At 67.1% G+C, this 56,707-nt stretch carries 53 protein-coding genes and 1 riboswitch (2 of these 54 running past the window's edge); of the genes, 19 read left to right on the top strand and 34 right to left on the bottom strand.

Annotated elements, in window-relative coordinates; genetic code table 11:
• Nucleotides 1-445: the 5' portion of a peptidylprolyl isomerase gene (locus KUH32_RS12165; protein ID WP_217778747.1), read on the bottom strand. Its footprint begins 65 nt before the window's first position; 445 of the gene's 510 nt are visible here — the first part of the coding sequence; it begins with the start codon at nt 443-445; its stop codon lies off the left edge, out of view.
• Nucleotides 446-565: 120 nt separating this feature from the next.
• On the opposite strand from KUH32_RS12165, the gene KUH32_RS12160 reads away from it, so the two are divergent.
• Nucleotides 566-1,753: a phosphoglycerate kinase gene (locus KUH32_RS12160; protein WP_217778745.1), complete on the top strand. Its 1,188-nt coding sequence runs from the start codon at nt 566-568 to the stop codon at nt 1,751-1,753.
• Nucleotides 1,754-1,839: 86 nt separating this feature from the next.
• Here KUH32_RS12160 and recN read toward each other — a convergent pair whose 3' ends face one another.
• The 13 genes from recN to ftsW form a co-directional block, all read right to left on the bottom strand.
• Nucleotides 1,840-3,492, bottom strand: coding sequence for a DNA repair protein RecN (gene recN / locus KUH32_RS12155; protein WP_217778743.1), 1,653 nt, complete (start codon nt 3,490-3,492; stop codon nt 1,840-1,842).
• A 33-nt stretch (nt 3,493-3,525) separates the two neighbouring features.
• A complete protein-coding gene (locus tag KUH32_RS12150; RefSeq protein WP_217778741.1) occupies nt 3,526-4,380 on the bottom strand; it encodes an outer membrane protein assembly factor BamD in 855 nt (284 codons plus the stop codon).
• A gap of 132 nt (nt 4,381-4,512) precedes the next feature.
• Complete coding sequence (gene lpxC / locus KUH32_RS12145) at nt 4,513-5,433, bottom strand: UDP-3-O-acyl-N-acetylglucosamine deacetylase (RefSeq protein WP_217778739.1); 921 nt, start codon at nt 5,431-5,433, stop codon at nt 4,513-4,515.
• Nucleotides 5,434-5,664: 231 nt separating this feature from the next.
• Nucleotides 5,665-7,287 (bottom strand): cell division protein FtsZ, encoded by a 1,623-nt coding sequence (gene ftsZ, locus KUH32_RS12140; RefSeq protein ID WP_217778738.1) that lies wholly within the window; start codon nt 7,285-7,287, stop codon nt 5,665-5,667.
• A 247-nt stretch (nt 7,288-7,534) separates the two neighbouring features.
• Entirely contained in the window at nt 7,535-8,866 is a 1,332-nt protein-coding gene (gene ftsA, locus KUH32_RS12135) for a cell division protein FtsA (protein ID WP_217778736.1), read from the bottom strand.
• Nucleotides 8,863-9,798: a cell division protein FtsQ/DivIB gene (locus KUH32_RS12130; protein WP_217778734.1), complete on the bottom strand. Its 936-nt coding sequence runs from the start codon at nt 9,796-9,798 to the stop codon at nt 8,863-8,865. The genes ftsA and KUH32_RS12130 overlap by 4 nt, the downstream gene beginning before the upstream one ends.
• A complete protein-coding gene (locus KUH32_RS12125; protein WP_217778732.1) occupies nt 9,786-10,724 on the bottom strand; it encodes a D-alanine--D-alanine ligase in 939 nt (312 codons plus the stop codon). The genes KUH32_RS12130 and KUH32_RS12125 overlap by 13 nt, the downstream gene beginning before the upstream one ends.
• 108 nt (nt 10,725-10,832) lie before the next feature.
• Nucleotides 10,833-11,768: a UDP-N-acetylmuramate dehydrogenase gene (murB, locus tag KUH32_RS12120; protein ID WP_217778730.1), complete on the bottom strand. Its 936-nt coding sequence runs from the start codon at nt 11,766-11,768 to the stop codon at nt 10,833-10,835.
• Nucleotides 11,769-11,828: 60 nt separating this feature from the next.
• A complete protein-coding gene (locus KUH32_RS12115) occupies nt 11,829-12,098 on the bottom strand; it encodes a DUF2484 family protein (protein ID WP_217778728.1) in 270 nt (89 codons plus the stop codon).
• A 105-nt stretch (nt 12,099-12,203) separates the two neighbouring features.
• Nucleotides 12,204-13,388 carry an APC family permease gene (locus KUH32_RS12110; RefSeq protein ID WP_217778726.1) on the bottom strand — a complete coding sequence of 395 codons (1,185 nt, stop codon included), beginning with the start codon at nt 13,386-13,388 and terminating at the stop codon, nt 12,204-12,206.
• Nucleotides 13,389-13,508: 120 nt separating this feature from the next.
• Nucleotides 13,509-14,906, bottom strand: a complete 1,398-nt coding sequence (gene murC, locus KUH32_RS12105; protein ID WP_217779806.1) for a UDP-N-acetylmuramate--L-alanine ligase — start codon at nt 14,904-14,906, stop codon at nt 13,509-13,511.
• A gap of 13 nt (nt 14,907-14,919) precedes the next feature.
• Complete coding sequence (locus tag KUH32_RS12100) at nt 14,920-16,038, bottom strand: UDP-N-acetylglucosamine--N-acetylmuramyl-(pentapeptide) pyrophosphoryl-undecaprenol N-acetylglucosamine transferase (RefSeq protein ID WP_217778724.1); 1,119 nt, start codon at nt 16,036-16,038, stop codon at nt 14,920-14,922.
• A gap of 81 nt (nt 16,039-16,119) precedes the next feature.
• Nucleotides 16,120-17,286: a putative lipid II flippase FtsW gene (gene ftsW, locus KUH32_RS12095; protein ID WP_217778722.1), complete on the bottom strand. Its 1,167-nt coding sequence runs from the start codon at nt 17,284-17,286 to the stop codon at nt 16,120-16,122.
• 157 nt (nt 17,287-17,443) lie between these two features.
• Here ftsW and KUH32_RS12090 point away from each other — a divergent pair, with 157 nt between their 5' ends.
• Entirely contained in the window at nt 17,444-18,622 is a 1,179-nt protein-coding gene (locus KUH32_RS12090) for a BaiN/RdsA family NAD(P)/FAD-dependent oxidoreductase (RefSeq protein ID WP_217778720.1), read from the top strand.
• 52 nt (nt 18,623-18,674) lie between these two features.
• The gene (locus tag KUH32_RS12085) at nt 18,675-19,607 is read left to right on the top strand and encodes an L-lactate dehydrogenase (RefSeq protein WP_217778718.1); all 933 of its coding nucleotides are present in this window, start codon (nt 18,675-18,677) and stop codon (nt 19,605-19,607) included.
• Nucleotides 19,608-19,609: 2 nt separating this feature from the next.
• Here the strand turns inward: KUH32_RS12085 and murD are convergent, their stop codons facing one another.
• The 9 genes from murD to mraZ form a co-directional block, all read right to left on the bottom strand.
• Nucleotides 19,610-21,007 carry a UDP-N-acetylmuramoyl-L-alanine--D-glutamate ligase gene (gene murD / locus KUH32_RS12080; RefSeq protein WP_217778716.1) on the bottom strand — a complete coding sequence of 466 codons (1,398 nt, stop codon included), beginning with the start codon at nt 21,005-21,007 and terminating at the stop codon, nt 19,610-19,612.
• Between the two features lie 67 nt (nt 21,008-21,074).
• Nucleotides 21,075-22,298 carry a Coenzyme F420 hydrogenase/dehydrogenase, beta subunit C-terminal domain gene (locus KUH32_RS12075; RefSeq protein WP_254899158.1) on the bottom strand — a complete coding sequence of 408 codons (1,224 nt, stop codon included), beginning with the start codon at nt 22,296-22,298 and terminating at the stop codon, nt 21,075-21,077.
• A 181-nt stretch (nt 22,299-22,479) separates the two neighbouring features.
• Complete coding sequence (gene mraY, locus KUH32_RS12070) at nt 22,480-23,562, bottom strand: phospho-N-acetylmuramoyl-pentapeptide-transferase (protein WP_217778714.1); 1,083 nt, start codon at nt 23,560-23,562, stop codon at nt 22,480-22,482.
• Nucleotides 23,563-23,574: 12 nt separating this feature from the next.
• Complete coding sequence (locus KUH32_RS12065; protein WP_217778712.1) at nt 23,575-25,011, bottom strand: UDP-N-acetylmuramoyl-tripeptide--D-alanyl-D-alanine ligase; 1,437 nt, start codon at nt 25,009-25,011, stop codon at nt 23,575-23,577.
• Complete coding sequence (locus KUH32_RS12060) at nt 25,008-26,489, bottom strand: UDP-N-acetylmuramoyl-L-alanyl-D-glutamate--2,6-diaminopimelate ligase (RefSeq protein WP_217778710.1); 1,482 nt, start codon at nt 26,487-26,489, stop codon at nt 25,008-25,010. The genes KUH32_RS12065 and KUH32_RS12060 overlap by 4 nt, the downstream gene beginning before the upstream one ends.
• Before the next feature lie 64 nt (nt 26,490-26,553).
• Nucleotides 26,554-28,341 (bottom strand): peptidoglycan D,D-transpeptidase FtsI family protein, encoded by a 1,788-nt coding sequence (locus tag KUH32_RS12055; RefSeq protein WP_217778708.1) that lies wholly within the window; start codon nt 28,339-28,341, stop codon nt 26,554-26,556.
• Complete coding sequence (ftsL, locus tag KUH32_RS12050; RefSeq protein WP_217778706.1) at nt 28,338-28,682, bottom strand: cell division protein FtsL; 345 nt, start codon at nt 28,680-28,682, stop codon at nt 28,338-28,340. Before ftsL ends, KUH32_RS12055 begins: the two co-directional genes overlap by 4 nt.
• Nucleotides 28,683-28,686: 4 nt before the next feature.
• Nucleotides 28,687-29,694 carry a 16S rRNA (cytosine(1402)-N(4))-methyltransferase RsmH gene (rsmH, locus tag KUH32_RS12045; protein ID WP_217778704.1) on the bottom strand — a complete coding sequence of 336 codons (1,008 nt, stop codon included), beginning with the start codon at nt 29,692-29,694 and terminating at the stop codon, nt 28,687-28,689.
• Between the two features lies 1 nt (nt 29,695).
• Nucleotides 29,696-30,220 carry a division/cell wall cluster transcriptional repressor MraZ gene (mraZ, locus tag KUH32_RS12040; protein ID WP_217778702.1) on the bottom strand — a complete coding sequence of 175 codons (525 nt, stop codon included), beginning with the start codon at nt 30,218-30,220 and terminating at the stop codon, nt 29,696-29,698.
• A gap of 664 nt (nt 30,221-30,884) precedes the next feature.
• A riboswitch (cobalamin riboswitch) is annotated at nt 30,885-31,078 on the top strand.
• Nucleotides 31,079-31,212: 134 nt separating this feature from the next.
• Here mraZ and KUH32_RS12035 point away from each other — a divergent pair.
• Genes KUH32_RS12035 through KUH32_RS11995 form a run of 9 tightly spaced genes read left to right on the top strand, consistent with a single transcriptional unit; the run spans nt 31,213 to nt 38,740 of the window.
• Entirely contained in the window at nt 31,213-33,030 is a 1,818-nt protein-coding gene (locus tag KUH32_RS12035; protein ID WP_217778699.1) for a TonB-dependent receptor plug domain-containing protein, read from the top strand.
• The gene (locus KUH32_RS12030) at nt 33,017-33,847 is read left to right on the top strand and encodes an ABC transporter substrate-binding protein (RefSeq protein ID WP_348541115.1); all 831 of its coding nucleotides are present in this window, start codon (nt 33,017-33,019) and stop codon (nt 33,845-33,847) included. Before KUH32_RS12035 ends, KUH32_RS12030 begins: the two co-directional genes overlap by 14 nt.
• Nucleotides 33,844-34,833, top strand: coding sequence for a FecCD family ABC transporter permease (locus KUH32_RS12025; protein ID WP_217778697.1), 990 nt, complete (start codon nt 33,844-33,846; stop codon nt 34,831-34,833). The genes KUH32_RS12030 and KUH32_RS12025 overlap by 4 nt, the downstream gene beginning before the upstream one ends.
• Nucleotides 34,830-35,579 (top strand): ABC transporter ATP-binding protein, encoded by a 750-nt coding sequence (locus tag KUH32_RS12020; RefSeq protein WP_217778695.1) that lies wholly within the window; start codon nt 34,830-34,832, stop codon nt 35,577-35,579. Before KUH32_RS12025 ends, KUH32_RS12020 begins: the two co-directional genes overlap by 4 nt.
• Nucleotides 35,576-36,364, top strand: coding sequence for a cobalamin-binding protein (locus KUH32_RS12015; protein WP_217778694.1), 789 nt, complete (start codon nt 35,576-35,578; stop codon nt 36,362-36,364). The genes KUH32_RS12020 and KUH32_RS12015 overlap by 4 nt, the downstream gene beginning before the upstream one ends.
• Nucleotides 36,358-36,978, top strand: a complete 621-nt coding sequence (locus KUH32_RS12010; RefSeq protein WP_217778692.1) for a MotA/TolQ/ExbB proton channel family protein — start codon at nt 36,358-36,360, stop codon at nt 36,976-36,978. The genes KUH32_RS12015 and KUH32_RS12010 overlap by 7 nt, the downstream gene beginning before the upstream one ends.
• The gene (locus KUH32_RS12005) at nt 36,978-37,349 is read left to right on the top strand and encodes an ExbD/TolR family protein (protein WP_217778690.1); all 372 of its coding nucleotides are present in this window, start codon (nt 36,978-36,980) and stop codon (nt 37,347-37,349) included. Before KUH32_RS12010 ends, KUH32_RS12005 begins: the two co-directional genes overlap by 1 nt.
• 3 nt (nt 37,350-37,352) lie before the next feature.
• The gene (locus tag KUH32_RS12000) at nt 37,353-37,739 is read left to right on the top strand and encodes an ExbD/TolR family protein (RefSeq protein WP_217778688.1); all 387 of its coding nucleotides are present in this window, start codon (nt 37,353-37,355) and stop codon (nt 37,737-37,739) included.
• A complete protein-coding gene (locus KUH32_RS11995) occupies nt 37,736-38,740 on the top strand; it encodes a TonB family protein (RefSeq protein WP_217778687.1) in 1,005 nt (334 codons plus the stop codon). The genes KUH32_RS12000 and KUH32_RS11995 overlap by 4 nt, the downstream gene beginning before the upstream one ends.
• On the opposite strand, the gene KUH32_RS11990 is transcribed toward KUH32_RS11995, so the two are convergent.
• Both KUH32_RS11990 and proS read right to left on the bottom strand, forming a co-directional pair.
• Nucleotides 38,727-39,239 (bottom strand): DUF2937 family protein, encoded by a 513-nt coding sequence (locus tag KUH32_RS11990; protein WP_217778685.1) that lies wholly within the window; start codon nt 39,237-39,239, stop codon nt 38,727-38,729. The two genes, KUH32_RS11995 and KUH32_RS11990, sit on opposite strands and share 14 nt — an antisense overlap.
• A 67-nt stretch (nt 39,240-39,306) precedes the next feature.
• On the bottom strand, nt 39,307-40,650 hold the full coding sequence (gene proS / locus KUH32_RS11985; protein ID WP_217778683.1) for a proline--tRNA ligase: 1,344 nt from the start codon (nt 40,648-40,650) through the stop codon (nt 39,307-39,309).
• Nucleotides 40,651-40,832: 182 nt separating this feature from the next.
• On the opposite strand from proS, the gene KUH32_RS11980 reads away from it, so the two are divergent.
• From KUH32_RS11980 to KUH32_RS11955, 6 genes are all read left to right on the top strand, one after another.
• Entirely contained in the window at nt 40,833-42,305 is a 1,473-nt protein-coding gene (locus tag KUH32_RS11980; protein ID WP_217778681.1) for a sensor histidine kinase, read from the top strand.
• Between the two features lie 75 nt (nt 42,306-42,380).
• Nucleotides 42,381-42,890 (top strand): fasciclin domain-containing protein, encoded by a 510-nt coding sequence (locus KUH32_RS11975; protein ID WP_217778680.1) that lies wholly within the window; start codon nt 42,381-42,383, stop codon nt 42,888-42,890.
• Nucleotides 42,891-42,976: 86 nt separating this feature from the next.
• Entirely contained in the window at nt 42,977-44,044 is a 1,068-nt protein-coding gene (locus tag KUH32_RS11970; RefSeq protein ID WP_217778678.1) for an AI-2E family transporter, read from the top strand.
• A gap of 65 nt (nt 44,045-44,109) precedes the next feature.
• Nucleotides 44,110-44,769 carry a P-loop NTPase family protein gene (locus tag KUH32_RS11965; protein WP_348541114.1) on the top strand — a complete coding sequence of 220 codons (660 nt, stop codon included), beginning with the start codon at nt 44,110-44,112 and terminating at the stop codon, nt 44,767-44,769.
• Between the two features lie 14 nt (nt 44,770-44,783).
• Complete coding sequence (locus tag KUH32_RS11960) at nt 44,784-46,961, top strand: RNA degradosome polyphosphate kinase (protein WP_217778675.1); 2,178 nt, start codon at nt 44,784-44,786, stop codon at nt 46,959-46,961.
• Nucleotides 46,962-47,038: 77 nt separating this feature from the next.
• A complete protein-coding gene (locus KUH32_RS11955; protein WP_217778673.1) occupies nt 47,039-48,595 on the top strand; it encodes a Ppx/GppA family phosphatase in 1,557 nt (518 codons plus the stop codon).
• Between the two features lie 9 nt (nt 48,596-48,604).
• On the opposite strand, the gene KUH32_RS11950 is transcribed toward KUH32_RS11955, so the two are convergent.
• From KUH32_RS11950 to KUH32_RS11910, 9 genes are all read right to left on the bottom strand, one after another.
• A complete protein-coding gene (locus KUH32_RS11950) occupies nt 48,605-48,973 on the bottom strand; it encodes a hypothetical protein (RefSeq protein WP_217778672.1) in 369 nt (122 codons plus the stop codon).
• Nucleotides 48,974-49,012: 39 nt separating this feature from the next.
• Complete coding sequence (locus tag KUH32_RS11945) at nt 49,013-50,014, bottom strand: endonuclease/exonuclease/phosphatase family protein (protein ID WP_217778670.1); 1,002 nt, start codon at nt 50,012-50,014, stop codon at nt 49,013-49,015.
• Nucleotides 50,014-50,697, bottom strand: coding sequence for a molecular chaperone DjiA (locus KUH32_RS11940; protein ID WP_217778668.1), 684 nt, complete (start codon nt 50,695-50,697; stop codon nt 50,014-50,016). Before KUH32_RS11940 ends, KUH32_RS11945 begins: the two co-directional genes overlap by 1 nt.
• A 42-nt stretch (nt 50,698-50,739) precedes the next feature.
• Complete coding sequence (locus KUH32_RS11935; RefSeq protein WP_217778666.1) at nt 50,740-51,219, bottom strand: GNAT family N-acetyltransferase; 480 nt, start codon at nt 51,217-51,219, stop codon at nt 50,740-50,742.
• Nucleotides 51,216-51,827, bottom strand: a complete 612-nt coding sequence (locus tag KUH32_RS11930) for a VOC family protein (protein WP_217778664.1) — start codon at nt 51,825-51,827, stop codon at nt 51,216-51,218. Before KUH32_RS11930 ends, KUH32_RS11935 begins: the two co-directional genes overlap by 4 nt.
• An 85-nt stretch (nt 51,828-51,912) precedes the next feature.
• Nucleotides 51,913-52,395 carry an MAPEG family protein gene (locus tag KUH32_RS11925; RefSeq protein ID WP_217778663.1) on the bottom strand — a complete coding sequence of 161 codons (483 nt, stop codon included), beginning with the start codon at nt 52,393-52,395 and terminating at the stop codon, nt 51,913-51,915.
• A 9-nt stretch (nt 52,396-52,404) separates the two neighbouring features.
• Nucleotides 52,405-53,349, bottom strand: coding sequence for an HlyD family secretion protein (locus tag KUH32_RS11920; RefSeq protein ID WP_217778661.1), 945 nt, complete (start codon nt 53,347-53,349; stop codon nt 52,405-52,407).
• A gap of 124 nt (nt 53,350-53,473) precedes the next feature.
• The gene (gene scpA / locus KUH32_RS11915) at nt 53,474-55,612 is read right to left on the bottom strand and encodes a methylmalonyl-CoA mutase (RefSeq protein WP_217778659.1); all 2,139 of its coding nucleotides are present in this window, start codon (nt 55,610-55,612) and stop codon (nt 53,474-53,476) included.
• The gene (locus KUH32_RS11910; RefSeq protein WP_217778657.1) at nt 55,575-56,507 is read right to left on the bottom strand and encodes a hypothetical protein; all 933 of its coding nucleotides are present in this window, start codon (nt 56,505-56,507) and stop codon (nt 55,575-55,577) included. The genes scpA and KUH32_RS11910 overlap by 38 nt, the downstream gene beginning before the upstream one ends.
• 139 nt (nt 56,508-56,646) lie before the next feature.
• Between KUH32_RS11910 and KUH32_RS11905 the strand changes: the two genes are divergently transcribed.
• Nucleotides 56,647-56,707: the beginning of a DUF4174 domain-containing protein gene (locus KUH32_RS11905; protein ID WP_217778655.1), read on the top strand. Its footprint extends 470 nt past the window's final position; the window shows 61 of its 531 coding nt (coding positions 1-61); it begins with the start codon at nt 56,647-56,649; its stop codon lies off the right edge, out of view.

Below are 56,707 nucleotides of genomic sequence, written 5' to 3'. Positions count from 1 at the left end.
TGATCGCGTCCACATGCTCCATCCCCGACACGACGCGGCCGTAAACCGTGTATTGCCCGTTGAGAAAGTGGTTGTCCTTGAAATTGATGAAGAATTGCGAATTGGCCGAATTCGGGTTCTGGCTGCGCGCCGCGCCCAGAGTGCCGCGGTCATGCGGCAGCTTGGAGAACTCCGCCGGCAGGTCCGGCAGGTCCGATCCGCCGGTGCCGGCCATGCGCAGGTTGAAGTTGTCGCCATCGGCATTGCCGTTGGCCACGTCGCCGGTCTGCGCCATGAAACCGTCGATCACGCGGTGGAACACCACCCCGTCATAGGCGCCGGAGCGGGCCAGTTCCTTCATCCGCTCGGCGTGCTTCGGGGCGATGTCGGGCAAAAGCTCGATCGCGACGGTGCCGCCCTTGAGTTCCATCAGGATGGTGTTTTCGGGGTCTTTGTACTCGGCCATGGGGTTCTCCCTAGAATTCGTCGGCCAAGACCTAGCCCGCCCCCGCCCCGTCTACAAGACGCGTTGACGCCCCGGCCCGGACGGGGCAGAGACTTGCACGGGATGATGAAGGAGAAGGCCATGGCCTGGAAAACGCTGGACGACATGGATCTGCAGGGCAAACGCGTGCTGACCCGTGTCGACATCAACGTGCCGGTGGAAAACGGCGTGGTGACCGATGCCACCCGGATCGAACGGATCTGCCCCACCGTGCAGGACATCCTGGATCGCGGCGGCAAGCCGGTGCTGCTGGCGCATTTCGGCCGGCCCAAGGGCGCGCGACGCGACGACATGAGCCTGCAGATGCTGTTGCCGACGATCGAGGACATCCTCGGCGTTCCGGTCGTCTTCGCCGCCGATTGCGTCGGCCCCGCCGCCGCCGCGGTGGTGGATACGCTGCAGGACGGCCAGGTCGCCCTGCTGGAAAACACCCGGTTCCACGCCGGTGAGGAAAAGAACGACCCGGCGCTGGCCGCGCAGATGGCAGAGCTGGGTGATGTCTATTGCAACGACGCGTTTTCCGCCGCGCATCGGGCACATGCCTCGACCGAGGGGATCGCGCGGCTGCTGCCGTCCTGTGCCGGCCGCCTGATGCAGGCCGAGTTGAGCGCACTGGAAAGCGCGCTCGGCACACCCGAGCGCCCGGTCGTCGCGGTGGTCGGTGGCGCCAAGGTGTCGACCAAGCTCGACCTGCTGGGCAACCTGGTCGCCAGGGTCGATACGCTGGTGATCGGTGGCGGCATGGCCAATACCTTCCTCGCCGCGCAGGGCATCGACGTGGGCAAGTCGCTGTGCGAACACGACATGGCCGAAACCGCCCGCACGATCCTGGAAAAGGCAAGAACCGCCGGTTGCGAAATCCTGTTGCCCGAAGACGTGGTCGTGGCGCGCGAATTCGCCGCCGGCGCAGCATCGGAAACCGTGCCGGCCGATGCCTGCCCGGCCGACGCGATGATCCTCGATGCGGGCCCGGCCAGCGTCGAACGGATCCGGGCCGCCATCCACGACGCCAAGACGCTGATCTGGAACGGCCCGCTGGGGGCATTCGAGATCGCACCATTCGATGCCGCGACCAACGCCGCCGCCGCCTATGCGGCCGAACGCAGCACGGCGGGCAAGCTGATCTCGGTCGCCGGCGGCGGCGACACGGTTGCGGCGCTGAACAAGGCCGGCGCGGCGAACGACTTTACCTACATCTCCACCGCCGGCGGCGCGTTCCTGGAATGGATGGAAGGCAAGGAACTGCCCGGCGTCGCCGCGCTTGGATAGGGCGGATCGGGGGCGCTGCCCCCGTCCCGGACCCTGTCCGGGACTCCCCCGGGATATTTTCGAACCAGAGAAGGGCCGGACCGCGCCTAGCCCGCCAGCAGGGCCCGGGCGGCGGCGCGGGCTTCGTCGGTGACCGTATCACCGGACAGCATGCGGGCGATTTCATCTTCGCGCGCCTCTGCCAGAAGCGGAATCACCGTGGACAGCGTCGTGTCCCCGCGCACCGATTTCTCGACTCGCCAGTGATGCCCGCCGCGGGCCGCGACCTGCGGCGAATGGGTGACGACCAGAACCTGCCCGCCCTCGGCCAGCGCGCGCAGGCGGCGGCCCACCGCATCGGCGGTCGCGCCGCCGACACCGCGGTCGATCTCGTCGAAGATCATCGTCACCCCGCCGCCCTGCGCCTGGTTCAGGCAAACCTTGAGCGCCAGCAGGAAGCGGCTGAGCTCGCCCCCCGAGGCGATCTTGTTCAGCGGACCGGACGGCGCGCCGGGATTGGTCGCCACGGCAAAGGTCACCGTATCGCGGCCATCGGGGCCGTCCGGAGCGGTCTCGAACTCGGTGGCGAAGACCGCCCTTTCCATCTTGAGCGGCGCGAGTTCCGCGGCCACCGCCGCATCAAGCCTTTTCGCGGCCGCACGGCGCGCGGCGGTCAAGGCGTCGGCCGCGGCGTCATAGGCCGCGGCGGCCTTGCGGCTTGCCTGTTCCAGCGCGCCGATTTCCACGGCGCCGTGATCCAGCGCATCCAGCCGGGCGCCCAGATCGGACGCGAATTGCGCCAGATCGTCCGGCGCCACCTGGTGTTTGCGCGCCAGCCCACGGATCGCGAACAACCGCTCCTCGGTGTTCTCCAATTCGTGCGGGTCGAAGTCCAGCGCATCGAGGCAATCGGCCACGCCGCGCGCGGCCTCGTCCAGTTCCGCCATCGCGCGGGTCAGCGCGGAAATGGCCGGGTCGAGCCGCCCACCCGCCTTGTCCGAAGCCCCTTCGAGCCAGCGCAGGGCATTGGCCATCGCACCCTCGGCCCCGTCATAGCCAAGCGCGGCCGAGGCCTGCGCGATATCCTCGCGGATGCGTTCGGCGCCCTGCATCATTCGGCGCCTGGCGTCCAGATCGGCCTCTTCCCCCGGTTCGGGTGCCAGCTTGCGCAGCTCGGCGACCGCATGGCGCAGGAACTCTTCCTCGGCCCGGGCGGCGTCGAGCGATAGGCGCGCGGCCTCCAGCGCCTTGTCGGCCGCAGCACGGGCGCGCCACGCGTCGCGCACCGCCTGACGTTCGGCTTCCAACCCGCCATAGGCATCCAGGATCGCCCGGTGACCGCGCGGATCCAGAAGTCCGCGATCATCGTGCTGGCCGTGCAGTTCGACCAGCGTGTCCGACAGCCGCCGCAGCACCTCGCCGCTGGCGCGGCGGTCGTTGACCCAGCCGGTCTTGCGGCCGTCGGCAGAGTTCATGCGGCGCAGGATCAATTCGCGCGAGGCAGGCAGCCCGGCCTCGTCCAGAACGGCCAGCGCGGGGTGGCCTTCGGGCAGGTCGAACACCGCGGTCACCTCGCCCTGTTCGGCACCCTGCCGCACCAGTTCGGCGCGGCCGCGCCAGCCCAGCACGAAGCCGAGCGCATCGAGCAGGATCGACTTGCCCGCCCCGGTTTCCCCCGTCAGCACATTCAGGCCCGGCCGAAAATCCAGCGCGAGCCGATCGATGATCAGGATGTCGTGGATTTCAAGCGCGCGCAGCATGACCTGTCGGACGGGCCCAAGGCCCCGCCCGCCCTACAACCACTCGCCCTTGACCATCTGGCGATAGACCGCGCCCAGCCAGTTGTTGTCGAACACCCGCGGCTCGAGCCCCTGCCCGGTCAACAGCTTGAAGCTGTCCTCGTACCAATCGGTGCTTTGATAGTTGAAGCCCAGCACTGCCCCGGCGGTCTGCGCCTCTTCCGTGAGACCCAGAGAAAGATACGCCTCGACCAGACGATGCAGCGCCTCGGCGGTGTGGGTGGTGGTCTGGAAATCCTCGACCACGACCCGGAAGCGGTTGATTGCGGCGGTGAAGTGATCGCGCTTGAGGTAATAGCGCCCGATCTCCATTTCCTTGCCGGCCAGGTGGTCGAAGGCGAGATCGAATTTCAGGATGGACGACCGAGCGTATTCGCTGTCGGGATAGCGTTCGATCACCGTGCGCAGGGATTGCAGCGCCTGGAAGGTCAGCCCCTGGTCGCGGCCCACAAGTTCGATCTGGTCGTAATAGCTGAGCGCCAGCAGGTATTGCGCATAGGCCGCATCGTCATCGGCCGGGTAGAAATCGATGAACCGCTGCGCGGATGAGCGTGCGTTCTCGTAATCCTTGTCCTGGTGGTAGGCATAGGCCTGCATGATCAGCGCCCGCTTGGCCCAGTCGGAATAGGGATACAACCGTTCGACTTCGCCGAAATAAAACGCTGCGCTTTCCGAGTCGTTGGTCGAAAGCTCGTATTCGCCGCGCTCGAAGATCTGCTCGGCGGTGAAGGATTCGATCGCCTGGCCGCCGGGGCCGACGCCCTGACGCTCGAACACATCGCAACCCGCCAGCAGCAACCCGGCGCAAACCGCCCCGATCCACATGCCGCGCGATCCGACCTTAGCCATGCCCGAATTTCCCTCTTTGCCCGGCGCGCGAAGACGCCGATCTTTGCCCGGTCCTAGCATAGAAAATCGCGGGGCAAAACGCCAAAGCAGATGGATTTCCCGACACCTGTGGCCTTGCGGAACACGTTGCCGTCAGGCGACTGCCGGGATTTCGTGCCGTTCCACGCCGGCACCGGGCAGCGACGCCGCCATCGCGGCATCACAAAGCACGACGCGATAGGCATCGGCGTTGACGAACAGTTCGCGCAGCAGGGCGTTGGTCAGGGCGTGGCCAGCCTTGTGACCGGTGTAGTGCCCCAGGATCGGCGCGCCGGCCAGGGCCAGGTCACCAAGCGCGTCCAGCATCTTGTGGCGCACCGCTTCATCCGCGTGGCGCAGGCCGCCGGGGCTGAGAACCCGATCGCCGTCAACCACCACGGCATTCTCATAGGTGCCGCCAAGCGCCTTGCCCGCGGCCCGCATCGCGTCGACATCGGCGGCACGGCAGAACGTGCGGCTGTCGCACAGTTCGCGCACGAAAGTTCCGTTGGCCAGGCTCAGCGTCTTGTCCTGTACGCCGATCGCGCTGTCGGAAAAATCGATATGAAAGTCCATCGACAAGCCGCGGCCCGGAGCCAGTTGCGCCCAGCCCTTGGCGGTATGCACGGAAACCGGGTTCAGCACTTCTATGGCGCGCACCGGCGCCGCCAATACACGGACGCCACGGGACAGGATACCGCGCACGAACGGTGCGCTGGAACCGTCCAGGATCGGACATTCCGGACCGTCGATCTCGATCATCGCGTTGTGGATGCCGCACCCCGCCAACGCCGCCATCACGTGTTCGATGGTCGACACCGACACGCCTGCCCGGTTGACGATGCGCGTGCAAAGCGGACTGGCCTCGACGGCGTCCCAGAGGGCCGGAACCAGGGTGTCGCCCAGGGCGATATCGGTGCGCTTGAACCAGATGCCGTGTTCTGCCGACGCCGGGCGAATCGTCAGCCGCGCGGGTCGGCCGGAATGCAGGCCGACGCCTTGAAAGCTGATTGCGGAACGGATCGTCGTCTGCACAAAGGACCTCTGGGTTTGCCGACACCTGTTTCGTCAGGCACAGCTTTGAGGGTGAGATAACCGAGCGCCCCAGTCGCCTCAAATCAAGTATTGCAACCATGTGAAACATGGCCTCGGCACGATAGGCGGGGATTTGCCGTCCATCCCAAGAAAGGCGCAGAACACGTTGTTTCAAATAGAAAAACGCCCCCTCTGGAAAAGGGGGCGTTTGTGGCGGATATGCGCGTATTGTCAGTTCGCCTGGCGGCGAAGGAAGGCCGGGATCTCGATCTTTTCGTCTTCGGGATCCGCCTCGACACGCGGCATCGGGGCCGGTTTCTGCGCCTGGACAGGCGGCTGCTGGCGGCGCGGGGTGGCGCCTTCATGGGCATGACCGGTCATCCGTCCGATCAGCGAGTTGATCCCGAAACGCGGCTTGTCGCCTTCGGCGGTGGGCTGCGCCGCGGCCGGTTTGGCTGCCTGTTGCGGCTGTTGCGGACGCGACCGCGCGGCGGCGGCCTGCAGCCGCGCCAGCGTTTCCGGCGACGGCGTGCCCGGAGCGGGCGCGCGGGGCGCGACGAAGGTATCGGGCTCTGCCTCGATCGAGTCGTGACGCGGCTGGAACTCGGCAACCTTCGGCTTGTAGGCCGGGGGCGGCAGACCGTCGTCATCGGCCATGTCCGGCTCGGCCTCGTCCTCGAAGATCGTTTCCATCTGCTCTTCGGCCGCGACGCGTTCGGCGTTCAGGCCCTCGAACAGCGACGGTTCTTCGTCTTCGACCTCGCTGCGGGCTGCGACCGCAGCCGCGGCAGCCGGTTTGGACGCCGGTCTCGCGACATCATCCACGACCTGTTGGGCCAGCGGCTGTGCCAGGCTGCGGCGCGGCAGCGGGGTTTCCAGCGGCACCTCGGTTGCGTCGATGCCCGTGGCGACGACGGAAACGCGCATCGTGCCCGCCATGCCGTCGTCCAGCGTCGACCCGACGATGATATTGGCGTCCGGGTCCACCTCTTCGCGGATGCGGTTCGCGGCTTCGTCCAATTCGAACAGGGTCAGGTCGTGCCCGCCGGTGATGTTGATCAGCACGCCCTTGGCGCCCTTGAGGCTGATTTCGTCCAGCAGCGGGTTGGCGATCGCCTTTTCGGCGGCCTGGATCGCGCGATCCTCGCCCTCTGCCTCGCCGGTGCCCATCATCGCCTTGCCCATCTCGTCCATCACGGCGCGGACATCGGCGAAGTCGAGGTTGATGAGGCCCGGCCGCACCATCAGATCGGTGACACCCTTGACGCCCTGGTACAGCACGTCGTCGGCCATGCTGAACGCCTCGGTGAAGGTCGTCTTTTCATTGGCCAGGCGGAACAGGTTCTGGTTCGGGATGATGATCAGCGTGTCGACGACCTTCTGCAGCGCGTCGACGCCGTCTTCGGCCTGCTTCATCCGCTTGCCGCCCTCGAACTGGAACGGCTTGGTCACAACGCCGACGGTCAGCACACCCAGTTCCCGTGCGGCCTGCGCGATGATCGGCGCCGCCCCGGTGCCGGTTCCGCCGCCCATGCCGGCCGTGATGAAGCACATATGCGCACCGGCCAGGTGATCGACGATCTGCTCGATGCTTTCCTCGGCCGCCGCGGCACCGACACTGGCGCGGGCGCCCGCACCCAGCCCTTCGGTCACCTTGACACCCAGCTGCACGCGGTTCTGCGCGCGGCTTTGCTGCAACGCCTGGGCGTCCGTGTTGGCGACCACGAAGTCGACGCCATCGAGCTGCTTTTCGATCATGTTGTTGACAGCGTTTCCGCCGGCGCCGCCCACGCCGAAGACCGTGATCCGCGGCTTCAGCTCTTCCTGCCCGGGCATCGAAAGGTTCAGTGTCATTGATCTGTCCGCCTGTCCTTTTTTGGGCCGCGTGCACGGCCTTTTCCTGCAAGTAATCCCGGAAATCTTACCGCTTGCGATGCCTTGCGTCACGCGAAAAACACGAAAATGACGCAAAATATGGGCCGGTTTGCGCCGACATACCGGTTATTTCGGGTGATGCGCAAGATATTGCCGATGTCAGGACGAACAGACCTAGAAAGCGGCCCGCGCGGGGCCGCTTTCCAGAGAATCGCCTAGGCCCGCGTCACCAGTTGTCGCGGAACCACTTCACCGCCCGGCGCAGGCTGCGCGCGGGCAACCGATCGACCGGGATCTCGAAATCCCACCACTCGTCCTGCGGGTGCGCCGCGAACAGGCACAGCCCCACCGCGCCGGCGAATCCCGGGCCCGTTGCCGCCTGCGGCAACCCGTGCACCCGCAGCGGGCGGCCCAGGCGCACCTGCTGGCCGAGGATCTTGCTGGCCAAACCGTCCAGCCCGGGGATCTGGCTTGCGCCACCGGTCAGCACGATCTGCTGGCTCGGCAGATGATCGAAGCCGGCCGCGTCCAGCCGCTCGCGCACTTCTTCGAGGATTTCCTCGACGCGCGGACGCATGATGCCGATCAGTTCGGCGCGGCTGACGGTGCGCCGGTCATGTTCCCAATCGCCGGTCTCGCCGCCGATCTCGATCATTTCGCGGTCGTCCATGCCGGTGGCGACGACGCCGCCGTAAAACGTCTTGATCCGTTCCGCCGTTGCGGCGGGCACCTGCAGGCCCATCGAGATGTCCGAGGTGACGTGATCACCACCCATCCGCACCGCATCGGCGTAAATCATGTGTTTCTTGATGAAGATCGACACGCCGGTCGACCCGCCGCCCATGTCGATGCAGGCCGCGCCCAGTTCCTGTTCGTCCTCGACCAGGGCCGAGATGCCGCTGACATAGGCCGACGACGCCAACCCCGCGAGTTCTAGGTCGCAGCGCTTGACGCAATGCACGAGGTTCTGGATCACCTGTGCGTCGACCGTCAGCATGTGCATGTCGCAGGCCAGGTCCTGGCCGATCTGTCCACGCGGATCGGACAGACCCGACCGGTGATCCAAGGCGAAATTCACCGGCTGCGCATGCAGAACCTCGCGGCCGTGACCGAAATCCGGCACGTCGCAGGCCGACAACACGCGCGCGACGTCCTGTTCGTCGACCGTCATGCCGGCCACCTCGACCTTGCCCGCCAACCCGTAGGACCGCGGCCCGGCGCCCGAGAAGCAGGCGATCACGTGATCGACCCGGATACCGGCCATCTTCTGCGCCGCCTGCACCGCGGTGCGGATCGCGCGCTCGGTCTCGCCCATCGCGGTGATCTCGCCGAAGCGCACGCCGCGCGACCGCGTCGTCGCGGCGCCGATCACCCGAAAGCCCGACTGCCCGGCCAGCGATCCGATGCCGTCCTCGAGCGCCCCGTCGGTGCCGTCGAACCGCAGCACCAGGCAGGCGATCTTGGAACTGCCGACGTCCAGGATCGCCACGACGCCCCGCTGCATGGCCGCCCGCCGCATGTTGCGCATCGCGCGTTGGGTCTCATAGAGCTCGATCATTCTTGTTCTTCTCCACCCGCCTCAATCGACTTGATCCGCCAATATTCCTGTACCGCCTGCCCGGTCATGCGCACCGTCGGGCGCTGCGGCAGCCGCAGATCGACCGCCACCACGTCGCGCGCCAGCATGTCCACCGCCTGATCCATCGCGATCGCGCGCTCCAGCGCCGCGACCGCGCCCTGTTCCGGCAAAAGGATGCGTTGCCCGCGGTCCAGAACCACGTCCCACCGCCGCGCGCCGACCCGTTCGAACCCGCGCAGCCGCGGCTCCAGCGGGCCGATCGCGTCGAACAACGCCAGCGCTTCGGGGACGGCCCTGGCGGCGTCTTCGCCCGCCAGCACGGGCAGGTCGGGGAAATCGGCACGGGCCACCGCGGGGCCGACCAGCACACCGGTGCCGTCCAGCAAGGTCAGTCCGGTTTCGCCGCGGAACAGCACCCTCGGGACACGTTCGACGATGTCGACCTGCAGAACGCCGCCCTGCCTGATGCGCAGTGTCGCCGTCTTGACCGGGTCCAGCGCCACCACCCTGTCCTGCATCTCGTCCAGGTCCAGCTCGAAGCTGGAAACGGGAAAATCCACCGGCAGCACCGCGCGTACCATCTCGGCCACATCCGGCGCGGCACCATCGACTGCCATCATCTTGACCTGGAATTCCGGGCGGCTTTCGACCTCGGCGCGGACATCTTCGACCATCGAAAGGAACGCGGCGCGGTTCTGCGGCTGCGCGAACCAAAGCGAGCCCAGCCCGAATGTCAGCGCGCAGGGCAAAAGCACCCGCAGCGAGAACCGGAAGAACGGCGTCAGCATCAGCCGTTCGATCCGGTAGGCCAGCCGCGACGGCGCCGGGTCGGACCGGGTGATCTTGTCGGCTTCGGCCGCCTGCGCGTCGAAACGCGGGCCGATCTTCTGGATGTCGCCTATCTGTCGCATGACGAATCCTCGACCATCCAGCGGCACAGCGCGCCGAAACTCATGCCGGCATGGGCTGCCTGCTCCGGCGACAGCGAAGTCGGCGTCATGCCCGGCTGGGTGTTGGTTTCCAGCAGGATCAGCCCGTCCAGCCCGCGCGCCTCGTCCCAGCGGAAATCGGTGCGGCTCAGCCCGCGACAGCCAAGCGCCGCATGCGCGCGAATGGCGTAGTCCTGGCAGGCGTCGGCGATCTCGGCGGGGATGTCGGCGGGGATCACGTGGCGCGAACCGCCGGGCTTGTATTTCGCGTCGTAATCGTACCAGCCATCGGTCAGGATATCGGTCACGCCAAGCGCCCGCGCCGGTTCTCCGCGCGACGCGCCCATCACCGTCGTGGTCAGCTCGCGCCCGGGCGCGAAGGCCTCGACCATCACGATCTCGGGCATGCTGTCGGCCAGCTTCGGCGGACCGTTGGCCATGTCGTGCACCAGGTAGACCCCGACCGACGAGCCTTCGTTGTAGGGTTTGACCACGTAGGGCGGCGCCATCACGTGACGCGCCATGACCTCGGCCTTGCAGGCCAGCCGGCTTTCGACCACCGGCAGACCGGCCTCGCGGTAGACCTGCTTGGTGCGTTCCTTGTCCATCGCAAGCGCCGAGGCCAGAACACCGGAATGGGTGTAGGGGATGCGCAGCCATTCCAGCAGGCCCTGCACGCAGCCATCTTCGCCCCAGCGGCCATGCAAGGCGTTGAAGACGACATCGGGGGACAGCGCGGCCAGACGCTCGGCCAGATCGCGGCCCGCGTCCAATTCATGCACCTCAAATCCCTCGTCCCGAAGAGCGGCCGCGCATTCGCGCCCCGTACTGAGCGACACCTCGCGCTCAGACGAAGGCCCACCCATCAAAACCGCCACTTTCGGGACTGTCCTGCTCGACATTCCCACAACTGCCTTTTGTCCCGGCGCCGTCCCAAATCCGGTCGGTGCCCTGTTATCGGACGCATCCTGCCTCTGGATGCATGGGGATTTTCCCCTTGTTTTTCAGCGGGTCGTTCAGTCGCGCGCCAAGCGCGGCTCACCCACCCGCATGATTTCCCACTCTAGCGTTATTCCACTGTGTTGGAAAACCCTTTTTCGCACTTCCTCGCCCAGCCCTTCAAGGTCTTCGGCCGTCGCGTCGCCGGTGTTGACCAGAAAGTTGGAATGCTTGGGCGACATCTGTGCCCCGCCGCGCGTCGCGCCGCGCATGCCCGCATCGTCGATCACCTTCCACGCCTTCAACTCGTGCGTGTCGTCCGCCTGACCGGTCGAACTGAACCCGGCGGGGTTGCGAAAGGTCGAACCGGCGGTGCGGTCCTTGGTGGGTTGGGTTTCGTCGCGCTTGCGCAGCTGGTCTTCCATCTTTTGCGCAAGGGCTTTCGGATCTCCGGCGGCACCTTCGAAAACCGCCTCGACCAGCACCGCGCCTTCGGGCAGATCGCTTTGCCGGTAGCGCAGGTTCAGATCGGCCGGCGTGAGCGTGACCACCGCGCCCTGCCGGGTGATCGCGGTCGCCGAAACCAGGTGGTCGGCGACATAGGACCCGTAGCAGCCCGCATTCATCCGCACCGCGCCGCCGATGCTGCCGGGAATGGTGCGCAGAAAGGTCAGGTCGATGCCGGCTTCGGCGGCGCGTTTGGCGACATGGGCGTCCAGCGCCGCCGCGCCCGCGGTGACGCGCCCGTCGGCGACGGAAATCGTGTTGAACCCCCGTCCCAGCCGGATCACCACCGCCCGGATACCGCCATCGCGCACGATCAGGTTGCTGCCCACGCCCATCGGAAACACCGGAACGGCCGGATCGAGCGCGGCCAGGAACGCACCGAGATCGTCGCGGTCGGCGGGCTGGAACAGCCAGTCCGCCGGGCCGCCGACCCGCAGCCAGGTCAGGCCGTCCAGCGGACGGTCGGGCGTCAGGCGCCCGCGCACTTTCGGAAGCTCACAGGTCATGCACGCGCTTTAGGCGCTGTCCGGGCCTTGCACAAGCCCGGCCCGTCCGGTCCCGCAGGGTCAGGCGTTGCCGTCGCGCCGGTGAAGGCCCAGCCGCGCGCCGATCCAGCGCCCCAGGTAACGCACCGGCCAGCGCAGGATGCTCATCCCCGCCGCCAGGACCAGCAGCCCCACCCAGGGACCGTTCTGGTAGGTGACGTAACCCAGGATCGGGATACCGATCGCGATCAGCCCATAGGCGCGCTGCCAGTGGTTGTCCCGTGACGGGACCATCGCAAGGATATTGGCCAGGATCGCCCAGAGGCAGGCCAGGATCAGAGAGGTGCTCAAAACCGTCCCTCCGCAATGCCCCCCCGGGCTGTAGCAACCTTGCCTTGTTCGGTTGCGCGGGGCAAGCCCCGGAAAAGCGTCAGGTTTTCGCCGATGTGACGCGCATCAGCCCCAGAACGACCCGAAGAAAGCCGCCAGGCACGCGAACAGCCCCAGCCAGGGCACCCAATGGGCCACGTCGAAGCCGCGCGCCCGTTCCCGTCGGTCCAGCGCGATCAGTGACGCGTTGACCAGCGAAAAGACGATCAGCAAGGCTTGGCTGGTGAATTCGGCCAGGGTGGCGACCGGCAGGGTCATCGCCGCGCCGACCACCGAAACCCCGACCAGAAGCGATGCCAGAACCGGCGTGCCGAACCGCGGATGCGCCGAACGGAATACCGCCAGCGCGCGCGACCGCTTGCCCAGGCCGAACAGGACCCGGCTGGCCATGACGATCTGCGCCAGCACCCCGTTCAGCGCCGCCGCCACGGCGATGGCCGACAGGAACGCGCCGGATCGCCCGGTTCCCGCTTCCCAGACGATGGCCAGCGGGCGTTCCGAGGCGCCCAGAACGTCTTGCGGTACCACCCGCACCGCGGCGAGCGCCACCAGGCAATAGAGAATGCCCGTAACGGTCAATGCCGCCAGGATGGCACGCGGCATCGTGCGACCCGGATCGCGGGCTTCTTCGGCCATGTTGGCCATGTCGTCGAACCCGATATATGCGAAGAAAGCAAAGACCGTCGCCGTCATGATCCCGGCCCAATGCGGCGCGGGCGCCGGCAGGGTCCAGTCCGCAACCGGCTCGGCGGAAAAACCGGCACCGATCACCAGCGCAAGTCCCAGCACCTCGACCAGCGTCAGCACCGCGGCAAAGGCCAGGCTTTCGACCACGCCGACGATGGCGACGACGGTCAGCGCCGCGCCCAGTCCGATCACCGCCCAGACGAAGGGCAGATCGACCAGTGCCAGCAGGTATCCCACCCCGCCGCGCAGCACCGCCGCGGCGGCCACGGTTCCGGCGACGATATTGATCCATCCCACCAGCACCGCCAGCGCGTGGCGGTTCAGGCCCTTCTCGATATAGGAACTGTCCGCCGCCGCTTCGGGGATACGCACCGACAGCTCGCAGAAGCTGAGCGCGGTCGGCACCGCGACGACGGCCGCCAGGACAAAGGCCAAAGGCGCCCAGACACCGGCAGCCCCGGCGGCGGCGCCGGTCAGCACGTAGATGCCCGCGCCGACCATGATGCCGATCCCGTAAAGCGTCAGCAGAACCGGGCCGATCCGGCGTTTCAACTGGTCGGACATGGCGTTCCTTTCCCGCCCAGGACAGCATCCGGCAGGGTTCAAGGCCATGACGCAGGTCAACGCCGCCCGGAACCCGGGTGCCGCCGGCAAGAACCGGGATCGCGCGCCGGGCTTCGCGGGTTACCCGGCCAGCCGCTCGACCAGCCCGTGCGCCCAGGCGCTGATCGTGCCCGCGCCCAGGCAGACCACCATGTCGCCGGGTTGCGCCTGTTCGCGCACCAGCCGTTCCAGATCGTCCTCGTCGACGATGGCGCGGGCATGGCGATGGCCATGGCGCACCAGGCCCGCCACCAGGTCATCGCGGCTCGCGCCCTCGATCGGCGCCTCGCCCGCGGCATAGACCTCGGCGATCGCGACCACGTCGGCCTCGTTGAAGCAGGCGCAGAAATCCTCGAAATGATGCGATAGGCGGGTATAGCGATGCGGCTGGTGCACGGCGATCACGCGGCCTTCGGTCGCCTGCCGTGCGGCCTTGAGCACGGCGGCGATTTCCACCGGGTGGTGGCCGTAATCGTCGATCACGGTGACGCCGCCCACTTCGCCCACCTTGGTGAAACGGCGGTTGACGCCGCCGAACTTGGCCAGCGCGGTGCGGATTTCGTCCGCCGTCATGCCCAGATGCCGCGCCACGGCCACCGCCGACAGCGCGTTGCTGACGTTGTGGTCGCCCGGCATCGGCAGGGTGCAGCCCTCGATCACGGTCTCTTCGGCCTGCAGGGCGACGTCGAAATGCGCAACGCCCTTTTCGTAGCGCAGGTTCACCGCACGCACGTCCGCCTGGGCGTTGAAGCCATAGGTCATCACGCGGCGGTCGGTCAGCTTGCCGACCAGTGCCTGCACTTCGGGGTGATCGGTGCAGCACACGGCGATGCCGTAGAACGGGATGTTCGACACGAAATCCAGGAACCCCTTGCGCAGGTTCTCGATGCTGCCCCAGTGCTCCATGTGCTCGGGATCGATATTGGTGACGATGGCGATGGTCGCGGGCAGGCGGTTGAAGGTGCCGTCGCTCTCGTCGGCCTCGACCACCATCCATTCGCCCTGCCCCATCCGCGCGTTGCTGCCATAGGCGTGGATGATGCCGCCATTGACCACGGTCGGATCGAACCCGCCGGCATCCAGCAACGTCGCCACCATCGTCGTGGTCGTGGTCTTGCCGTGGGTGCCGGCGATGGCGACGTTGGACTTGAGCCGCATGAGCTCGGCCAGCATCTCGGCCCGGCGCACGACCGGCAGGCCGCGCTTGCGCGCCTCGTCCAGTTCGGGGTTGCCCGGCTTGATCGCGCTCGAGACGACCACCACTTCGGCGGCTTCCAGGTTTTCGGCCCGCTGGCCTTCGAAGACAAGCGCGCCAAGGCTTTCCAGCCGTTCGGTGATCTTCGACCGCTTCAGATCCGAGCCCTGCACCACATAGCCGTGGTTCAAGAGCACCTCGGCGATGCCCGACATGCCGATGCCGCCGATCCCGACGAAATGGATCGGACCCACATCGCCGGGCAGCTTGGTCGCGCCCATCATCACCGCGCTCCGTTCAAGTTCCAGATCCTTCATTGCCCTCGTCTCCTGCCAGGTGTTGCACAAGACCGGCCAGCGCTTCGGCGGCTTCGGGCTTGCTGCTGCGGACGGCGGCGATCGACATCTGCATCGCGCCGTCTGGATTGGTAAGGACCGCGGCCAGCGCCTCGGTCATGCTGTCCACGCTCAGGTGTCGTTCCGGGATGCGGATCGCCGCACCCGCATCCACCAGCCCCTGCGCATTGGCCATCTGGTGATCGCCCGCCGCGGCCGCGTAAGGCACCAGCACCGATGGCCGTCCGATCACGCCGATATCGGCGACGCTGGACGCGCCCGAGCGCGACACCACCAGTTGCGCTTCGCTCATCCGGGCGGGCACATCGGTGAAAAACGGCTGCACCTCGGCGTCGATACCCTGTTCGGCGTAATAGGCGGCCACGCGCTCGGCATCCTCGTCGCGGGCCTGGTGACTGACACGCAGGTGGCGCAACAGGTCCATCGGCAGCGCCGCGACCGCGGGGGGCACGACATCCGACAGGATGCGCGCGCCCTGGCTGCCGCCGATCACCAGGATCTGCATCGGGTAATCGCCGGGCGGGATATAGGGCGCAGCGGCGCGTTCCAGCACCGCAGCGCGCACCGGGTTGCCGGTATGGATGCCCTCGACGCCTTCGGGCAGATCCGTCGGCCAGGTGCCGCAGGCGACCGCATGCACCCGCTTGGCGAAGACCCGGTTGACCCGGCCAAGCACGCCGTTCTGTTCGTGGATCATTCGCGGCAGCCGCAGCATCCACGCCGCACCAAGCGCCGGGATCGACGGGTAGCCGCCGAAACCCACCACGGCATCCGGCCGGTCGCGCAGCATGCGCATCGCCATCGACACGGTGCCGGCCAGGATGCGGAACGGCGCCAGCGCCTTGGCCGCGAGCCCGCCGCGCGCGAAGGTGGCAGAGGCGACCTGCTCGATCTCGACCCCGTCCGGAAAGGCACCGGTATAGCGCGCGCCGCGCGCGTCGGTCGACAGCTTGACCCGCCAGCCACGTGCCAGCATGACCTCGGCCAGCGCCTGGGCGGGGAACATGTGCCCGCCCGTGCCGCCCGCTGCCATCACCAACAAGGGCCTGCCTTCCGCCATCACCTCACCTCACCGCCACGTATCGGCCTCCCGTATCGCATGTGTCCCGTTGGGGCAATCGGGGGAGTTCGCGGCATTCGTTCACCGCATCCGCGCCCGCAGGATATCGCCGATCTCGCCCTGCGGACGGGTCCGGGTGAAGGCCAGCAGCATGCCGACGCCGATGCCCGCGGCGATCAGCGACGACCCGCCGTAGCTGACAAAGGGCAGCGTCATGCCCTTGGCCGGCAACAGCCGCACCGCCACGCCCATGTTGATCATCGCCTGCACACCGAACATCGCGGCCAGCCCGGTGCCGGCAAGACGGATGAACGGGTCACGCTCGCGCATCAGCCGAACCATCGAACGCACCACGACCGTGGCGTATAGCGTGATGATCGCCAACACCATGATCAGGCCGTATTCCTCGGCTGCGACGGCGATGATGAAATCGGTATGGGCGTCCGGCAAGCTCCATTTCACCTGGCCTTCACCGACGCCCACGCCAAAGAAGCCGCCTTCGCGGATGGCGTTCGTGGCATAGCCCAGCTGCGTTGTCGGATCGACTTCGGCGCTCAGAAAGCCGTCGATGCGGCGGGCGAAATGTTCGGAATTCTCGTAGGCCAGCGTGCCGGCGAAAACGACCACGCCCGCCAGGCACAGCAAAAGCAGCATCGGTGCGCCGCCGACGAACCACATCACGCCCCAGCCGAACAGCACCAGGCAGGCCTGGCCGAAATCCGGCTGGAAGGCCAGCATCAGCACGATGGCGATGGTCAGGATGAACGAATAGCTCCGCCCGGGAGGCCCGCCCAATTCCTGAGCGCCGGCCATCATCCAGGCGGCGACGATGACGAAGGCGGGCTTCAGGAATTCCGATGGCTGCACGCTGGCGAAGCCCAGCGAATACCAGCGCACCGCGCCCTTGCCGAAATCGGTGCCGAAGAACGGCAGCAGCGCCAGCGCGATGAACGCGATCACGAAGCCCAGCGAGGCCAGCCGCCGCACGACCGTGGGCGACATCATCGAAGTGATCAGCATCGCCGTGATCGCCAGCCCGCCGAAAAACGCCTGGCGCTGGACATAGTGAAACGGCGCGAAACCGTTGCGTTCGGCCAGCGGCGGCGAGGCCGCGAGGCCCAGCAGGATACCCATGCCGAACAGCATCAGGATGCAGCTGAGCGACCACCGGTCGACCGTCCGCCACCATTTTGGAAGAACCGGTTCGCCATCGCGCACCGGCACGGAACCATAGACCATTTCCGTCATGGGATCACCGCTTCACTGCCTCAACCGCCAATGCCCGTTCGCCGGGTCTGCGCGCAGTCTAGCCCAACTTGGCGACTCAGGCCAGCATTGTGATCGTCCGTCAGCAATTTGTACCGAACTCTGGGAGAATCGGACGTTTTGCTGCATCGCTGCGCGCATGAAGGTGCAGACCCTGATCCTGGGCGCCGGTGCGGCCGGCCTGATGGCGGCGGCCCATGCCGGGCCCGACACGCTGGTGATCGACCATGCCCGCGCGCCGGGCGAAAAGATCCGCATCTCGGGCGGCGGGCGCTGCAATTTCACCAACCTGAACTGTGCGCCCGTGAATTTCCTGGGCCAGAACCCGCATTTCCACAAATCCGCCCTCAGCCGCTATACCCCGTGGGATTTCCTCGACCTGGTGAACGCGCATGGCATCGCCTGGCACGAAAAGACGCTGGGCCAGCTGTTCTGCGACGGCAAGGCCACCCAGATCGTCGCCATGCTCTTGAAAGAGATGGAAAAAGCCAGCGCCACGCTGTGGTTGCAAACCGCGGTGCGCGAGGTGGCCCATGACGGCGGCGCGTTCCGCGTGACGCTGGAAAAGGACGGCGCAACCCGTGTCGTGACCTGTGCTAACCTGGTGCTGGCCACCGGCGGCAAGTCGATCCCAAAGATGGGCGCGACCGGGCTGGCCTATGATGTCGCCGCGCAGTTCGGCCATGCCATCACCGAAACCCGCCCCGCCCTGGTGCCCTTCACCTTCGACAAGGACCGTTTCGCGCCGCTGGCCGGCATCTCTTGCCCCAGCCGCATCCGCTGCAACGGCGTCTCGTTCGACGAAGCGCTGCTGTTCACCCATCGCGGTCTCTCCGGACCCGCGGTGCTGCAGGTCTCGAGCTATTGGCGCGAAGGGCAGGCGATCGAAATCGACCTGTTGCCAGAAACCGACCTGGGCGCCGAGCTTCGCGCCCGTCGCGTCACGGAAGGCCGCAAGGCAGTGGCCACGGCGATCGGCCAGCAACTGCCGGCGCGTCTGGCCGACAGCGTGACGACGGAACTGGCACTGACAGGCAACCTGGCCGACCTGTCCGACAAGCGACTGCAGACGCTGGACGACCGGTTGCACCGCTGGTCGCTGCGCCCGACCGGGACCGAAGGCTACCGCACCGCCGAGGTCACGCTGGGCGGGATCGCGACCGACGCGGTCGACAGCAAGACGATGATGTCGAAACACCGCCCCGGCCTTTACATCATCGGCGAGGCGCTGGATGTCACCGGCTGGCTGGGCGGCTACAATTTTCAATGGGCCTGGGCTTCGGCCGTGGCGGCCGGCGCGGCAATACGCGGCGGCTGACCTGCGGCTTCCGGTCGGCTACAGTGCCCGTGCGGAAACCGGAGGAACGGGCATGAAGGTCGGGATCGTCGGCGCGGGCATGGTAGGCAGCGCGGCGGGTTACGCGCTGGCGCTGCAAGGCACGGCATCGCGCATCGTCTTTGTCGACCGCAGTGAAAAACTTGCCCTTGCCCAGGCGCAGGACATCGCCCATGCCGTGCCCTTCGCATCGGCCACGCAGGTGGATGCGGGCGGCTATGACGCGCTGACCGGTGCGGGGATCGTCATCCTGGCGGCTGGTGTGTCGCAGAAACCGGGCGAGACGCGGCTGGAACTGCTGGGCCGCAACGCCGTGGTGTTCCGCGAGGTGATCGGCGCGGTGCGCGCGCAGGCGCCCGAAGCGATCCTGCTGGTGGCCACGAACCCCGTCGACATCATGACCCAGATCTCAGTCGCCCTGTCCGGTTTGCCGCCGGAGCGGGTGATCGGGTCGGGCACGATCCTGGATACCGCGCGGTTCCGCAGCCTTCTGGGCCGGCATCTGGGGATCGCGCCGCGCTCGGTCCATGCCTATGTTCTGGGCGAACACGGCGACAGCGAGGTACTGGCCTGGACCAGTGCCCGCGTGGGATCGGTGCCGCTGATGAGCTTCGCCGCGCAGATCGGCGCGCCGATCACGGCCGAGATCCGCGACCGCATCGACGACGGCGTACGCAACGCCGCCTACACGATCATCGACGGCAAGGGTGCCACCTGGTACGGCATCGGCGCCGGGCTGGCGCGCATCGTCGCCGCCATCGCCGCGGACGAACAGGCGGTGCTGTCGGTTTCGGTCATGACGCCGGAAATCGGCGCGGTGAAAGACGTCGCTCTGTCCCTGCCCCGCATCGTCGGGGCGCGCGGCGCCGCCGCCAGCCTGATGCCGGACCTGTCGCCGGACGAGGCCACGGCGCTGGAGCGCAGCGCACGCCTGCTGAAAACCACCGCCGACGCGGTCGCGTTCTGACCTCAGCCGAGGGCGGCGACCCGCGCGGCGAAATCCTCGCCACGCTTCTCGAAATTGTCGTACTGGTCGAAACTGGCGGCCGCAGGCGCCAGCAGCACCACCTCGCCGGGCTGCGCTTCCGCGGCGGCGCGGGCGACGGCCACCTCCATCGTGGTGCAGATCTCGGCCTCGATCCCCGACAGCTGCAGCGCAAAGCCCTCGGCCTCGCGTCCGATGACATAGGCCTTGGCGACATGGCCGAGACCCGGCGCAAGGCCGGCCAGCCCGCCTTCCTTCATCAGCCCGCCGCAGATCCAGCGGATGCGGTCGAAGGCCAGCAGCGCCTTGAGCGCCGCATCCACGTTGGTGGCCTTGCTGTCGTTGACGAAGCGCACGCCGTCGCGCTCCGCGATCGTCTGGCTGCGGTGCGGCAGACCGGCGAAACTGTGCAGGCCGGCCTCGATCTCGCGCGGGGCGGCACCGAGCGCGCGCAGCGCGGCATAGGCGGCGCAGGCATTCTGGTGGTTGTGCGCGCCGGGCAGGCCGGTGATGTCCCGCAGATCGATCGCCGCCACCTGCCGGCCCTTGCGCCATTCGGCCAGGAACCCCTTGCGCGCGAAGACCTGCCAACCCGGCCCTGTCAGCTTGCGCCCGACCGAGACCCGGATCACCCGGTCGTCCGCCGGGCCCTCGGCCAGTTGGTTGGCCATGTAGCGACCCTCGGCCTCGTCGACGCCGATGACGGCGCGGTCCGGCCCGCCTTCGGCGAAAAGCCTGCGCTTGGCTGCGAAATATCCGCCCAGCCCGGCATGACGATCCAGGTGATCGGGCGACAGGTTGGTGAAAACCGCCACATCCGGCGTCAATGCGCGCGCCAGGTCGGTCTGGTAGCTGGACAGCTCCAGCACCACCACGCCGCCATCGCCGGGCGGGTCGATGTCCAGCACGCCGCGACCGATATTCCCGGCCAGCTGGCTTTCGCGCCCCACGGCACACAGCAGGTGGTGGATCAGCGCCGATGTGGTGGACTTGCCGTTCGACCCGGTCACCGCAATGACCCGCGGCGGCGTGTCGTGGCCGGCCCAGTCCGACAATCCCAGCGAACGGAAGAACAGCCCGATATCGTTGTCCACAGGCACCCCGGCCTCCCACGCGGCGGCGATGACCGGATTGGGCGCGGGATAGAGATGGGGGATGCCGGGGCTGACCACCAGGCTGGCGATATCGCCGAAGGCGCCCTGACGGGTCAAATCACGCAGCGTGAAACCCTCGGCCTCGGCACGGTCGCGCGCCGCCGGGTTGTCATCCCAGGCCAGGACCATCGCGCCACCCGCCTGCAGCGCCCGCGCCGCCGACAGGCCCGACCGGCCCAGCCCCAGCACTGCCACGTTCTGCCCTTCGAAACCTCTGACCGGGATCATGCCTTCCCCCCTGTTGCGCCGCCATGGCTAGCGCAGGTCGCGGTCCGGGAAAAGCGGGGATTGGCGTTCAGCCGTCGCGCCGTTCGCCCGGTTCCGGCATCAGGCCGTAGCGCGCCGCCAGCCGCCAGACATGGTCCGGCACCATGTTCTTCATCTTCGCGGGATGGCTGCGGCGCAGGTGCAGCACGGTCTCGATCGCCTTCATCTCGACCCGCGTGCGGGCGAATTCCAGCCCGCGCGGCCCGACCCGCGGCTGCAGCCAGGCCGCGATGGGGCGCAGCCAGCCCGGCATGCGGCGCAAGGGCAGCCCGCCGGCCGCGCGCACAGTATTCGCAAGGAACCCACGGACCGCCCCGTCGCGCCTGCCCCGGTCGGTCAGCGGCCGGGTCGCGACCCTGTCGCCCAAGGCCGCCAGCATCGCGGCGCCGCGCGGATTGCGCGCGATCACCCACTGGTCGCCGTCACCGCCCATGTAGCCCACGGTGATATCCGCGAGCCGGTTGGTATAATCGACGCAGGTCTTGCAGGTCATCGGAAAGAAATCCGCCGGCAAGTCCGACAGCGGCAGCTTGAGAAACGGGATGAAGCGCGGCTTGCGCCCGTCATCGAACCGCAACTCGACCCGGTAATCCGCACGGAACTCGAGATAGGAAATCGTCTCGGGCCGGGCGTCCAGCCGCGCCAGGAATTCGTGGAAGCGCTCCGTGCCGGTGTTGTCCGAACAGGGCGTGCCGATGACATACAGCGCCTCGAGTCCCAGCTCGGCCTCGAGCGCACGCAACGCGTAGACCTGGCAGGGAATGCCGATCACCGCCAACCGCCGGTACCCGGCCGCGATGGCCGGTGGCAGCGCCGCCAGCAGCGGCGAAAACCCCATCCGCATGCCTCTGCAGGCCGCCATGTCCTCGGCCCGCGTGACGATGACCGGCATCGGTTTCCAGCGATCCGACGGGTCCGGCGCCGTGGCGATGACCGCATCCACCGCACCCGCGCGCAACAACGCCGCCGCCAGCGCCGTGGTCAGGCCCGACCATTGCGCGCCTTCCGCCGCGGGTTCGAGCCGCGCCCGGACCATCGCCTGCGTGACACCGAAAAACGCCTCGTCACCCGCGCCCGCCTCGCGGCCATGCACGGCGCGCTCCAGCCCGGGGTAATCCGGCGCGATGAACTGGCAGGCCCGTCCGCAGGCCTTGCCGTCGCCGATCCGGCTCACCCCGCAATCGGTGCACAGACCCGGCCGCGCCGCGCCACCGATCCGCGGCACCGCCATGCCGCCTGCCCCGCCATCCATGCGCGCCTCCTGACAACCATATCTGTCAAGCTTAGTTGACATTGCAGGGCGCACCAACCGATCTCTTCATCTTGCCGGACAAACTCCGGGGAGCGCGAGGGGCCGGCCCCTCGCATCCGAGGACGACACCAAAGGTGGCGGACGAGACGGCCTGCGCGGGCCGCAGGCCCGCACCGATGGGTCAGCGCACCTTGAGCGTGGCCAGACCGATGATCGCCAGGATCAGCGAAATGATCCAGAACCGGATCACGATCTGCGGCTCGGCCCAGCCCTTCTTCTCGTAATGGTGATGGATCGGCGCCATCAGGAAGACACGCTTGCCGGTGCGCTTGAAATACAGCACCTGGATGATGACGCTCAGCGCCTCGACGACGAACAGACCGCCCACGATGGCCAGAACGATCTCGTGCTTGGTGGCCACCGCGATCGCACCCAACGCCCCGCCAAGAGCCAGCGACCCGGTATCGCCCATGAAAACCGCCGCGGGCGGCGCGTTGTACCAAAGAAAGCCCAGGCCACCGCCGATCAGCCCGGCGGTGAAGATTAGGATCTCACCGGTCCCGGGCACGTAATGCACGTCGAGATATTCGGTGAAGTCGACCCGCCCCACCGCATAGGCGATCACGCCCAGCGTGCCGGCCGCGATCATCACCGGCATGATGGCCAGCCCGTCCAGCCCGTCGGTCAGGTTCACCGCGTTGGCGGCACCCACGATCACGATCATCGCGAACGGGATGAACATCAGGCCCATGTTCAACAGCGTGTCCTTGAAGACCGGAAAGGCCAGCCGGTTCGACAGCGCTTCGGGGTGATAGGTCGCCGCCCACCATCCCGCCAGCCCGGCGATCAGGAAGCCCAGCAGAAGGCGCACCCGTCCGGACACGCCGGCGGAATTCTGTTTCGACACCTTGGCGAAATCGTCGGCAAAGCCGATGGCGGCGAAACTCATGGTGACGAACAGCACCATCATCACGAAGGGGTTGTCCAGGCGCGCCCAGAGCAGGGTCGAAGTCAGCAGCGCTCCGACGATCAGCAAACCGCCCATCGTCGGCGTTCCGGCCTTGACGAAATGCCCTTCGGGTCCGTCTTCGCGGATCGGCTGGCCCTTGCCCTGCTTGCGGCGCAGCACGTTGATCAGCGGTCTGCCGAACAGGAATCCGAAGACCAGCGCGGTCAGGAATGCGCCACCGGCACGAAAGGTGATGTAGCGGAAGAGGTTGAAGAAATCGCCGCCATCGCTGAGGGCCGTCAGCCAGTAAAGCATCGCACCTGTCCCCTACCCGTCACTGCCCGCAGGGCCTTGGCGCATTTTGCGGATCGCGTCAACCACGGCGGCCAGCCCCATCGACAGCGATCCCTTGGCCAGAACCACGTCGCCGGCATCCAGATCACGCGCCACGCGTTCGGCCATCTCGGTTGCGGTTTCGGTCCAGCGCCCACGCCGCGCGGGCGGCAGCGCTTCGTGAAGATGCCGCATCAGCGGCCCGATGCAATGCACCTTGTCGATCCGGTGCATCGCCGCAAGCTCGGCCAGCGCGGCATGCTGGGCGGTCTCGGTTCTGCCCAATTCCTTCATGTCGCCCAGATAGGCGATCCGCCGGCCCATGCTGACCCGGCCCAAGTCGTTGCGCGGCTCGGCCGCCGCCAGCACCTCGAGCGCCGCCCCCATCGAGGCGGGGTTTGCATTGTAGGCGTCGTCGATCAGTTCGACGCTCATGTGCGGGTGCACGATGTCGAGCACGATCCTTTCGCGGGCGCCGCGACCCGGCCCCGGCGACCACCGTCCCAGTGCCGAGACCGCCAGCGCCATGTCGAGACCAAGTGCCGAGACCGTCGCCAGAACCGCCATGCCGTTCACCGCGAAATGACGCCCCGGCACCATCACCTTGTACAGCACAGGCACCCGCCAGGCGCGACCCTGCACCACCGTGCAGGCATCCTGCAGATCGACATGGGACACCCGGTGGTGGTTCCCCGGTGCCTCGCCAAACGAGATGACCCGCGCCGCATGGGCTTCGGCCTTGGCCTTGAGGATCGGACTGACATCGAGATCGCCATTGTAGATCGCCACACCCCGCGGCTCCAACCCTTCGAAGATCGACGCCTTTTCCCGGGCGATGCCCTCGAGGCTTTCGAAGGCGGCCAGGTGCGCGGGCGCCACGATCGTCACCAGCGCCACGTGCGGGCGCGCCAGCCGAGCCAGCGGCGCGATCTCGCCGGGGTGGTTCATGCCGATCTCGATCACCGCGAAATCGGCATCGTGCGGCATCCGCGCCAGCGTCAGCGGGACGCCCCAGTGATTGTTGTAGCTTTTTTCGGCGGCATGTACGGCGCCCTGCGCCGCCAGCACGGTGCGCAGCATTTCCTTGGTCGATGTCTTGCCGACCGATCCGGTCACCGCGACCACCCGCGCCCGGCTGCGGGCCCGCGCCGCGCGGCCGAGCGCCTCGAGCCCGGTCTGCACGTCCTTCACGACCAGCAGCGGGGCGTCTGCCGCGATGCCTTCGGGCACCCGGTCGACCATTGCCGCCGCCGCGCCCTTTTCCAGCGCTTGCGCGACGAAGTCGTGCCCGTCCCGCGCCGCCTTGAGCGCCACGAACAGCTCTCCGGGTTTCAGCGTGCGGGTGTCGATCGACACGCCGGTCGCCTTCCAGTCCGCCGTCACCCGTCCGCCCGTGGCCTTCACCGCCTCGTCCGCCGTCCAGAGTGTCACAGGCCCCTCCCGTCCAGCGCCGCAACGGCGACGCTGGCCTGTTCCGCATCGTCGAAGGGAAAGACCGTGTCGCCCACGATCTGCCCGCTTTCATGCCCCTTGCCGCAGATCAGCAGCGCGTCGCCCGGGCCAAGCGCATCGACGCCGCGCAGGATCGCCTCGGCCCGGTCGCCCACCTCGGTGGCCTCGGGCGCACCGGCCATCACCGCGGCGCGGATCGCGGCGGGGTCTTCGGAGCGCGGGTTGTCGTCTGTCACGATCACCAGATCGGCGTGTTCGGCCGCGGCCTGCCCCATCAGCGGCCGCTTGCCGGCATCCCGGTCGCCGCCGGCGCCGACGATGGCCACCAGCCGGCCCATCACGTGCGGCCGCAGCGCCTGGATCGCGGTGGCCACGGCATCGGGCGTATGGGCGTAATCGACAAAGACCGCCGCACCGTTGTCGCGCGTCGCGGCCAGTTGCATCCGCCCGCGCACCGTGCCCAGCAGCGGCAGCATGTCGAAGACATCGTCCGGATCGGCGCCGCAGGCGATGACCAGCCCCGCGGCCAGCAACACGTTCTCGGCCTGGAATCCGCCGATCAGGGTCAGCCGTTCCTGCCGCACCGCGCCTTTCCAGCGGATTCGCAACTCCTGCCCGGTGGCGTCGAACCGCTGCGCTTCGAGGCACAGATCGGCGGCATCGCGCCCGACGGTGATGATATCCTGGCCGCGGGCCTTGGCGATGGCCAGCATGTCCACGCCGCGGGGATCGTCGATATTGATGACGGCGGTGCCGTCCTCGGGCAGCACCCGAGCGAACAGCCCGGCCTTGGCGGCGAAGTAGTCGTCGAACGTGGCGTGGTAGTCCAGGTGGTCCTGGCTGAAATTCGTGAACCCCGCCGCCTTCAGCTGCACCCCGTCCAGCCGGCGCTGCTCAAGACCGTGGCTCGACGCCTCCATCGCGGCATGATCGACGCCCGAGGCCGCGGCGCCGGCCAGCATCCGGTGCAGGGTGATCGGTTCGGGCGTGGTGTGGGCCAGCGGCGCCTGCCAGTCGCCCTCGACCCCGGTCGTGCCGATATTGACCGCGCGCTGCCCCAGTTCCTGCCAGATCTGCCGGGTGAAGGTGGCCACGGATGTCTTGCCGTTGGTCCCGGTGACCGCGACCACCGTTTCGGGCTGCGCGCCGAACCACAAGGCCGCGGTGTATGCCAGCGTTTGCCGGGGGTCGGCAGCGATGACCAGCGCGGCATCGCCGGCGGCCAGCTCCTCGGCGGCGATGCGCGCGCCCTCGGCATCGGTCAGGACCGCCGCAGCCCCCATGCGCAGGGCATATTGGATGAACTCCCCGCCATGCACCCGGGTGCCGGGCAAGGCCGCGAACAGGAAACCCGGCCTTACCTCGCGGCTGTCCACCGCCAGCCCGGTGATCCGCGCTTCGGTGCCACCGCGTGCAGTCAGTCCCAGTTCAGCCAGGCTTTTCACCTGCCCTGTCACGCGCACCCCCTGCTTCTTCTCTTTTCCAAATACGCACCGGTCCCACGGCCCGCATCCAGGCGCATCATTGCGAGATCAGCGTCACACCGGACACTTGCCCCGGTTCGCGCTCGGGGCGCAAGCCCAGAAGCGGGGCGACGCGTTCGATCATCTGGGCCGCCACCGGAACCGCCGTCCATCCGGCCGTGCGACGCGGCGTGTCGCCCGATGTCTCGACCGGTTCGTCCAGAGCGACGACCAGCACGTATTTGGGATCATGCGCCGGAAACATCGCGGCGAAAGTGGCGATCACCTTGTCCTTGTGGTAACCGCCGCCGCGTTCCTTGGGCTTGTCCGCCGTGCCGGTCTTGCCGCCGACGAAATAGCCCGGCACCTCGCCAAAGCTGGCCGTGCCTTCTGTCACTACCTTGCGCAGCATCACCCGCGCCGCCCGGGCCACTTCGGGGCGCATCACGCGCGGGCCGGTCTGCGGCGCCGATTGCTTGAGCAGCGTCGGCTTGACCACATGGCCGCCATTGGCGATGGCGGCATAGCCGGCGGCCAGGTGAAGCGGCGTCGCCGACAGCCCGTGACCATAGGAAATCGTGACCGTCGACAGATCGGTCCAGCGCGACGGCAACAGCGGCTTGCCGCCCTTCGCTTCGGTGATCTCGAACGGCGTCGGATCGAAGAAGCCCAAAGACTTGAGGAAAGCCTGCTGGCGCTCGGCGCCGATGTTCAGCGCCAGCCGCCCGGTGCCGCGGTTCGAGCTCTTGACGATGATCTCCTCGACCGAGATCGTGCCGTAATCCTTGCGATTGAACTCGCCGATCGTGTGGCCGCCGATCTTGAGCGGCAGCGAGGTGTTGATCATCGTGTTGGGCGCCGCCAGCCCCAGTTCCAGCGCCTGCGCCGCCGCGAAGATCTTGAACGTCGAGCCAAGCTCGTAGACCCCCTGCACCGCCCGGTTGAACAGCGGGCTGTCGGACGGGTTGCCCTGCACCGGCGGCGCGGGACGATCGTTGGGGTCGAAATCGGGCAGCGACACGATCGAGATCACCTCGCCTGTGCGCACATCCATCAACACGCTGGCCGCGCCCTTGGCGTTGAGCAGCCGCATGCCCGCCAGAAGCACCCGTTCGGACGCCGCCTGCACGCCCAGGTCCAGCGACAATTCCAGAGGCGCGCCGTTGCGGGCGGGATCGCGCAGTTCCTCGTCGAAGAACTGTTCGACCCCGGCCCGGCCGACGACCTCGGCCGCATCCACGCCTTCGCGGCCGAAACCGGCCCCGCCCAGCACATGCGCGGCGATGGACCCGTTGGGATACAGCCGCATTTCGCGCGGCCCGAACAGCAGGCCCGGTTCGCCGATATCGTGCACCGCCTGCAATTGCTCGGGGCTCAGCTTCTTGCGCACCCAAAGGAATTTCCGTTCGCCGGTGAAGTCCTTGATCAGCCGTTCCTCGTTCAGATCCGGGAAGATGCGCGCCAGTTCGCGGGCCGCGCGCTTCGGCTCGATCATCTGGTGGGGATGGGCGTAAAGACTGTGGGTCTCCATGTTGGTGGCCAGGATCCGGCCCTTGCGGTCGACGATGTCGGCGCGGCTGGCGACGATCGAGGCGCCGGTGGCCTGGGCGCGCGGCTCGACCGGCTGCGAGGCGGCCAGCAGGCCCATCCGCGCCCCGATCAGCATGAAGGCACACAGGAACACCACGCCGAGCACCAGCAGGCGGCCTTCGGCCCGCGTCCGCGCCTTGTCGCGCATCTGTTCATGGCGCAGGCGCAGGTTCTCGCGTTCGATGGCGTCGGGGTTTTCACCCTTCTGGCGGGCATCGAGGATGCGCGCCAGCGGGCGCAGCGGCGTGCGGATCATTGGCCGGCTCCTGCACTGGTGACATCGATGGGTTCGGAGATCTCCAGCTCCGGCGGCAGCGGATAGGCCACCTGGTCGACGCGACCGAACTGGTCGGGGCGCAGCGGCAGGAGTCCCAGCCTGTCGAAATTCATGTCCGCAAGGTCGCGCAGCCGGTCGGGCCGGTTGAGATAGGCCCATTCGGCGCGCAGAACCGCCAGCCGCGCCCGCGCCGAGCCGATCTCGGCATGCAGCCGGTCGACCCGGTCCAACGCCGCCTGCGTGCGGTAGTTCTCGAAATAGGCCCAGTAGCCGGAGGCGATGACGACAAGGGCGACGGCGAGAAACAACAGGGTTCGCATCGGCTCAGTCCTTTCGGGCTTGTTGGCCGGACCAGTCCGGCATGTCGAGCGCGCCGGCCTCGATATCCGAGGCCGGCGCGGTGGTGCGGCGCGCAACGCGCAGCTTGGCCGAGCGCGCGCGGGGATTGGCCGCCAGTTCCGCGGGATCGGCGGTCACCGCCTTGCGGGTGATTATCTCGAAAGCGGCATCGGGGGCGGTTTCCCGGGCCTCGGCATAGCGGTTGACATGGGTCTTGCGCAGTCCGTGCGCCTGAAGGAAGCGCTTGACCATCCGGTCCTCGATCGAGTGGAAGGTCACGACCGCCAGCCAGCCGCCGGGCCTGAGCACCCGTTCGGCCGCCAGCAACCCCTGCCAGAGCGCCCCGTATTCGTCGTTGACCGCGATCCGCAGCGCCTGAAAGCTGCGGGTCGCCGGATGGGCCTGGCCCGGCTTGGCGCGAGGCAGGCATTTTTCCACGATTTCAGACAGTTGTGCGGTTGTCTCGATCGGCGCCACACCACGCGCGGCGACGATGGCCTTGGCGATGCGGCGGCTTTGGCGCTCTTCGCCGTAGAGATACAGAAGATCGGCCAGGGCCGCCTGGCCCAGCGTGTTGACAAGATCCGCCGCCGACGGCCCGGCCTGCCCCATCCGCATGTCCAGCGGCCCTTCGCGCAGAAAGGAAAAGCCGCGCTCGGGCAGATCGAGCTGCATCGACGACACGCCGAGGTCCAGCACGACGCCATCCACGGTATCGGCAACCCGGTCCATTTCGGCGAAGTTGCCTTCGATCAGGGTGATCCGGCCGGCATAGGGCGCGATCCAGTCCAGCGCCATGTCATGGGCCAGCGGATCGCGGTCGATGCCGATGACGTGGTCCGCGCCCGCGTCCAGAAGACCGCGCGTGTATCCCCCCGCCCCCAGTGTGCCGTCGATCCACGTGCCGGCGACCGGCGCCACGGCCGTCAGAAGCGGCCCTAGCAGAACCGGGATATGAGGGGCAGAGCCGGCGCGTTGCTCCGCTGCGGCCATGTCAGGTCTCTGCGCCGGTGTCCGGCGCATCCTCGTCCAGCAATTGCAGCGGATCGAAGTCCTCGGGCATTTCGTCGAGGTAATCCTCGGTCTGCGCGAGTTCCTCGGCCTCGTAGACCTCGGGGCTCCAGATCTGGAAGGTATCGACGTTCGAGGCGAAATAGGCTTCGGTCGTGATGCCTATCTTGTCGCGCAGCTTGGCCGGCAGCACGATGCGGCCGGTCTCATCCACGCTGGTCGTCACCGATTGGGTCGAGAACAACCGTTCAAGCAATCGGCGGCGCTGCGAACCGCGCGGCAGCTGGCTGATGCGGTCCTCGACCGCTTCCATCTCATGTATGGTATAACATTCCAGGTATTTGCGGCGGTGATCGCCGTAAACGATGACCAGGTTGGGGTTCAGGCCTTCGGTCCAGTCCGGGTCGCCGGCTTCGAGCACACGGCGGAACGAGGCCGGGATCGATACCCGACCCTTGCCATCCACCTTGTTGCGGCTCTCGCCCCTGAACCTCAGTCTGCGGCCCACTGTCCTGACCGGCCCTTTCCTGCCCCCGAAAACGAAATACGGCGGGTTGATCTGCTGCCACTGATCAACCCGCCGCCTTCACCCGCGTTGCGGGCCTGTCCGACTGCGCGCGCCACCTGGGGGGATGTCTGCTCGCTCGCGCGCCGGATCTCACTGTCACGATGAAGGCGGGTGCCTGTATGAAACCTGTTTTTTGTTTTTGGTTCGGGAGTGAGTGGAGATCGTTGCTCCGTCCCGCCTGCATCGTGTGAACATGGATGACATGGGAATTCATGGGGATCAATAGTTTTTTGCGGGAAACAGGCACTGAATATGGTTCTACACAGGTGTTCAAAACAACATCTGGCGTGGGATTGGGTTAAGATTTCCCCACAATTGGTGTCGAAAATTTGAAACACATCTAAATGTGGTGTTTCATTTCGCTTGAAACTTTCCTCCCATAAATTCCCAAAAAACTTTCACCGGACCGGGCTCTGCGTTCATTTTTGGCGAAAGCGCCGGCGAAACACCCCAGTAATCAGCGCGTGGACGGCGGAATCAACCGGTTCGATTCGTCTGGTTGCGCCGGCCTGGCGCCGTGTCCCATGCTTTCCCACAACGCACCTGTCGCCCGATACGATCCATGCGTCGCAATGTAGCCTTGCGCGCCAAACACCCTTTCGCTACCGCTTGACCCAGCTTCGGTCCGGGCCTTGCCTCCCGGATAATAGGGAACGCGGTGAAAATCCGTGGCTGCCCCCGCAACTGTAAGCGGCGAGCGACGTCGGCATATGCCACTGGGGCCAGGTACGGCCTCGGGAAGGCCCGGCACCGCGACGACCCGCAAGTCAGGAGACCTGCCGAAGAGCTCACCTTTCCCCGGCGCGGGGTGCGCCAGTGGGAGCGGTTCTCCGCCTTGGTGACACCATCACCGTTCGCGGAGGGCCAAGCGCCTTTCCATGAACACCACACCTTTGTGCCGCAAGGCGCCAACGATCTGGAAAGGATCGCCCATGACCCGTTTTCTGAGCACCGCTTCGGTGCTGGCACTGACCTCCCTGCCCGTATCCGCGCAGGGCATCGCGGCCGAGGAAATCATCCAGCTGGAAGAAATCACCGTCTTCGGAAACCTCAACGAAACGCCGCTGAAAAACACCGGCGCCAACGTGGCCATCGTGACGTCGGGCGACCTGGCGCGCGACGCCACCCAATCGGTGTCCGAAAGCCTTTCGCGCCGCGCCGGCGTCACCTTCACCAATTCCGGCGGCGCGGGCGGTCTGAGCTACGGTAGCCCGACCAATATCCGGCTTCGCGGGCTGAGCGAGGTTTACGTTCCCGTGCTGCTGAACGGCATCGACATTTCTGACCCGTCGGGAACGCAGAACAGCTTCAACTGGAGCAACATCCTGGGCACCGGGATCACCCGCGCCGAGGTGGTGAAGGGAACGCAATCGGCGCTTTACGGATCCGAGGCGGTGGCCGGCGTTATCGGTCTTACGGCGGCGCAGGCACCCGAGGCCGGCGAACGCGCCGGGCTGCTCGAACTCGAGGTCGGGTCCTACGGCACGCGCCGCGCCACCTTGAACTACGGCATCGCCGGCGAACGCGCCGGTTTCGCGATCAGCGCCTCGCGCGCGACAACGGACGGCTTCAGCGCCTTCAGCGACGGATCGGACGACGATTCCTTCGCCGGAACTCAGGTGAGCTTTGACACCTATTACGACGTGACCGAAAACATCCGGGTCGGCCTGACCGGTTTCTCGTTCAATTCCGATTTCGATTACGATCCGGCCAACAACACCGGAACCGCGAAACTGACCGGTCTGCGCGCCTATCTGGACGCCGAGACCGGCGCGGTGCGGCACCGGCTGGACGTGTCGCGGTTTCGCTCCAAGCGGGAGTTTCCGCTGGCCTTCTTCGATCTCTTCGAGGGTGAGCGCGACAAGTTTGGCTATGTCGGCACCTGGACGGCAAGCGAAAGCCTGCAGGTGTCCTATGGTGCCGACTGGACCCGCGAGACCGCCCAAAGCTTTACCGAGGACGAAACCGTCACGCGCGGCGTCTTTGCGGAAATCCAGTACCGGGCGACGCCCGATCTGGACCTCGCGCTGTCGCTGCGCCATGACGACCACTCGGAATTCGGCGGTTTCACCAGCGGTCGCGCGGCGCTGAGCTACCGGATGCAATCCGACCTGACGCTGCGCGCGAGCCTGGCCAACGGGTTCCGCGCGCCGTCGCTGAACGAATTGTTCGGGCCCTTCGGCGCCAACCCCGATCTCGACCCGGAAACCAGCCGCAGCGCCGATATCGGGATCGAAAAGACCTATGGCAACGGCTCATACGTGTCGGCGACCTTGTTCTACACGGAAGTCGACGACCTGATCGGTTACACCACTGCCTACAACCAGGTCGAAGGCACCTCGGTGTCGAAGGGCGTCGAGATCGAGGGCGAGTGGGTCGCGACCGACCGGATCAGCGTCTTCGGCGCCTTCACCTTCACCGATGCGCGCGATGCCGACGGCGATCCGCTGCAGCGCGTGCCGCGCTACGCGCTGGACCTGGGCATCAACGCCCGGCTGACCGACGCCCTGAGCCTTTCGGCCAATGTCCAGCGCCGCGCCGATTTCGCACCGACCTTCGGCGCCACCGGTTTCACGCCGCAGGACGTTAAGGACCATACGGTCGTGAACGCGCAGGCCGACTACACGTTCAACAACGGCACGACGGCCTATTTGCGGGTCGAGAACCTGTTCGACGAGCAATACGAGGTCATCCCCGGCTACCAGACCTCGGACCGCGCGGCCTATTTCGGCATCCGTGCGACGTTCTGAGATCATAACCCTGGCCGCGGCGCTGGTCCTGGCCGGCGCGGCGGCGATTGCCGAGGCGCCGGCCCGGGTCGTCTCGCTCAACCTCTGCACCGACCAGATGGCGCTGCTGCTGGGGGCGCCGGGACAGGTCGTGGGGGTGACGGAACTGGCGCACGATCCGCGATCGTCCGCCATGACCGAGGCCGCGGCCGGCGTTCCGTCCCATAACGCATCGGCCGAAGCGGTGGTGCTGATGCGGCCCGACCTTGTGCTGGCCGGCACCTGGACCACCCGCGCCACGGTCGAGATGCTGGAACGGTTGGGCATCCCGGTCGTGGAATTCGCCCCGGCCAATTCCCTGGACGAGGCCCGCGCGGCGCTGTTGCGCATGGGCGCCCTTCTGGGCCGCGAGGCGCAGGCGGCCCGCATCGTCGCCGATTTCGACGCCCGTCTTGCCGCCCTGGCGGACAAAACCGGGCCCCGTCCCCGCGCCGCGCTGTACTTTCCACTGAACGGCACCGCGGGACGGCAGACACTGGCAGGCGACATCCTGGCCGCAGCCGGGATCGACAACATCGCCGAAGCGCGCGGCCTGCCCTATGGCGGGCGGTTGGCGATGGAGGAACTGATCCTCGACGATCCCGACCTGATCCTGGTCGGCCAACCCTATAACGGCCATGCCCGCGCCACCGAGGCGCTGCAACACCCCGCGTTGCGGGCCACTGGCGCATTGCGGCGGATCGAGAACGGCGCGGCCTGGGTCTGCGAGACGCCCGCCCTGCTGGACGCGGTGGCCGAGATGGTCGCCCTGCGCCGCGACTGGGAGCGGGGGCGATGAGGCCTGTGGTTCTGGCGGTTTCGCTGGGTGCACTGACGACGGCGCTGTTCGTCGCGGCGCTGTTCGTGGGCTATGCGGCGATCCCGCTGCCTGCGGCCATCGCAGCGCTGACCGGCAGCGGCGAGCCGCTGTACCAGATGGTGATGCAGGACATCCGGCTGCCCCGCGCGCTTTTGGCGGCGCTGGTGGGCGCGGCGCTTGGCCTGTCCGGCGCGGCGATGCAGGGCTATCTGCGCAATCCGCTGGCCGAACCGGGGCTGATCGGGGTGTCGGGCGCCGCCGCGTTCGGTGCGGTCGTGTCGTTGCAGACCGGCTTTGCCGCGGCCTTTGCCCTGGCACTGCCGCTGGCCGCGCTGGCCGCCGCCGCTGTAGCCGTCGCGCTGATCCTGTGGCTCGCCGGGCCGCGTGGCGGATCACTGACGCTGATCCTGGCGGGGATCGCGATTTCTGCCCTGGCGGGCGCGCTGACGTCGCTGGCGCTGAACCTGTCGCCCAATCCCTATGCCGCCGCGGAAATCGTTTTTTGGATGATGGGTTCGGTCGCGGATCGATCGATGGCGCATGTCACCTTGGCCGCGCCGGTGATCGTGGCGGGCGCGCTGGCTCTGCTGACTTTGGGCCGCGGCCTGGACGCGCTGACGCTGGGCGAGGACGCGGCCGAAGCGTTAGGCGTCCGCCTGCCGCTGCTGCGCCTGCAATTGCTGGGGGGCGTTGCCGCCGCGGTCGGTGCCGCCACCGCGGTGACCGGCGCGGTGGGCTTTGTCGGCCTGGTCGTGCCGCACCTGCTGCGCCCGCTGACCGGTGCGCAACCGTCGCGGCTGCTCTGGGCTTCGGCGCTTGGCGGCGCGGCGATGGTTCTGGCGGCGGATCTTGCCGTGCGGCTGATCCTTCCCGATCGCGACCTCAAGCTGGGGGTGGTCATGGCCATCGTCGGCGCGCCGCTGTTCCTGCACCTGATCTACCGCACGCGGAGGGAGCTGGGATGACCCTGCTGTCGCTGCGATCCCTGACCGTGCGCCGCGGCCCCTGCCCGGTGGTCGACGGCGTGTCGCTGGACATCGCCGCGGGCGAGCTGGTGGGCCTGATCGGGCCGAACGGCGCCGGCAAGACCAGCCTGATGCGCGGCGCATTGGGCCTGTTGCCGCATGAAGGCGCGTCATCGCTGGCCGCGCTGCCCGCCCGCGACCGGGCCCGCTCCGCCGCCTGGTTGCCACAGGCGCGCGAGATCGCCTGGCCGGTCACGGTCGAAACGCTGGTCCGGCTGGGCCGCCTGCCACATGGCCGCCGCGAAACGCCGGAAGACCGCGCCGCCGTGATGCGCGCCCTGGACCAGATGGGATTGACCGCATTCGCGACCCGCAAGGCCACCGCCTTGTCCGGGGGGGAACAGGCCCGTGCCCTGATCGCCCGCGCGCTGGCACAGGACACACCGCTGCTGATCGCCGACGAGCCCACGGCGGGGCTCGATCCGGCGGCGCAGATCGCCACGCTCAAGCTGTTCGCCGCGCTTGCCCGGCAGGGCCACGGCATCCTGGTGTCACTGCACGATCTGGGGCTGGCGGCGCGCTATTGCACCCGGCTTGTGCTGTTGGGCGCCGGCCGCATCGTCGCCGACGGGCCACCTTCTCAGGTGCTGACCGAGGACCGGCTGGCGCAGGTCTTTCATCTGCGTGCCCGGATGATCGACAGCCCGGATGGCCCGGTCTTTCAGCCGCTGGATGTGCTGTCATGACCGTGCCCGCCCGCATCGTCTGCCTGACCGAGGAAACGGTCGAGGTGCTGTATCTTCTGGGCCAGCAGGACCGGATCGTCGGCGTGACCGGCTATGCCGTGCGACCGCCGCAGGTGCGCCGCGAAAAGCCGCGCGTCGGTGCCTTTACCAGCGCCGACATTCCCGGCATCGTGGCCTTGCAGCCCGACCTGGTGCTGACCTTTTCCGACTTGCAGGCCGACATCGCCGCCGACCTGATCCGCGCCGGGATCGCCGTGCACGCCTTCAACCAGCGCGACGTGGCAGGAATCCTGTCGATGATCCGGACATTGGGGCGGCTTTGCGATTGCACGGGCCGGGCCGAGGCGCTGGCGCGTGGATACGAGACCCGCATCGCCGCGCTGCGTGCCAACCCGCCCGCCCGACGACCGCGTGTCTATTTCGAGGAATGGGACGACCCGATCATCACCGGCATCGGCTGGGTGTCCGAGCTGATCGACATCGCCGGCGGCACCGATTGCTTTGCCCATCTGCGCCACCACCAGGGCGCGCGCGACCGCATCACCGACCCCGCCGCCGTGATCGCCGCCGCGCCGGAAATCATCGTGGCGTCGTGGTGCGGCAAGAAGGTCCGTCCGGAGCGGATCATCGCCCGCCCGGGCTGGCAGGATGTTCCCGCCGTGCGCGCCGGTGCGGTATACGAAATCAAGTCACCGCTGATCCTGCAACCCGGCCCGGCCGCGCTTGGCCCCGGGCTGGACGCGTTGCGGGCGGCGGTGCTGAGACATGCGGAGGCGCCATGCTGAGCCCCATCGCCGAGACCCTGAACCGCGGCGGCCCGATCCTGTGGGCCATCGCCGCGCTGTCGGTCCTGACACTGGCGCTGATCCTGTGGAAGACCTGGCGGCTGTCGGTGATCGGCGCCTGGCGCCGCGACCGCGCCGAGGCGGCGATCGTGCATTGGCAGCGCGGCGAAGCGCAGGCGGCGCAGGCGCTGCTGGCGGGGCGCGGCGGATTGCGGGCGCGGGTGGTACGCAGCGCCATGACCGCGCTTGATCGTCACGATGCCGACACCGCGCGCGAGGAAACCGCCCGCATCGCCCGGGGCGCGCTGGCCGAGGCGCGGGCCGGTCTGCGGGCGCTCGACCTGATCGTGACCGTGGCGCCGCTGCTGGGCCTTCTGGGCACGGTGATCGGCATGATCGCCGCCTTCCAGACGCTGGAAACCAGCGGCGGCAGCGCCGATCCGGCGGCCTTGGCCGGCGGTATCTGGCAGGCGCTGCTGACCACCGCGGCGGGCATGGCGGTCGCGATCCCGGCCGCGGCGGCCCTGTCGTGGTTCGACAGCATCACCGACGGGCTGGCGCTGGATTTCGAGGATATCGCCACACGCATCTTCGCCGGACACGGGGGCCGCTGATGCTGGATTTGCCGATCAGAACCGCCCGCAGACGTCCCAGCCTGACGCCGATGATCGACGTCGTGTTCCTGCTGCTGATCTTCTTCATGCTGGCCGCCCGCTTTGGCCCGACCCAGGCGCTGCCCCTGCCGCTGAGCAGCGCCGCGAGCGGCTATTCCGGCCCGCCGAGGCTGGTGACCGTGGCACCGGATGCGCTGCTGCTGAACGGGATCGCGGTCGACGACCTGCCCGCCGCCCTGGCGCAGCTGATGGACGATCCCGCCGACACGGTCGTGCTGCGCCCGACCCCGGGCACCGACGTCGAACGGCTGGCGCAGGTCATTGCCGCGCTGCGGGCTGCCGGGCTGACGGCGCTGGCGGTGGTGGAGTAACGCATGGTCCGGGCACGCCATTCCCTCCCGCGGGCGCCCAGGCGCGGTGCCGAACCGGTCGTGCCGATGATCAACATCGTCTTTCTCCTGTTGATCTTTTTCCTGATGACGGCACGCATTGCGCCGCAAGCACCCTTTGACGTCACCCTGCCGCGGGCCGCCGCCGATCCGGGCGAGAATGCGGCCCAGCCGCTTTACGTCTCGGGCGACGGCGCGCTGGCATTCGGCGCGGTCAACGGCGCCGCGGCAGTCGCGGCCGCAGCGGCGAAGGGCGACGTGATCCTGCACGCCGACGCCCGGTTGCCCGCCGTCGATCTGGCCCGCATCCTGGCCGAGCTTGGCCGCGCGGGGGCGACTGGCATCACGCTGACGACCGGGGGCGCGCCATGATCCGGGTTTTCGAAGGCACGGTGTTTCTGACCCTGGCCGGAGCTGTGCACCTGGCAGCGCTGACCCTCGCGCCGGTCAGCGTCGGAGGTGCAGCGCAGGGCGCGGGAGGACGGGAAAGCGTGACGCTGGCGCCGGCGACCGAGACCCTGGCCGCGCTGGTGGCGCAGTGGACTGCGCCGCCCGAGGTGTCGCAGGTGACGGTTCCTTTCGTGGCCCCCGCTGCCGATCGGGCGCCCACGCCGCTGGCACCGCCGGTCGCCACCGCCCTGCACCGGGCCGTTCCGGCCGCGCCTCGGGTCGCGCCCGCGAGGGACAGCGCCCCGCGCGAGCTGATGGCACCGGCGCCACGGTCGCTGACGACCGACGCGCCGCAGGCCCCGATCCAGCCGGAGCCGGCAACTGCGCTTCCGCTGCCCGAAACGCCGCTGTCCGGTACGGGTGCCCCTGCGCGCAAGCCCGCCGTTCTGCCGTCGCCCGAGACGGCCCAGGGCGCCGCGCCCTTTGTCGCGCCGGAACCGCCGTCCAGCCCGCGGGCGCCCACCGCGTCGCCGAAACCCGAGGCGCGCCCGGCTGCGCTGGCACAGGCAGACGCACCCGCGGCGGCGCCTCGGGCCAGTCGCGCGGAACCCAGGAAGACAGCCGCAGGGTCCGGCCGCACCGGCCAATCGACCGAACGCGCCGTCCGCGATCCGGCACCCAAGGGCGCTGACGCGGGGACGCTGCGCAAGGCCCAGGCCGCTTGGGGCGCTCAGATCCAAGCCGCGGTCAACCGCGCGGTGCGGGCGCCTTCGGGCGGTGTCCGGGGCCGGGTCACGTTGCAGTTGACGGTGACGCGGTCAGGCAAGCTGAGCGGGCTGACGGTGGCCCGGTCGTCGGGCAATCGCGCCATCGACAACGCCGCGGTCAAGGCCGCCAGACGCGCCCGTCTGCCGGTGGCGCCGAAAACGCTCACGAATTCGAGCTACACGTTCAGCTTGCCGCTGAACTTCACATCGGGCTAGGCAAGACGGTTCGGCGGCGCCGGAACAGCCCGCGTGCCAGGCCAAGCAGCGCCGCGACCGCGGCCCAGCCACCCAGAAACCCCGTACCGGCAAAGACCGCGCCTTCAAACGTCGCGGGAATGGCAGGTTCGAAGGCGGCCATCGCCCTCGCCGCGATCTCGCGATCGCCTAGATGCCCGGCCAGGCGCGCGCGCATGAAGGGTCCTGCCCCTTGCAACGCGGTCAGATCGTCCTGCAGGCGCGCGTGCCGGTCGATGGTCTCTTGCATCGTTCTTGCCCGCGCCGCCCCCATCGCGCCGCCTTCGGCCAGCGCATCGAGCGCCGCCATGCGGTCCAGTCCGACGCTGGCGGCGTCGGCGTCGAAGCGCGCCACGGCCCGTCCAAGTTCGTCGACGGCGCCGCCAAGGCGTTGCATGTATTGTTGCGAAAACTCGGGGAATTGCGACAGGCCCGCCGCACCGGCAAGCCCACCGGCCAGGGCCAGCGCGCGCAGGATCATCTCTGCTCTCCTCTCCGGCCGCTTGCGGGCCGTTCGGACGCAAGTCTAGCGCAAAAGCGCGCCCCTGTCAGGCCCGCGCCAACCCGTAGATCTGCGCCAGCCGGGCCACTGCTTGCTCGGGCGGCAATTCCTCGCTGACGCCGGTCCGGCGCGAGGTCAGCTCGACAACGCCGTTCTTGAGCCCGCGGGGACCGACGGTGATCCGCCAGGGCAGCCCGATCAGGTCCATCGTGGCGAACTTGGCGCCGGCGCGTTCGGTGGTGTCGTCGTATAGCGGTTCGAGCCCGAGCGCGGTAAGCGCGGCATACAGCGCGTCACAGGCGGCATCGGCCTCGGCGTCACCCTGCTTGAGATTGACGATCCCGCAATGGAACGGCGTCACGCCTTCGGGCCAGATGATGCCCTTGTCGTCGTGGCTGGCTTCGATGATCGCGCCCAGCAGGCGGCTGACGCCGATACCGTGCGACCCCATGTGCACCGGCACCCGTTCGCCGGCCTCGTTGACCACCACCGCGCCCATCGCGTCGGAATACTTGGTGCCGAAATAGAAGATCTGCCCGACCTCGATGCCCCGCGCGCTGCGGCGGCGCGGTTCGGGGATCTGGTTGAACAAGGCCTCGTCGTGGGTTTCATCGGTGCGGGCGTAGCGGCTGGTGAATTCCTCCAGCACCGCCTGGCATTCGGCATGGCTGTCGTAGTCGATGGTGCGGTCGCCGAACTTCAGATCCGTGATCGCGCTGTCGTAGAACACCTCGCTCTCGCCCGTTTCCGCCAGCACCAGGAATTCGTGGGTATAGTCGCCGCCAATCGGCCCGCCATCGGCGCGCATCGGGATCGCCTGCAGCCCCATGCGTTCATAGGTGCGCAGATAGCTGACAAGGTGGCGGTTATAGGCGTGCAGCGCGTCTTCCTTGGTGAGGTCGAAATTGTAGCCGTCCTTCATCAGGAATTCGCGGCCCCGCATCACGCCGAAGCGCGGGCGGATCTCGTCGCGGAATTTCCACTGGATATGGTACAGCGTCAGCGGCAGGTCGCGGTAGGATGACACGTGGCTGCGAAAGATGTCGGTGATCAGTTCCTCGTTCGTGGGGCCATACAGCATGTCGCGCCCATGCCGGTCGGTGATGCGCAGCATTTCCTGGCCATAGTCGTCGTAACGGCCGCTTTCGCGCCACAGATCGGCCGATTGCAGCGTCGGCATCAGCATCGGGATATGGCCGGCCCGCACCTGTTCCTCGTGCACGATCTGCTCGATCCGGCGCAGCACCTTGTAGCCCAGCGGAAGCCAGGAATAGATCCCGGCGCTGGCCTGCTTGATCATGCCGGCCCGCAGCATGTAGCGATGCGAGACGATCTGCGCCTCCGACGGCGTTTCCTTGAGCACGGGCAGGAAGTAGCGGGACAGGCGCATGGGAACCTCTTTCGCGTTTGATGCGCGTTTTGGGCCATGCGCAGAGGCTTGGCAAGGGCCGCCGCACTGCGGCCGCACGCAACATGCGTTTACGCTTTCAAGCCCGCCCCGGCGGCAATAAGGTCATACCGGCCGCCCGCGGGCGAACCGTCGCAATCCTTGGGATCGGAGAGGAACAGGCTTTGGGCAGCGACACGCAGGCGCCGGTCACGGCGGATATCACCGATTTGTTGGCGCACGGCCTTGCCGCCGTGCCCTTTGCCGCGCTGCTGTTTCGCCCGGACGAAAACCTGACCCTGCTCTGGCGCAATTCCGCGCATGAACGGATGTCGATGTCCGAGGGCCGCTCGGTCACCGGGCTGGGCATGTTCGAAGCCTTCCCGCCCAGCGGCGACGCCGACGGCTCTGCCGCCGTCGATGCCATCCGCAGCACTGTCGCCCGGATGCGCGAAACCCGGGCGCCCGAACAGATCGGCCCCTACCGTTTCGATCTGCCGGACGACGATGGCGCCTATTCGGAATACCACTGGCAGATGCATTTCGCGCCGATCTTCCTGGACGGACGGATGGAGGCGATCCTGCAGACCGCACAGGATGTGACCGAAGCGGTGCTGACCGCCAAGCTGGCCGCCTCGCACCGCCGCACCTCGACCTCGACCGCTTCGGTCGCCTATTTCACCTACGACCCGGCGACGGACCTGTTCCACCGGCACCCGTCCATCGATGCGATGTTCGGCTTTGCCGCGGACGAGGCCGGCAGCCAGGCCGGACCGTTCTTCGAGCGGGTGCACCCCGATGACCTGCCGGCGGTTTATGCCGAGGTCGCCCGCATCACCGCCGCGCCGCTGGGCGAAATCGCCTCGTTCGACTACCGAGTTCCACAACCCGACGGCACCGAACGTTTCATCCGCATCCGCGCCGAAATGGCCACCGACCCGATCGACCGTCGGCCCAAGCTGGTCGGAACCTTCGTGGACCTGACCGACATCGAGCAGAACCGACGCAGGTTGGCCCGCGCGGTCGAACTGCGCGAGGCGCTTGTCTACGAGGCCAATCACCGGATCAACAACAGCCTGCAGATCGCCCTTTCGATGCTGCGGATCGAGGCGGGTCGGCTCATTCGCGAAGGCGGTACATTGGGGGAAAAGGCCAGCGCCGCCCTGCGCGCGGTCGAATCGCGGATCCGGGCCGTGGCCGAGGTTCACGGGCTCATGCAGGTGGGCGAAACCGTGACGACCACCGACCTGGGTGCGCTGTTCGAACGGCTGGTGCGTGCCACCCGTCAAAGCGCCGAACTGCCCGAGCAGGCGCTGGTTCTGACGCTGCCGGACACCCGCGTCACGCTTGACAGCAACAGCGCCGTGCCGCTGGGCCTGATGGTCAATGAACTGCTCACCAACGCCATCAAGTACGGCCGTCCCGATGCCGCGCACCCAATCCGCCTGACCCTGGCCGGAACCGCGCGCGACGGGCTTACGGTCACCGCCGAAAACGCGCAGAGACATACCCAGCCGGCGACCCCCTCGACCGGGCTGGGCGAACGGCTGGTGACGCAATTCGCCGAGCAGATCGGCGCGTCGGTCAGGCGCTCGGACGGCGACACGTTCCGCGCGACCATCACGCTGCCGCCCTTGAGCGACGTTCACGACGCCTGACATCGGCGTGATCCCGCTGAGCCACGGGCGCCCGGCCGCCGTATCCCTTGTATCCAAAACACAGGGAGACGACCCATGACCATCCGCAAAACCCTTGCAGCCGCCGCGCTGGCCGTGACCGCCGCAGGCGCGGCGCAGGCCAACACCATCGTCGACATCGCCGCGGGCGATGAGCGTTTTTCGACCCTGGTGGCCGCCGTGACCGCCGCCGGTCTGGTCGAAACCCTGCAGGGTCCCGGCCCGTTCACCGTCTATGCCCCGCTGAACGACGCCTTTGCCGCCCTGCCCGAAGGCACCGTCGACACATTGCTGAAGCCGGAAAACAAGGACCAGTTGACCAACGTGCTGCTCTACCACGTCGACGACCGCAAGCTGACCGCGGGCGATTTCCCGTCCGGGTCCAACTACTTCAAGCCGGTCCTCGCGTCCGAACGGCTGTGCATCACCGCCGGAAACGGCGTTCAGATCGCCGACGGGACGGGCGAGGTCGCCAATGTCGTCGTCGCCGACATCATCGCCGACAACGGCGTGATCCATGTGATCGACAAGGTTCTGCTGCCCGGCACGCGCCCGGCCTGTCACTGACTTTGACACGTTGCGGCCCGGGTGCCCTTGAAACCCGGGCCGCTTCGCGCGATGTTGCCTTGGGGAGACAATAATCCGAGGCAGGCATGGCGCTTCCCGTACAGGATCAGCTGAAATACTGGGGGCTCGCAGCGGCGGTGTTTGCCGTCGTGCTGTGGTTCCTGGGCGACGTGCTGCTGCCATTCGTTCTGGGCGGCGCGATCGCCTATTGCCTCGATCCCGTTGCCGACTGGCTTGAACGGCGCGGCTTGTCACGGGGCCTGTCTGTCGGACTGATTACCGTCGTCACCATCATCGTGTTCGTGATCATGGCGCTGGCCGTGATCCCGCTGCTGATCCAGCAATCGATCCAGCTGGTGAATTTCGCGCCGCAACTGTTTCGCGACCTGCAGGCGTTCCTGTCCGAACGTTTCCCGTCGCTGATGGTCGAGGACAGCATCATCCGCCAATCGCTGGGCTCGATCGGCGAGACGATCCGAGAACGTGGCGGCCAGTTGCTGCAAACCGTGCTTTCCTCGGTCGGGTCCCTGCTGAACGTGGTCTTGCTGTTTGTCATCGTGCCCGTCGTCGCGGTCTACCTGCTGGTCGACTGGGACCGGACGGTCGCGCAGATCGACGAAATGCTGCCGCGCGACCACGCACCCGTCATTCGCCGCCTGGCGGGCGAGGTCGATGCGGTGCTGAGCGGGTTCATCCGCGGCATGGGTTCGGTCTGCCTGATCCTGGGCACTTATTACGCTCTCGCGCTGTGGGGTATCGGGCTGCAATTCGGGCTGGTGGTCGGCGTGATCGCGGGCATCCTGACCTTCATCCCCTATGTCGGCGCCATTGTCGGCGGCGCGCTCGCCATCGGCCTGGCCTTGTTCCAGTTCTGGGGCGACTGGCTCTGGATCGTGGTGGTCTGGGCGATATTCCAGTCCGGGCAATTCGTCGAAGGCAACATCCTGACCCCCAAACTGGTGGGGAACTCGGTCGGATTGCATCCGGTCTGGCTGCTGCTGGCCCTGTCGGTCTTCGGATCGCTGTTCGGGTTCGTCGGGATGCTGGTCGCGGTTCCGCTGGCCGCGGCATTGGGCGTCGTGGCGCGTTTCGCCGCCGCGCAATACAAGGACAGCCGGCTGTACCGAGGCCTCAGCGAGCGCGACACGCCATGACCGGTCCGCAACAACTTCCCCTGCCCCTGCCTGCCCGTCCGGCGTTGGGGCGCGAAGACTATTTCGTGTCCCCCGCGAACGCGATGGCGGTCGCGATGATCGACACCTGCGACAGCTGGAGCGGTGGCAAGCTCTTGCTGATCGGGCCCGAAGGCGCAGGCAAAACCCATCTGGCGCATGTTTGGGCCGCCGAAACCCGCGCGAAGGTCGTCTCGGCGAGAGACCTCGACAAGGCGGATATCCCCGCGCTGGCCGAAGGCCCGGTCTGCATCGAGGATCTGGACGAAATCGCCGGAGACGCAACCCGGGAACAACAGGCCTTTCACCTGCACAACCTGACGCTGGCGAACCGGCACGCGCTGCTTGTGACCGCGGCGATGCCGCCCGCCCGCTGGGGCCTGGCCCTGCCGGACCTGCAAAGCCGGATGGAAGGCACGCAATCGGTGACGCTCGGCCCTCCGGACGATGCGCTGCTGGCCGCGTTGCTGGCCAAGCTGTTCGCCGATCGGCAGATCGTTCCCGCCCGCGCCGTCATCCCCTATCTCGTGCGCCACATGCGCCGGTCTTTCGACACCGCCGCGCGGGTGGTCGCCGCTTTGGATGCGGCGGCGTTGAGCGCGCGCAAACCGGTCACTCAGCCACTGGCCGCCGCGGCGTTGGCCGAAATCCACGCGGGTTTTGACGAAACGCCACGCGACATGTCATTGAAGAGTTGCAGAGATTGACGAAAACCCCAGCCATGACAGCCGCCGATTTCCTTGCCTCCGATTATGCAGAACCGATCGAACTGCCCGATCTCGACCTGACCGGGCCGGGGCGTTTCTTCAACCGCGAACTGAGTTGGCTGGGCTTCAACTGGCGCGTTCTGGAAGAGGCCGAGAATCCGCGCGTGCCGCTTCTGGAACGGCTGCGCTTTTTATCGATCTCGGCCACCAATCTGGACGAATTCTATACCGTCCGCGTGGCCGGGTTGCGCGAACTGGCGCGCGAGGGCAACACCAACCCCGCCGCCGACGGGCTGAGCCCGGCCGAACAGTTGGTGCTGATCGACGAAAACGCCCGCCGCCTGATCGCCCGACAGCAAGAGGTGCTGACAGAACTGCGCAAGCTGATGGAAGCCGAACAGATCGCCGTGGTGCCGCGGGATGCCCTGACGGACGACGACAAGGCCTTTCTCAAGGACGCCTTTCTTTCCCAGGTCTTTCCGGTGTTGTCTCCGTTGGCGATCGACCCGGCGCATCCTTTTCCGTTCATCGCCAATACCGGCTATTGCCTGGCGCTGCAGTTGGAACGCACGAACGGCAAGAAACCCCTTCAGGCGCTTTTGCCGATCCCGGCGCAGATCGACCGCTTCATGGCCCTTCCGGCAGAGGCGGGTCAGTCTCGCTTCATCCTGCTCGAAGATGTCTTGATGCTGCATCTCGATTCGCTTTTCCCGGGCTACACGGCCGAAGATTCCTTTGGGTTCCGCGTGTTGCGCGACAGCGATCTCGAGGTCGAAGAGGAATCCGAAGACCTGGTGCGCGAATTCGAGGTGGCGCTCAAGCGGCGGCGCCGCGGCGAGGTGGTGCGACTGACGGTCAGTTCCGGCGCGCCACGTGCCTTGCGCGACGTGGTCAAACGCGAATTGCACGTGCGCGACGAAGAAGTCATCGAGATGAACGGCATGCTCGGCATGGCCGATCTTCGCGAACTGGTGCTGGAGTCCCGGCCCGACCTGCTTTGGCCCAGCTTCACGCCTCGGGTTCCCGAAAGGGTGCAAGACCACGACGGCGACATGTTCCGCGCCATCGCGCAGAAAGACATGCTGTTGCACCACCCTTACGAAACCTTCGACATGGTGGTGCGCTTTCTGGCCCAGGCCGCCCGTGATCCGAACGTCGTCGCGATCAAGCAGACGCTGTACCGCACCTCGCGCAATTCGCCCATCGTCGAAGCGCTGTGCGAGGCCGCCGAAGACGGCAAGTCGGTCACCGCGCTGGTCGAGCTCAAGGCCCGTTTCGACGAGGCGGCCAACATCCGCCAGTCACGGCGCCTTGAACGCGCCGGGGCGCATGTCGTCTATGGCTTTCTCGACTGGAAGACCCACGCCAAGATCAGCCAGGTGGTGCGCCGCGAAGGCGACCGGTTGGTGACCTATACCCATTGGGGAACGGGGAATTACCATCCGATCACGGCCAAGATCTACACCGATCTCAGTTTCTTCACTTGCGATGCGGCCCTGGGGCGCGATGCGGCAAAGGTGTTCAATTACCTTTCCGGCTATGCCCAACCCGAACAACTGGAAAACCTTGTGATTTCGCCGCACACGCTCAAGCCGAGGATGATCGAACTGATCGAGGCCGAGGCCGAACACGCCCGAAGCGGCCGCCCGGCGCAGATCTGGCTCAAGATGAACTCGCTGATCGAACCGGACATGATCGACGCGCTCTACGCGGCGAGCCAGGCCGGGGTCCGGATCGATTGCGTGATCCGCGGTATCTGCGGGCTGCGGCCCGGCGTGAAGGGGCTGAGCGAGACGATCCGGGTCAAGTCGATCGTTGGTCGTTTCCTGGAACACAGCCGGATCATGTGCTTCGGCAACGGCCACGGCCTTCCGCACAAGAACGCCCGCGTCTTCATCTCATCGGCCGATTGGATGGGACGCAACCTGAACCGGCGGATCGAGACCGGGATCGAGATCCACAACAACACGGTCAAGGCCCAGATCGTCAGCCAGATCATGGCCGCGAACCTTGCCGACACGGCGCAAAGCTGGGTCATGGAAGCCGACGGCAGCTTCCGGCGGCACCCGATGCCGGAAGGCGCGTTTTCGTTCAACTGCCACCGTTTCTTCATGGAAAACCCGTCCCTGTCCGGGCGTGGTTCGGCCGGTGCGGCGGACGTACCGAAACTGACCCATACCGAGGACAATTAGGCGCAACGCGGGCCGAGGTCGCTTGACGCATGCGCGACCCTCGGTCAAGGTCGCGGCTGTCTGAGATGGGGATGCGCATGGACGGAAACACCGAGTCCGGCCGCGATGACTGGGAGATTTTCCGGCGCCCGCTGTTCGACGATCCCGAAACCCGGGCCCTGAAGCGCGTCGGGGTTGTCGATATCGGCTCGAACTCGGTGCGGCTGGTGGTTTTCGACGGAGCCGCCCGCAGCCCGGCCTATTTCTTCAATGAAAAGATCATGTGCGCGCTTGGCGCCGGTCTGTCCGAAACCGGGCGGCTGAACCCGACGGGCAAGGACCGGGCCCGTGCCGCCCTGCGTCGTTTCAAGCGGCTGGCAGAAAGCATGGAGTTGCCGACCCTTGCCGTTGTTGCGACCGCCGCAATGCGCGAGGCCGAGGACGGCCCGGACTTCTGCGACGAGATCGCCCGCGATATCGGGCTCGAGATCAACGTGATCGAAGGCACCGAAGAGGCCCGTTTGTCAGCGCAGGGCGTGTTGCTGGGCTGGCCGGGTTCGTACGGGCTGGTCTGCGACATCGGCGGGTCTTCCATGGAACTGGCGGCGATCAAGGGTGGCCAGGTCGGCACTTGTGTGACCTCTGCGCTTGGGCCCTTGAAGCTTGCCGATCTGAACGATGCGAAAGCGCGCGAAAAATTCATCCGCAAGACGATGAAATCGCTGGCGAAAACCATGGGAACGCAGCGCGACAGGTTGTTTCTTGTGGGCGGCAGCTGGCGTGCCTTCGCCCGCATCGACATGCACCGCCGCGACTATCCGCTGCACGTTCTGCACGAATACCGCATGGATGCCGACGCCGTCGCGGCCACGACCGAGTACATCCGGAACGCGGACCTGGAAGACCTGCGGCAGGCCTGCGGGCTGTCGACGAGCCGGATGGCGCTGGTGCCGCTGGCGACCGAGGTGCTTACGCAGTTGGTCAAGACTTTCGAACCGCACGACATCGCCGTGTCCAGCTATGGTATCCGCGAGGGTCTGCTGTACGAACAGATGCCGCAGCGGCTGCGTGACCGCGACCCGCTGATCGAGGCCTGCCGTTTCGCCGAGGCAAAGGACGCCCGCCTGCCCGGGTTCGGCCGCCGCCTGTTCAAGTTCGTGACGCCGTTGTTCGAGGGTGCCGACATCACCCGGCTGCGGCTGGTCAAGGCCGCTTGCCTGCTGCACGACGTCAGCTGGCGCGCGCATCCCGACTACCGTGCAGAGATGTGTTTCGACAACGCCACCCGGGCCAACCTGGGCGGGCTCAAGCATTCCGAGCGGGTGTTCCTGGGCCTCGCCCTGCTGCACCGCTATCGCAACAAGCGTTCGGACACCCGGTTTGAGCCGCTGTTCGCCTTGCTGGACGACGCCTCGTTGCAGCGCGCCGAAGTGCTGGGCAAGGCGATGCGGCTGGGTGCGATGCTGTGGACGTCGGATACCGTGTCGGACGGCGCCAAGCTACGCTGGAACGCCAAGACCTCCGAGGTCACGCTGCATCTTTTGCCAGAGGTGGCAGATCTGTTCGGCGAGGTGGCCGAGGCGCGTTTCAAGTCGCTCGCCGATGCCCTGGGCGGCACGGGTCATGTCGAGATCGGCGCACTGCCCGAGGGCTGAAGGCCGGCGTTACAGCTCGATCTCTTCCTTGTCCGTCGGAGGTGTGCCCCGAAGTTCGTCCTCGGTCTTGCGGCGCAGGATGATGTCGCCGTTGGGCAGCATTTCTGGCGGATGATACACCGACCAGTCCTCGACCTCGGAAAGCAGGTCGCGCAGCGCCGGGCCCATCGTTTCGACGAAATCGCGCAGGGCCGGCTCCATCGTGCGTGCCAGATCTTCCAGTTCGTCCAGCGCGGGCTCCATTTCCTGCATCAGCCCGCGAAAGAAAAGCTGCGCGCCGCGTTGCATCAGGCCGACGCCGTCGTCTTCGGGATTGTCCTGCGCGGACGCCGGAACGGCGATCAGCGCGGCAAGGGTGATGGCAGCGATCCGTGTCATGGCGGATATATAAGCACCCGCGGCGCTTGTGGTAAGAACCTAGATGTCCAGGTCTATGCTGACCGGGAAATGATCCGACGCCGTCAGCAGCGCATCGCGCAACTCGGGGGTGTCCCAGCAGACCGGATCATCGAACGGGTGCCAGATGCGCCAGCGCGGGTTTCCGGCGCACAGGTCCGCGCTGACCATCAGGTAGTCCAGCATCGCCTGCATGTAGCGCTTGTCCTGCGACAGGTAGAACCGCGCGGTGGTGGGTTTCGGCCCCAGCCGCCCGGCCAGCGCCTGTTCGGCATGCGGATCGAACAGATGCGGGCCGCCATCGCCCAGCACGATCTCGACCGAGCTTCGCCCGAACAGATGTTCGTATTCGTCCAGCCCCGGGCCATCGTTGAGATCCCCCATCACGATCAGGCTGTCGCCTGCCGCCAGGTGGTCGTCGATCCGGCGGCGCAGCCAGATCGCCTGGGCCAGTTGCTTGCGGCGATTGGCGATGGACAGGCGCATGATCTCGTCGCGCGACCGCGCACCGTGCGGCGCCTTGGATTTCAGATGCGCCCCGATCAGCCGCAGCGCCTTGCCCGACGCGGTCTCGACCGCCAGTTCCAGCGGTGGCTTGGAAAACACCACACGGTCTTCGGTCGCATCGATATCCAGGTCGATGCGGAATTCGCCGTCGAAGCGCGGCGCGGTTTCGCTGGCGCGCGGATCGTGCCGGGCGGTCAGCGTGGCCGGGTCGAACAACAGCGCGATTTCCTGCTTGGTGTCGTTGACATAGCCGGTCACGACCTCCGAGGCACGCAGCCCGAACGTTTCGGCGAACGTCGTCAGTGCCGCGGTGGTCGATCGTTTGCGGTCGGTGTCGGGTGCTTCGATCACCATCACTGCATCGGCATCGAGCGCGGTGAACACGATGCCCAAGGCCTCGGTCTGGTCGCCGCGGGTCACGTTGTGGCGGGCCGACCAGGAATTGCCGCCGATCAGTTGGCCGCGATCATCGAACAACTCGTCGAACCATTCGACGTTATAGGTGACGATCCGCATCAGGCGGTCTCGCGCGTGCGGATTTCTTCCCAGGCGCGGTTGATGTCGGCCAGGCGTTTCTGCGCCAGGCCCACCGCTTCCTCGGGCACCCCGCGCGCGATCATCACATCGGGATGGCTCTCGCGGACAAGCTGGCGGTAATGCTTGCGGATCGCGTCCAGCGGCAGATCGGGATCGACGCCCAGGACCATGTAGGGGTCGCGGGGCGCGTCGGGAACGAACCGCGCCCGAAGCGCCGCGAAACGCTTGTCGTCGATCTCGAAAATCTCGGCCACCCGGGCCAGGAACGCGTCTTCGTTGGGGTGGTAGTGGCCGTCGGCAATCGCGATGTGGAACAGACCCTCCATCAGGTCGCACAGCGTACCGTCGGTTTCGGCGAACATCGCCCGGATGCGGCGGGCGTATTCCTCGAATCCGGCCACGTCCTGCCGGGCCAGGTTGAAGACACGCGCGGCGTTGGGCTCTTCCTCGGTGGGGATATGGAAGACCTCGCGGAACGCCGTCACTTCGTCGCGGGTCACAAGGCCATCGGCCTTGGCCATCTTGGCCGACAGCGCGATCACCGCGATGGTAAAGGCAACGGATCGTTCCGGCGGCGTGCGCAACCGGTCGAGCAGGCCAGACAGCCCCTCGCCCTGGGCGAGGGCCGCGATGGCCTGGGATATGCGCGTCCAGATCGACATGCGCGCAGTTTATGGTAGCCGCGCCGCGGTGTCAGGGCGGTATCAGAGAATTTTCTGCATCAGCACAAGATCGATCCAGCGCCCGAACTTGAACCCCACTTCGGGCAGCCGGGCGACCTGCGCAAAGCCGATTGCGGCGTGAAAGGCCACGCCGGACGGGTTTTCGCCGCTGACCCCGGCCCAGAGCGAATGCACCCCGTCATCGCGCGCCGCGGCCTCGAGCGCGGCCATAAGCGCCCGGCCGGTGCCCTGTCCGCGCGCCTCGTCGGCCAGCACGATGGTGTGTTCCTTGGTTCGCGCATAACCCGGACCGTTCCGGAACGGGAAATAGGTCGCGTAGCCGATCACCCTTCCCTGCCGTTCGGCCACCTGAAAGGCCCGACCGCGTGCCGCGATGTCGGCCGCGATCCCCTCGTTGGTCTTGAACAGCGTCGTGAAGGTGATCGTGGTGTCGGCGATCACCGGATTGGTCATCGCGGCGATGGCGGCGGCGTCGGCCGGGCGCGCGGGGCGGATCCTCACCGCAGCACCACCGGCCCGGCGGGCGTATCGATATCGGCCCTGAGCCCCGGCGCGCCGGTCTCGAACACCACCTCGGGCGCGTCCAGAAAGCCGCCAAGACGCCCGGCCAAATTCGTCGCGTCCGGGTGCGACACCACCAGCCGTCGCAACGCACAGCCCGATCCCGGCAACGCCTTGCCGGGGGGCACGTCGCTTTGCCATTCGATCAGCGCCGGAAACAGCCCATCATACGGCAAAAGACCATCCGGAGGGACCGCCATCCGCCAATTCAGAGAGCCGCGCTCAAGCGCGACCGGTTCTCCGGCCTCGGGCAGAAGTGCCAGCGCCTTGTCCAAATCGTCGACCCGGCAGATCCACTTGTCGAGCCGCGCAGGGCCGGTGAACCCATCCAGCCCGAACCAGCGCGGCCGGCCGGGGTCGGGCGCCGAAGGGTCGATTGCGATCGCCTCGAGATACAGCCCGGGCGCCAGTCCCAGCAGCCGGTTGTGGGTGCCGAACCGCGGATGCGCTCCGCCCGGCAGCATCGAGACATCCAGCACCTCTTCCACGTGCTGCACTGCGCCGGTCAGCGTCTGACCCAGCACCGCGAGATGATCAAGAACCAGCATGACACCGCCTTTGGTCCGGACGCCCCAGAATAGGAGCAAAAATCGCCTCTTGCCAAGCGGTTGCGACGCGACGGCACGGCCCGTTTCATATCGATCCCGAGACCGTCCTGATGAGCGCCAGCGCCGCGGCCAGGATCGTCGGGTAAAAACTGGCGGCGAACCCCAGGCTACGCAGCGGCGGAGACATGTGATAGCCCAACCAGAACAGGCACCGCGCCACGGCAAACCCCGCGCCGAGCGCAACCACCGTTCCGCCGCCAAGCGCCCAGCCGGCAAGCGGCCAGAAACACGCCGCAAGAACGATCTGTTCAACGGTGTTCGCCAACACCCGCTGGTCGATCTCGGCCGGTCCCGACAAGGGCTGGCCATCGATGACGCTGTCATCGAAGAACCGCCGCTGCGCCAGCCGCCCGATCATCAGCATCAGCGGCAGCCCGGCCAGGAAGAAGGCAACCGCCAGCGCGCGATCCAGCGCGACATCCCTCGCGAAACCACCGGCCCAGACCAGAACAACCGCCCAGATCGCGCCTCCGGCCATGCCCAGCAGGATGGTGGCGCGTTTCCGCATCCTCTCCGCTCAGCCCGCGCTGGCCGATGCGGCCTCGACTTCGACCGCCTCGTTCAGGAAAAGCGCGGGGGCGCAGGTCGGGTCCACTTCTATCGTCGCCTTGACGTATTGGGTTTCCAGATCTGCCTCGGTCCCGATCTGGATGACCGTGCCGTCGCAATCCGGCCCGGTGACCCGATGCAGGACGACCGGCGCTCCGATAGCCAGTCCATCGGGAGTGGACGGCGCGACGGTGCCGATCAGGACGTGGATATCGACGACCTTGCGATGCGGCGCGTAGATCTGCGCGGCAAGCTGGCCTTCCTGAACGCAATCGCCGACCTTGGCCTCGAACCCGAGCAATACGCCGTCGAACGGCGCGACCACGCTCAGATTGGCGTGGTTGATCTCGGCCGATTGCCGTTCCAGCCGGCCGATGTCGCGGGCGATCTCGGCGCGGCTGACCGCCGATACCGCGCTGTCGATCGCTTCCTTGGCGCGCTCGGCGGCGAATTCTGCGTCCATCACCCGCCGTTCCACCGCTTCCAGCGTCGTTTCGTTGATCAGACCGCGGCGGAACAAGGTGTTGTTGCGCTCGAATTCCTTGGCGACAAAGGCCAGTTCCTGTTGGCGCCTGCGGTCGTCGGCCCGTGCGGCGCGCAGCGCCAGGATGCGTTCCTCGACCGCCGCATCGAGGTCGAGAAGCCGCGCCGCGGCCGTTTGCAGCGACAGCGCCGATTGCCGGTCGTTCAGCCGTACCAGAACCTGTCCGGCGCGCGCGGTCGGATCGCGGTCGATATCCTGTGCCACCTCGGTGATGCAGCCCCGGGCCTCGTAGGACAGGCCGTGGATGTCGCTGGCGCGCACGGTTCCCAGGAACACCTCCGATATGCGGTCATCCTGCGCCGCCATCGGTGCGCTTAACGCGGTGCACAGGATTGCCGCGGCGAAAAAGGCGTGTCGCGCTGTGGTCATCGGCAACTCTCCCCGACCTTGCGCATCAAGAGTGCCGCCAAAGCGACACCGGAACCAGCCTTATCTGCAATCGGCGCAAGGGCCGGCCCTGCGGCCGGTCCTTGCAAGACCGGATTTCACCGGGTCAGGCCGCCTTTGAGCGCGCCTTGCGGATCAGCCGCAGGATGTCCTGCGCCGCTTCGGGAATGTTGGTGCCGGGTCCAAAGATCGCCTTGACCCCGGCCTTGTAGAGAAAATCGTAATCCTGCTGCGGAATGACCCCGCCGCAGATCACCAGGATATCGCCTGCGCCCTGGGCCTTGAGCGCTTCGACCAGTTGCGGCGCCAGCGTCTTGTGGCCCGCTGCCTGGCTGGAAATCCCGATCACGTGCACATCGTTGTCGACCGCATCCTGCGCGGCTTCTTCGGGCGTCTGGAACAGCGGACCGACATCCACGTCAAAGCCGATATCGGCAAAGGCGGTGGCGATCACCTTGGCGCCGCGATCATGACCGTCCTGGCCCATCTTGACCACCAACATGCGCGGGCGACGGCCCTCTTCCTCGGCAAAGGTCTCGACATCGCGCTGGATCGCGGCAAAGCCTTCGTCGCCTTCATAGGCTGCGCCGTAGACGCCCGCCAAAGTCTTGACCTCGGCGCGGTGGCGGCCGAACACCTTTTCCATTGCCATGCTGATCTCTCCCACGCTGGCGCGCGCCCGGGCCGCTTCGACGGCGGCTTCGAGCAGGTTGCCGCCCTCGGCGGCGCGGCGGCTGAGTTCGCTCAGCGCGTTCTGGCAGGCGGTTTCGTCGCGGTCCGCCCGCATCTTTTCAAGGCGGGCGATCTGCGCTTCGCGCACCTTGGCGTTGTCGATGTCCAGGATGTCCAGCGGTTCTTCCTTGGACAGGCGATACTTGTTGACCCCCACGATCACGTCTTCGCCGCGATCGATCAGCGCCTGGCGGGTGGCGGCGGTTTCCTCGATCCGCAGCTTGGGCATGCCGCTGGCCACGGCCTTGGTCATGCCGCCCATCTCGTCGACCTCCTCGATCAGCTTCCAGGCCTCGTCGGCCAGCTGCGCGGTCAGGCTTTCGACATAGTAGGAGCCCGCCAGCGGATCGACCACCTTGGTCACGCCGGTTTCCTCCTGCAGCACCAACTGGGTGTTGCGCGCGATGCGGGCGCTGAACTCGGTGGGCAGCGCGATCGCCTCGTCGAGCGCATTGGTGTGCAGCGATTGCGTGCCGCCCAGAACCGCGCTCATCGCCTCGTAGGCGGTGCGGATGACGTTGTTGTATGGGTCCTGCTCGGCCAGCGACACGCCCGATGTCTGGCAATGGGTGCGCAGCATCTTCGAGCGGTCCTTCTTGGCCCCCAGATCGGTCATGATCCGGTGCCACAGAAGACGGGCCGCGCGCAGCTTGGCCACCTCCATGAAGAAGTTCTTGCCGATGGCGAAGAAGAACGACAACCGCCCGGCAAAGGCATCGACATCCATGCCGCGAGCCATCGCCGTCTTCACGTATTCCTTGCCGTCGGCCAGCGTATAGGCCAGTTCCTGCACCAGGTTCGCGCCGGCTTCTTGCATGTGGTAGCCGCTGATCGAGATCGAGTTGAATTTCGGCATCTCGGCACTGGTGTATTCGATGATATCGGCGATGATCCGCATCGACGGCTCGGGCGGATAGACATAGGTGTTCCGCACCATGAATTCCTTGAGGATGTCGTTCTGGATCGTGCCCGACAGCGCGGCGCGGTCGACGCCCTGTTCCTCGCCGGTGACGATGAAGTTCGCCATGACCGGGATCACCGCGCCGTTCATCGTCATCGATACGCTGACCTGGTCCAGCGGGATGCCGTCGAACAGGATCTTCATGTCCTCGACGCTGTCGATGGCGACGCCGGCCTTGCCCACATCGCCCACCACGCGGGGGTGGTCGCTGTCATAGCCGCGATGGGTGGCCAGGTCGAAGGCGACAGAAACCCCCTGCTGCCCGGCGGCCAGCGCCTTGCGGTAGAAGGCGTTCGATTCCTCGGCTGTCGAAAACCCGGCATATTGCCGGATGGTCCAGGGCCGTCCGGCATACATCGTGGCCTTGACCCCGCGCGTGAACGGGGCGAACCCCGGCAGGCTGCCCATATGCGGCAGGGCGGCGGTGTCTTCGGCGGTGTAGACCGGCTTGACCGGGATGCCTTCGAGCGTGTTCCAGGTCAGGTCGTCAACCGACCGGCCGCGCAGTTCTGTCTCAGCGCGTTGGCGCCAATCGTCGGGCGTTTTGGTCATCCTCTTGTCCTCTCGTCGTCGCCCCGGCGGCCCGGTTCAGCCGGATCCTGTCGGGGGTTGCTTCCTCGGTCAGTGTGGCCAGTCCATCGGCGCCGGCACGCAGCCAGAACAGATCGTCGGCATAGGTTTCGCGCAGCGCGGCGCGCTGGTCGAAGTCGAAGGGCTGAAAACGTCCGTCGCCCTGAGGCAACAGCGACGGATCGGCCCCACGATCCGCAAGCAGTCCGCGCAACTCCGGCAGTCCCGGCGCGCGGTTCAGCCAGAAATCGCCCCCCGCCTCGGGCAGGTAGAGCGCACCGGTCAGACGTTGCAGAAGGGCATCGGGATGCGAGCCGAACCGTTCGTAGGGCGTGATCACGATCTCTGTCTCCGGACAGGCGCAGGCCAGATCGGACACCACGTGTCGCCATCCGCGCGTCTGCCTTGCCATGCGCATCAGTGCGGCACTGTCGGGTAACGGCCCTCCCCGCGGGACCATGTAGGCGATGGCAGAGGGCCACCAGGTTTCCGGCGACCGGATCTGCAGAACGATCCGGCGCACCGGACCGAAGGCGGCATGCACCCGTGCCATGCGTTCGCCGATATCCGGGTAAAGCTGCCCGCTGCGCAGATTGGCGCGGACCGAACCGATCAGGTTTTCCTCGGACACGACAAGAACCGCGGCGCCCTTGCGTGCCGTCGCGTCGAGGTTCAGACGAACCCGCCCCGCCGCCCGCCGCGCCGATTTCGGCGAAACCGGCCGCCCGGTCAGCCCGTGCAACATGCCGCCACGCGTGCGCCAAGGCCCCCAGAACCCGATCCCCAGATTGTCCAGCCTGGCACGATGCGCCCGCAGATAGGCCTGGAACGAACTGGACGCGCAGCGATGCGCCCCGACATGCAGAAGAATATCCATGACGCGCCGCGCCCCCGGTGATGCAAAGTCGCGCCATCATCGGTTTCGTCCCGTCACGATGCGGTTAAAGGTAAAATTTTCCCGGTCATCGCATCGGCTTGACTGTGCAGCCCGCCGATCCGAGCCTATATCTTGTATAATGTGGAACCCTATCGCCCTGACCCTGTTGGCGCTTGCGCCGCTCCTGCCCACCCAATTGG

Origin of the sequence: Thalassococcus arenae (genome assembly GCF_019104745.1) — a bacterium.
Taxonomy (GTDB): domain Bacteria; phylum Pseudomonadota; class Alphaproteobacteria; order Rhodobacterales; family Rhodobacteraceae; genus Thalassococcus_B; species Thalassococcus_B arenae.
Note: the sequence above shows the minus strand (reverse complement) of the source record. Positions and strands in the feature narration are given on the sequence as shown.

Excerpts from the sequence above, each read along its gene's own strand:
- KUH32_RS12160 (WP_217778745.1), top strand. The coding sequence starts at position 566 with ATGGCCTGGAAAACGCTGGACGACATGGATCTGCAGGGCAAACGCGTG.
- recN (WP_217778743.1), bottom strand. The coding sequence starts at position 3,492 with ATGCTGCGCGCGCTTGAAATCCACGACATCCTGATCATCGATCGGCTC.
- KUH32_RS12150 (WP_217778741.1), bottom strand. The coding sequence starts at position 4,380 with ATGGCTAAGGTCGGATCGCGCGGCATGTGGATCGGGGCGGTTTGCGCC.
- ftsZ (WP_217778738.1), bottom strand. The coding sequence starts at position 7,287 with ATGACACTGAACCTTTCGATGCCCGGGCAGGAAGAGCTGAAGCCGCGG.
- ftsA (WP_217778736.1), bottom strand. The coding sequence starts at position 8,866 with ATGATCGAGCTCTATGAGACCCAACGCGCGATGCGCAACATGCGGCGG.
- KUH32_RS12130 (WP_217778734.1), bottom strand. The coding sequence starts at position 9,798 with ATGCGACAGATAGGCGACATCCAGAAGATCGGCCCGCGTTTCGACGCG.
- murB (WP_217778730.1), bottom strand. The coding sequence starts at position 11,768 with ATGACCTGTGAGCTTCCGAAAGTGCGCGGGCGCCTGACGCCCGACCGT.
- KUH32_RS12110 (WP_217778726.1), bottom strand. The coding sequence starts at position 13,388 with ATGTCCGACCAGTTGAAACGCCGGATCGGCCCGGTTCTGCTGACGCTT.
- murC (WP_217779806.1), bottom strand. The coding sequence starts at position 14,906 with ATGATGGGCGCGACCAAGCTGCCCGGCGATGTGGGTCCGATCCATTTC.
- KUH32_RS12100 (WP_217778724.1), bottom strand. The coding sequence starts at position 16,038 with ATGGCGGAAGGCAGGCCCTTGTTGGTGATGGCAGCGGGCGGCACGGGC.
- ftsW (WP_217778722.1), bottom strand. The coding sequence starts at position 17,286 with ATGACGGAAATGGTCTATGGTTCCGTGCCGGTGCGCGATGGCGAACCG.
- KUH32_RS12090 (WP_217778720.1), top strand. The coding sequence starts at position 17,444 with ATGAAGGTGCAGACCCTGATCCTGGGCGCCGGTGCGGCCGGCCTGATG.
- KUH32_RS12085 (WP_217778718.1), top strand. The coding sequence starts at position 18,675 with ATGAAGGTCGGGATCGTCGGCGCGGGCATGGTAGGCAGCGCGGCGGGT.
- murD (WP_217778716.1), bottom strand. The coding sequence starts at position 21,007 with ATGATCCCGGTCAGAGGTTTCGAAGGGCAGAACGTGGCAGTGCTGGGG.
- KUH32_RS12075 (WP_254899158.1), bottom strand. The coding sequence starts at position 22,298 with ATGGATGGCGGGGCAGGCGGCATGGCGGTGCCGCGGATCGGTGGCGCG.
- mraY (WP_217778714.1), bottom strand. The coding sequence starts at position 23,562 with ATGCTTTACTGGCTGACGGCCCTCAGCGATGGCGGCGATTTCTTCAAC.
- KUH32_RS12055 (WP_217778708.1), bottom strand. The coding sequence starts at position 28,341 with ATGATCCGCACGCCGCTGCGCCCGCTGGCGCGCATCCTCGATGCCCGC.
- ftsL (WP_217778706.1), bottom strand. The coding sequence starts at position 28,682 with ATGCGAACCCTGTTGTTTCTCGCCGTCGCCCTTGTCGTCATCGCCTCC.
- rsmH (WP_217778704.1), bottom strand. The coding sequence starts at position 29,694 with ATGGCCGCAGCGGAGCAACGCGCCGGCTCTGCCCCTCATATCCCGGTT.
- KUH32_RS12035 (WP_217778699.1), top strand. The coding sequence starts at position 31,213 with ATGACCCGTTTTCTGAGCACCGCTTCGGTGCTGGCACTGACCTCCCTG.
- KUH32_RS12025 (WP_217778697.1), top strand. The coding sequence starts at position 33,844 with ATGAGGCCTGTGGTTCTGGCGGTTTCGCTGGGTGCACTGACGACGGCG.
- KUH32_RS12020 (WP_217778695.1), top strand. The coding sequence starts at position 34,830 with ATGACCCTGCTGTCGCTGCGATCCCTGACCGTGCGCCGCGGCCCCTGC.
- KUH32_RS12015 (WP_217778694.1), top strand. The coding sequence starts at position 35,576 with ATGACCGTGCCCGCCCGCATCGTCTGCCTGACCGAGGAAACGGTCGAG.
- KUH32_RS12010 (WP_217778692.1), top strand. The coding sequence starts at position 36,358 with ATGCTGAGCCCCATCGCCGAGACCCTGAACCGCGGCGGCCCGATCCTG.
- KUH32_RS12005 (WP_217778690.1), top strand. The coding sequence starts at position 36,978 with ATGCTGGATTTGCCGATCAGAACCGCCCGCAGACGTCCCAGCCTGACG.
- KUH32_RS12000 (WP_217778688.1), top strand. The coding sequence starts at position 37,353 with ATGGTCCGGGCACGCCATTCCCTCCCGCGGGCGCCCAGGCGCGGTGCC.
- KUH32_RS11995 (WP_217778687.1), top strand. The coding sequence starts at position 37,736 with ATGATCCGGGTTTTCGAAGGCACGGTGTTTCTGACCCTGGCCGGAGCT.
- KUH32_RS11990 (WP_217778685.1), bottom strand. The coding sequence starts at position 39,239 with ATGATCCTGCGCGCGCTGGCCCTGGCCGGTGGGCTTGCCGGTGCGGCG.
- proS (WP_217778683.1), bottom strand. The coding sequence starts at position 40,650 with ATGCGCCTGTCCCGCTACTTCCTGCCCGTGCTCAAGGAAACGCCGTCG.
- KUH32_RS11975 (WP_217778680.1), top strand. The coding sequence starts at position 42,381 with ATGACCATCCGCAAAACCCTTGCAGCCGCCGCGCTGGCCGTGACCGCC.
- KUH32_RS11970 (WP_217778678.1), top strand. The coding sequence starts at position 42,977 with ATGGCGCTTCCCGTACAGGATCAGCTGAAATACTGGGGGCTCGCAGCG.
- KUH32_RS11960 (WP_217778675.1), top strand. The coding sequence starts at position 44,784 with ATGACAGCCGCCGATTTCCTTGCCTCCGATTATGCAGAACCGATCGAA.
- KUH32_RS11955 (WP_217778673.1), top strand. The coding sequence starts at position 47,039 with ATGGACGGAAACACCGAGTCCGGCCGCGATGACTGGGAGATTTTCCGG.
- KUH32_RS11950 (WP_217778672.1), bottom strand. The coding sequence starts at position 48,973 with ATGACACGGATCGCTGCCATCACCCTTGCCGCGCTGATCGCCGTTCCG.
- KUH32_RS11945 (WP_217778670.1), bottom strand. The coding sequence starts at position 50,014 with ATGCGGATCGTCACCTATAACGTCGAATGGTTCGACGAGTTGTTCGAT.
- KUH32_RS11940 (WP_217778668.1), bottom strand. The coding sequence starts at position 50,697 with ATGTCGATCTGGACGCGCATATCCCAGGCCATCGCGGCCCTCGCCCAG.
- KUH32_RS11930 (WP_217778664.1), bottom strand. The coding sequence starts at position 51,827 with ATGCTGGTTCTTGATCATCTCGCGGTGCTGGGTCAGACGCTGACCGGC.
- KUH32_RS11925 (WP_217778663.1), bottom strand. The coding sequence starts at position 52,395 with ATGCGGAAACGCGCCACCATCCTGCTGGGCATGGCCGGAGGCGCGATC.
- KUH32_RS11920 (WP_217778661.1), bottom strand. The coding sequence starts at position 53,349 with ATGACCACAGCGCGACACGCCTTTTTCGCCGCGGCAATCCTGTGCACC.
- scpA (WP_217778659.1), bottom strand. The coding sequence starts at position 55,612 with ATGACCAAAACGCCCGACGATTGGCGCCAACGCGCTGAGACAGAACTG.
- KUH32_RS11910 (WP_217778657.1), bottom strand. The coding sequence starts at position 56,507 with ATGGATATTCTTCTGCATGTCGGGGCGCATCGCTGCGCGTCCAGTTCG.